Raw genomic sequence first — 57,671 nt, 5'->3', positions numbered from 1 at the left:
GGCACATCGGTTTTGCACATCTGCTCTGTACCGGCCGTAATCTTCTCTTTTTGGCCAATGTCCATGTGGACTAAGAATACCGGCAGGCTTTTCAATCGCCTTTAATGGGCTATACAATGAACCCGTAACGTAAACACCTGGCAGGCTTTCAAATGCAACATTTTGAACCTGATAGCCATCAAATTTTCTTATATCTCCAAATATGGGATTAAGTGGACATTTTTCAGGTAGAGGGACTAAATCTGTTGCCTTCAATAGATATGAACGAATTTCTTTGGCCCTTTTTTGCCAGTCTTCCGCGGTTAAGACTGATTGCTTGATATCGTTAAGGTATTTCTTACCCTCGGCTTCTGTGAGGTGATATATTTGACCTGCTTTCGACTTTTCTATTAAGGTCTCATTTTTTGATTCTTCTACCTTACTACTGCCTTGACAAGAAATAATAAGGCTTGCCAAGGAAATTATGAATACAAGAATAAATATTTTTAAAGGGAATAATTTAACCATATATCAGTGTTTGGTAAAATACATTTTTGAGCTCGTTAAAATTCTTTTATAGTTATTGCAACAAATATAATAGCACTCATTCTTAGAATCGGAAATCAATAAGATTGTTTCTACTTCAGATGTATTATTTGATGATCCCCCCAAAATCTAGACAGTAAGTTAAGACAATTATTCATCTTAAATTTACTGAACAATGACACGAGGAAAGTTTACCCCAAAATTCAAATTAAAGGTCGTGATGGAAGCTCTTAAGGAGCGTCAGACATTGGCCGAATTGGCTCAGAGGTTTGAACTGAGCCCACAGCAAATTAGTACATGGAAACGAGAGTTTCTTAACAACGCTGAAACCGTTTTCGAATCCTCCAAGAAGGATAAAAGAAGTGAGTCAGAAATTGAAAAAGAAAATCTGCTTAAAACGATAGGTGAGTTGAAAGTGGCCAATGATTTTTTAACGAAAGCCTTGCGTTAAAAAGCGTTGCTGAGCGTAGGAGTTTGATAAGCAGGGATCATCCTAAGCTCAGTATACAAAAATAGACTGCCTTTCTGAAAGTGTCCAGATCGGGGTTTTATTATAAACCCAAAGGCGAATCAAAGTTGAATTTAGAGTTGATGCGACTAACGGATGAACATTACCTGAGTCACCCTTATAAAGGTGCTCCAATGATGCATGCCTGGATTAGAGGCTTAGGATATAAAGTGAATATCTAGCGAATAGAGCGGCTCTTTTACGGAATAATGGGTCTGAGAGCTGTTGCCACGGGTAAGTACACCACAGAGTATTAATCTTGTTGTTCTTGATAATACTTTTCAAAAGAAATTTCAAAAAACGCCGAAGGATGAATTTGAAAAAGCACTGAAAATTTAAGAGGAATACGAAAATGAAAACAAATAATAATATAACAACACAACAATAATTGGAAGATAAATACGGCAAACAGGGCGAATCAAAAAGAGAAGCCTGTGAGCAAGAGTTTGAATCATTTAGACTTGGAGTACTTTTAGAGGAAGCTCGAACTAAACTCGGCATGACTCAAGAACAACTTGCTGAAAAATGCGGAACAATCAAATTGTATATTTCAAGAATAGAAAATAATGCTTCGGATATAAGACTTTCAACTTTGATGAAGATAATTCAACAAGGACTTGGCGGACTTTTAAAACATACATTAGAAGTATAAACTTGGTTAAAAGTTGAAACACTAGCTATAACACGAGGCTTGAACTAATGCGAGCACATTAGATATTTGAAAGTATATCGTTATAAGAAACACCTCCAAATCTTTGATTTGGCATATTTATAGAACTAAACAAAGGGCATCAAATCAAAGATTTAACTACAAGATATGCGAGCGGCACAACTTTAAATAGCACTACTTAAAGCCCTCACGTTAGGTGCAAGAGTAAAAGACGACCGTGCGAAAGAAAATCAACCGACAAAAAATCAATAAATTGTATCCGACAACTTGAAGCATTAAAAAAAGATTTCTGACATCTGTGATTTTTTGAATGGACTTGAGAATAATTAGATAAACAAGTTTGACTTAAAATATCGCAAAATGAAGAATTTTAAAATTTATACTTTTCTAACTTTCCTTTTTTTAGGAAGTACTTCCGTTTCTGCTCAAAGTATGTTGGATTTGTATTTCGGTGGCAACAAAGACAGCTTGACAATTGAAGCTACAAAGCTTATACATACACCTGAGCCGATATTTAACCCTGCAGCCCAACAGACTGAGCCAGACCCAGCATTAATTGCAGAAATGGGATTTGAACAGGTCTATAAAACAGAAAACCGATTTTTTACTGTTCGTGGCGATAAAAAAATCTTTGCGTATAGGTTTGCCAAACAATCGTACAATACCATTATTCTTATTCACGGTGTTGGTAGCAATGCTTATATGTACAATAAAACGGCAGGATTACTACAAGATGCTACCCAAGCGGAAGTTTACGCTATTGATTTAAGGGGACACGGACAATCCGAAGGAAATAGCGGTGATGTTGATTACGTTAACCAGTATGTAGATGATTTGGCTGATATTTTAAAGACAATCCGTAAAGAAAAACCCAGTGGAAGAATAATCATTGCCGGTCATTCTATGGGTGGCGGAGTAGCTTTACGTTATGCAATGGAAAAGCAATATGAACAACCTGATGGCTTTTTACTTTTCGCACCGCTAATCGGACATAACTCACCTGCCTTTCCGCAAACACAAGCTAACCAAAACATAACCGAAGAACCATTTTTGAAAATCCACATTGAACGGATAATAGGTTTGACTATGCTCAATGATATTGAAAATCACGATTATGACAGCTTACCCGTATTGTTTTTCAATTTACCTGAAGCCGTTCCTTTAAGAAAATATAGCTATCGTGCCAATAAAAGTATGACACCTGATGATTATGTGGCAGGATTAAAGGCGGTAAACATACCATTACTTGTATTAATGGGAAGTGAAGACGAAGCTTTTTCGCCAGAAGTAACCAAAGAAGCCATTTTAAAAAACAGCAATGGAGCGTTTCAGATAATTGACAACGCTTCGCATAATGGTGTAAGACATAACGCACAATCTTTTACTTTTATCAAAGATTGGTTTTCAAAATTGTAATGAGCAGAAAAAGACAACAGCAAATTTTTCAGGAAATCATTGAACAACATAAAGGTATTTTGTTCAAGGTTGCTCGTGCATACTGCCGAGACGAAGAAGACCGACAAGACCTCATACAGGAAATGATGATTCAAATTTGGAAGTCTATCCACAAATACAATGACCAGTATCAAATTTCAACTTGGCTATATCGTATTTCGCTAAATGTTGCTATCTCATTTTTCCATAAAAATTCAACAAGAACAAAGAAATATACCGATTTGAATGAGCAAATGATGGAATCCCAAATCGAAGACAAATCGGAAAACGAAAGACAGTTGAATTTATTAGAACAATTTATTAGCGAACTCAAAGAGATAGACAAAGCATTGATGATACTGTATTTGGAAGATAAGAGTCATACTGAAATTTCTGAAATATTGGGGATGTCGGTAAGCAATGTAGGAACTAAAATAAGTCGTATCAAAGACAAATTAAAGACACAATTTTCACTATTAAAATCTTAAAGCAATGAACGAGTTGGAATTAAAAAAAAATTGGCAAATCACCAATGATAAATTGGACGAGAGCATTGTCATAAACAAAAAAAACACTGAAGATATAACCCGAATGAAGGTTAATAGCATTTTAGGTTCAATGAAACCAATTAAGATTTTTACGCTATTGGTTGGCATTTTATGGGTTGGTTTCGGGGTAATTGCTTTGAGTTTAATTTATTTAAACTCATTTTCTGAGGCTAATAAGTTTTTTCTCTTCTCGGCTTCTATCCAGGTTGGTTTGACCGCTATGGCATTGTTTATTTATCTCTATCAGCTAATCACGATTTACCAAGTGGATATAACTGACCCGATTATAAGGACACAAAATAAATTGGTAAGTCTAAAAATGTCAACGCTTTGTGTAACTCGCATTCTCCTGCTTCAACTACCTGTTTGGACAACTTTTTGGTGGAACGAATCTATGCTATCAGATTGGGGTGTTCTACAATGGGTAGTTACCCTGTTTTTTACAATTTTATTTACAGTTATTGCTATTTGGCTATTCTTCAACATTAAATATGAGAACAGAAATAAGAAATGGTTTCAACTCATTTTTAGGGGCAAAGAATGGACGCCATTAATGAAATCTATGGAATTGTTGGAACAGGTGGAAGGATATAAATAATAAGATAAATGTAAATTTAATATTAGAATTATGCTAACAGAAATAAATCCTAAATTGCCAATGCGTGATAAAAACGCAACAAGACATTATTATATAAACAAATTAGGTTTCGAAGAAATAGGAGATTATGAAGGCTATTTAATGGTTATAAAAGAGAAAATAGAAATTCATTTTTTCGAATTCAAAGGCCTCGACCCAAAAGAAAATTATGGACAAGTATATATACGCACCAACGACATTAGTGGTTTATATAAATCTATGACAGATAACAAAATTGAAATCCATCCTAACGGACATTTAGGAACAAGACCTTGGGGACAAAAGGAATTTGCTTTATTAGATCCTGATAATAATCTATTGACATTCGGACAAAGTATATTGTTATGAAATAGAGAGTCAGCACCTAACAATGTATTACATTATAAGACCTCGAAAAGAAGCTGAGCTACGCCGAATATTCACAAGAATAGACGTTCATAGCTCATTGATGCTCTTTTGAGAGGGTAAACACGACAACTAACAAGATGTTTACATTAATAGGTGAATTGTATTAAATTACATACGCAAACACAAACGTTGGCGGATATTGCAAAAATCGCTCCCAGTGGATAATTTAGAGAAATAAACTTTTTGACTTTAACAAAATTAATAAAATGGGAAAAGTATTGAAATTTTTATTCTATGGTGTTTTGGGCTATTTACTTATATGTGTAATAGTAAATTTATACCCTACCAACAAACCAGATTTTACTAAGGTATTTGCACCAAATACTTCTTACGGCAACAAACAACAGGGAAATGAACAAATTATACTGGGTTACAGCAATCATAAAGTAAATATGATGGGTAGAATTGAGCCTTTTGCAAAAGGTCCACTTGAACACGTACATACAAATTTCGACGAAGCTTTTAATGTTTCAGAAGGTACATTGTGTTTACTTGTTAATGGAGAGAAAAAAATATTAAATGCAGGTGAATCCTTTACCGTCCCGAAAGGAACTTATCATAAATTTTTTAACGAAAATGATTAATGGGTAGTGGCAAATGGCGAGGTTCCAGAAGGTTTTGCATTTACACTTACTCAATTGTACGGCGTTTCAAAAGATAATCCTGAAATTTTTAAATCTCCGAAATTATTGCTTCAATTATCGGCATGGGGTAGTGATTTTGATTCTTATTTGAAGGATGGTCCAACACCGACAGTTATAAAAATTATAAAGTTTTTACTCTTACCAATAGCGAAAATTTCAGGTTACAAATATTCCAACTCTGACTATTTCCCGATACCAATTAAAGCACAAATAAAGGAATGATTTTATCAGTGTGTGACATTCGTGGGCATTTTTTGACATTTCGGACGACTTAAATAAGAGTTTTCAACTGTTGACACGTCAACGAACGAAAAGAAGCGGTAGCCGCCAACACATTATATAAGCTATGGCTTGGATGTTGCCTATTTGGAAAATCACTGGATTTTCCAAAGCCCGTTTTTATTTAGAAAGGTTTGTGCCCAAACACGCCACATCTCATATACATAAACGTTAAGCACAAGAAAAATAATAAATGACAAAAAGTATCATCAATTCAACAATCGGACTAACAACTGCTTTTTTATTGACAATAATTTTACATGAACTGGCACATTATGTAATGTCAATAACTTTAGGTTATGAAACTACTTTGTATCACAATAAAGTATTCTCCAAAATCAATGATGTTAAAAGTCATGAAATGATGATTGCAGGAATAGCCCCAATATTCTCCTTAATACAAGGAATTGTCGCCTATCAATATTCAAAGGTTATGAAAACAAGTCCTCAATCATTGTTTGTTTTATGGCTTGGTTTAGCTGGAATTATTACTTTTTTTGGATATTTAATGATTGCACCTTTAATTCCTATTGGAGATACAGGCAAAGTATTTTCCTTGCTAAATGTTCCAATAATAATTCAGGTAATAATTTCAATCATTGCACTTGTGCTAATTACATTAATACTAATGAAATCTACAAAGGAATTTGAAAGATACGCTATTGAAGAATTTGGCTCTGTTAAAATAAATAGAAAAAAGTGGTCTATAACATTATTTCTAATTCCGTTGATTCTAAGTATAATTGTGATAACTCTTTTTCAATTCCCAATCCCACATATAGCAAGCATTTTAGCAACTGTTTGTGCACCTTTTTCAATCATGGCTATTTTTGGAACTTTTATCGGGAGCAAAAATAAAATAAGAAAAGATTCAAAAGAAAAGTCAATAAATAAGAATATCTCAATCCCCTTAATTTTTCTATTTATTTTAGTAGCTATCCTAAATAGAATATTGGTGAATGGAATATAAACCTGTGCCTAACAATTAGGCTCGAATGCAGCGATTAAGGCTTCGGTTCATTTGAATCCCGATAGCTATCGGGATTGAGCTCAAGCACCCAGACAAATACTCCCGATAGCTATCGGGAGGGATTCAATGGAACTCGTTTGTTATTTGTGTTTTAAGAAGGCGTTTCTGTAGCCATTATTTCAATTTTGCTCTCTTGATTTCGCCTAAGCATCCGTCTATTCCTACCTTTTAAATACCCGTCTTTAGTAAAATGTCAGCTATAGACATAGCTCTCCCAGCTGAGTACTTTTTTTGAGCCATTATTTTTACTTTCTACCATTTTGTTAAGTTTGGCTTTATACGTGTTGGTGGTCCTCTTTCGGGTTCTAAGCTTCTAATCATTTTTAGTGTATTGCTTTTGCCATTGATTTAGCGGAATGTCTAGTTTTTCTTCTGCTATTTCTTGCCAACTATAGTGCTTCTTTTTCCACTGTACCTGTTTAAATTCAGTTTTGGCTTGATTTAATTCTTTCGCTTTGTTTTTAGACGCTAAAAATCGGTAATGACGTATTGTGGCAAAACCATGCGGGAAGGTACGCTCACTAAAGGTTGAAAATTTATTATGAGCAATTGGTTGTCTAAAAGTTGACTAGAATTCAAATAAAAAACCTCAACTATCTACTAATATGACAATTGAGGTTTACAAAGTGGAACTGCAAGGATTCTAACCCTAAGTCCGAACATGGCCCCTGTCGATCCTTTTAGATATTTATTCGGTCTTGTTTTTCGAGCTTGAGAAGCCGTCCGACGTACCTAATTCAATCCTTTCCTCCGATACTATTTACTGGTAAGAAAACCGCAAGAAAACGCTTCTGCGTGTTGACACCTCTGGTTCTCCCACGGCAGAGGCGAGCGGGAGAGAGATATGGCGTTTAGTTCATCTAATCTAGCTCAAGCAGCCATGGTATACTGAGTATTGCTTCTTTTTGTTTAGAAGAATTTTTAAATGGAGGTTCTACTAACTCCATACATGCTTATACTCGCATGAGCTTCATGCCGTTAAAACCGGTCAACCCCATTGTGTTGCGTCCTATTATTGGTAAAACGCTTCTAAAGTCCTCACTTATAAAGAAAGTATTAAATAGTGGGCTAATATTCCCAAAAGAATAGTAGGAGTAATGCTCATTAATGTACCTATAAGTACATATTCCATTTGTTTGGTTTCAGTGTCTTTGAATCGTAAGATAGCCCTATTTATGCTGCTGATGAATTTTTCAAATAATTCGTACAGCTATTAGGGGATTCCTTTTTCATTTTGTGCACTGATTTAGGACTAGTTCTATTGAAATGTTTATTTTTAATAATTCTATACAATCATTAAACATTCTTAAGGGTTAAAACCCAATTCAACCATGAATTTATCAATATTCAATACTCCTGAAGAAATGGGAGTGTCCGCTGGAAAAAGAGCAGCTGAAATCCTTAGAAATACAATTGCCGAACGCGGTGAAGCAAATATTATCCTAGCAACTGGTGCAAGTCAGTTTGATGTGCTTAAGCAAATACTCTCAGAAAAAAATATTGCTTGGGATAAAATAACCATGTTCCATCTTGATGAATATTTAGGCTTGCCACTTTCCCACCCAGCAAGTTTTAGAAAGTACCTTTTGGATAGAGTCATTAATGTGATTAAACCAGGTTTTAAAAAAGTAGTATTGATTGATGGAGAAGTGGATGGCGAAAAAGAATGTCAGCGACTTGGTGAATTAATTAAACAACATCCTATTGATTTAGCATTCGTGGGTTTTGGCGAAAATGGACACTTAGCCTTTAATGATCCCCCAGCTGACTTTGAGACAGAAGAGCCTTACATAGTCGTGGATTTGGACGAAGCTTGTCGTCAGCAGCAGTTTGGCGAAGGTTGGTTTGAAAGTTTCGATGCTGTTCCAAAACAAGCTATTAGCATGTCTATAAAGCAAATAATGAAAACGAAGCATCTAATTTGTTCCGTTCCTGATACTAGAAAAGCTGAAGCAGCTAGAGATTGCTTGAATGGGGAAGTTACTAATCTTCATCCCGCCAGTATTTTACAAATTCATTCAAATTGTGAGTATTTCTTAGATAAGAATGCTGCGAGCCTTTTGCCTGAAAGCATTTTAGCCAAATCAAAAATAGTAAAGCATGTCGTCTAAAATCAAAATAATAAACGGCAAAGTAATCACGCCAATAGCAATTTTAGAACAAGCATCTGTTCTTGTTTCAGATGGTAAAATAATTGGAATAGAACAGGGCAATCCAGCATTTCCAGAGGCCATAGAAATTGATGCCAAAGGCCAATACATTTCTCCTGGATTTATTGATATACACATCCATGGTGGCGGTGGCAGCGACTTTATGGATGGTACGCCAGAAGCCTTTTTAACAATTGCCGAAACCCATGCAAGATTTGGCACAACAGCCATGTTCCCAACTACCTTGACTGCTGAGCCAGAGGACTTGGAAGCCACTTTAAATTCATTTGAAAAAGCGAAAGAGCAAAACAAGAATGGGGCATCGCTTTTGGGAATCCATTTAGAAGGTCCATATTTCGCCATGAGTCAAAGGGGAGCTCAAGACCCACGATTTATCCGAAATCCTGATGAAAAAGAGTACAAAGAGCTTATTGCAAACTATAAAAGTATCAAAAGATGGAGTGCTGCTCCAGAATTGCCCGGTGCTATGGCGTTTGGGAAATACTTGACAGAAAACAATATTCTTGCCGCCATAGCACATACAGATGCCATTTATGAAGAAGCTGAAGAAGCATTTCATAATGGTTATACTTTGGCAACTCACTTTTATTCTGCGATGCTTGGGGTTACACGTCGGAATACTTACCGCTATGCTGGTGTGGTAGAAGCTGGTTACCTAATAGATGACATGGATGTGGAGATTATTGCAGATGGCTCACATTTACCAGCCCCACTGCTAAAGCTTATTTACAAGATTAAAGGTCCAAAAAGAACAGCACTCATTACGGACAGTATGCGTGCCGCAGCTATGCCTGAAGGTAAATCTTTACTTGGAGGTTACAAAAACGGTGTGGAAGTATTGGTAGAGGAAGGCGTGGCCAAAATGCCAGACAAAAGTTCATTTGCAGGTAGTGTGTCTACATTTGATAGATTGGTTAGAACAATGCTCACCATGGCTGAAGTACCTATGCTGGAAACCATAGAAATGGCAAGTCTTACCCCAGCAAGAATCATGAAAGTTGATGCTCAAAAAGGCTCTTTAGAAGTTGGTAAAGATGCGGATATTCTGATTTTTGATGAGGGAATTAATATCAAAATGACCATGGTAGAAGGAAGGGTGGTTTATAGTTTATAAACCAACTTCTTTCAAACTAACCGATGCTCCTCCTTTTTTCTTGCTTTCGTCTGCCGCCATCATGAATGCACACATTTCAAGTGTCTCATTTTTGTCTACTGGTGGTATTCCACTTTCGAAGAAATTAATAATTTCGATTAAAAGTGGGTCATAGCCGTTATACGGACCAAGAGGGTTTATGCCGTTTTCGCCAAAAGCCATACCACCATAGTTTTGCTTCCCATTTTTAATGCCTCTAAAGGTACCTATACGCCCATCTTTCCAGATTCCAGTAACTACTTCTTGGTCTTCACCAATGGTTCTTTGTACACTTTCACAGCCAGTTCCCATGACGGTAAATAGCATTTCTACCCCATGTATTCCATACCAGAATAAGTCTGGGTGAGTCTTTTCAAACTTCATTGGACTAAAGGTATCTGCTCCGGAAATTTTACCAATTGACCCATTTTTGATTTCCATCATTCCCGTGGCAAACCTTAATGAAGATGCCGAAAATGTAGGGACATTATAATTTTCAGCGGCCTTAAAAATGGCTTGTGCATCTTTTAAAGATGCCGCAATTGGCTTGTCAATAAATGTTCTTTTCCCACTTTTGAATACCTCTACAGCTTGCTCTAGGTGCCTTCTTCCATCGTTTGTTTCTAATAAAACAACGTCCACTTTTTTCAATAGTTCGCTTATTGAGCTTACAATTTCAACGCCCATTTTCTTGACCTCTTCTATGTAGCCAGGGATTCTTTCTGTGCTAGAAACTATATCCAAACTACCTTGTGGATAGGCGGCAACCACGCTATAGCCCTTAAAAGCAGCATCTCCTCTATGAAGTGATTTGGTAAACGCTACCGAATGTGAAGTATCCAGGCCAATAATTCCAACACGCTTACCCTTCATACTATTTATATTAATATTGGCCTTTTTTACAAATGACAAGCCAATACTTGCAGCTAAAACGGGTGCAAAAAAATCACGTCTTGTAAGTTTATTCATTTTGAAATTTTCCATGTTCTAAATTGATGTCCTTTTATAGCGTAAAATACTAGGTAAAGATAAGCAGGGAAGAGCACCCAATAGGCTGACTTCACATCATAAAGATCAGCAAAATGGCCGTAAACCAGTGGCATAATAGCATTTCCGCAAAGCATCATTATTAAAATTGACGAGCCAAGTTTGGTGAATTTACCTAAACCATCTAATGCTAGTGGCCAAATGCCCGCCCAAATTAAGGAATTGGCTAAGCCCATTAAAACCAAAAACCAGATAGAAATATCAGCGTTTATGCCTAAAAACGCAACTTCACCTTTAGTGAAAATCACCAAAAGTGTCAAAATCAAGCCTAATACCGTACAAAACCGAAGTGCAGTAACTTGAGATATAATTTTGGGCATTAATACTATTCCTAAAAGGTAACCACATATAGTGGTAGCCAGGGTATAAGATGGAAACACCTTGGCCTCCATTAACTGAATGTTCATGGACCCCGCATAACCAATAATAGTATCTATTGCGATTACTTGTGTACCCACGTGCATGAAAATCGCGACCGCTCCAAGTATTAAATGTGGGAATTGGAAAATACTTTTTTTAGCAGTCTGGTTATCAGCCGATACTTCTTTATCTCCATCAGTGTCAATCTCCGGCAAAGGTGAGAAACGAATACCCAAACCCAATAAAAAGAGCACAATGCCCACTATTAAATAAGGTGTAACTACACGTTGAATGAGTTCGTCTAAGGCAGCAGCTCTATCTACCTCATTCATGCTCGCCAAATTTTGAAAAAGATCGCTATCCGTTGCTCTTAAAATTACCGCAGCAAAGATTAAAGGAGCAAGTATGCCTGCTGCTTTATTGCAAATACCCATAATACTGATTCGCTGGGCAGCTCGTTCTTTTGGACCTAGAATAGTGATATAAGGGTTTGCGGCAGTTTGTAATATGGCCAAACCGGCACCAAGCGTAAATAAGCCAATTAAAAAGATATAATAAGTACGACTATAAGCGGCAGGAATAAAGATAAATGCTCCTATGGACATGATCCAAAAACCAAGCATTATCCCTTTTTTAAATCCGACTCTTTGTAATAAAAAAGAAGCAGGAACTGAGATTAGGAAATAGGAAATATAAAAGGCAAAGGCAACTAAGTATGCCTGGAAATTGGTCAGTTCACAAGCTATTTTAAAATAAGGAATCAGAATAGCATTTATCCAAGAAACAAATCCAAATATGAAAAACATTACTGCGACTATTGCAATGGATATACGGGTTTCGTTTTTACTCAAAGAGCTTACCGCAACGGCTTCAGGCATTTATTAAGATTTACATGGTTGAATAATAAGTTTAAATATAGTCTAAAATGTTTAGTTTATTATCTGACATTCTTTAGCTATCCTGCTTAATCGGTCAATTAAGGCAGCTTTTTAATTTTAGACTTCGCTTTTTCAAAGAGAGGAAAAAGGCTTCCTTGAAGAGGGGATATCGGGCTAAATACGGGATGAAACCCAAATAAAAAGCCTCAACTACTTAATAATAAGGTGGTTGGTGTTTTTTTTCTGTGGAGCTTCAGGAAGTTAGGGCGTAAACTGAGCTTTGGGTTCATGATTACATTGCAAATAGACCTCATGATTCTTTGGTAGATATTCCGGTTTAAAGTGAGCCACTTTTTAGGCTTTAATAATAGATAATTTGATAAATTCTTCCCAAAAAATCTGCCTCTTAAAGACTAAAAATATTAAGTATGTCGCTTAAATTGCTTAAATTCAATATATCTGAGATTTCAGTTATTTTTGAATGGCAAAAAAACAAGAATATGAAAACCCATAATAGCTTAGACCATTTATCTAACAATACACTTAAGGTTTTTTATCTGTGTTGTACTACTGACAAGTTTGTAGATTATTGTGAGCCCTCTACAGTAAGCTTAGATAGAGTAGAATTAATCAAGACCAGACTGGCTTTCTTGGAGACCAATATTCCAGAAGCAGAACTTGAAGCTAAGATATATTCATGTGATATAGATGTATCAGAGTTTATTAAGGAAGATGATATTGATTCTTCTGAGGTTAAGACCATTGGCGATTTGGTTTCTTATTTAAAATCTCATCCTATTTCAGACCCGAATCTTTTTATTGGTTATAATTCAATTAAGGTAAATAACAGGGACAGTGAATTAGTTCGAAACAGTTAAAGTATATGTGTTATGATGTTTCATATCAAATTAAAAAAGCTATTAAATATGGGGAGCATTATGGCTTAAACAAAACAGAGCTTAATTCCTTAAAGGATGAATTAAAGCAATACGAGGAATGGCCTGAAGCATATCATTTAAATGGTTTTGAGTTTCCTAAGCTCCCTATTATCACCAATACTAAACCTAAGGAAATTCAGTTTTTCACTTGGGGCTTAATTCCTTCTACATATAAAACTTTAGATTCTGCAAATAATATACGCAAGTACACTTTAAATGCAAGGGCAGAAACTCTTGATGAGAAGAAGTCTTTTAAGGAAGCCATTAAGGAAAATAGATGCTTGGTTCTTTTAGATGGCTTTTTTGAATATCATCATTTTAAAAGTAAAACATTTCCATTTTTTATTTCAAAGTCCAATGGTGAGCCCATAGTTATGGCAGGCATTTTTGATAAGGCTAACATAAATGGAGAAGTTATTGAAACTGTTAGTATTGTTACTACCAAGGCAAATGAAATGATGTCAAAAATTCATAATAATCCTAAACTGGAAGAGCCAAGAATGCCAGTCATTCTGGAAAAGAAGGATTATCTCAATTGGTTAGATGGAGATAATTATGAAAGTTTACTGAAACCTTTGCCTGATGGTCTCTTAAAGGCTCATACTGTTAAAAAAATCAGGACTAGATATGAGTCCATTAATGACCCAGAAGTAATAGATGAGTATTGTTATCCAGAGCTGCCTAAAGGCTATCATTCCATAAAGACAGAGAATGAACAATTTAGTTTGTTTTAAAAATATGTTTTATTTGATTTAATTGAAGAAGGTCAGCTTGAAGTTCCCCCAAGATACTGGACAGTAAAATCAGTACAGTTACTTCAATTTCCACTCTAAAGTAGATTTAGGCCGCTTTATACATTAGAAAATCTCCCAATAGCTATCGGAACCGTAACTAAATTGCTTCAAATCAGTTTACTTCGTCAAGCTCAGCACAGGCTACACCCATTTAAACTCAATCACCATAGCCCTTCGACTTTAGCTCAGTGTAAACCGCTGTACTAATCTCGTTTAAATGTCTGATTTATTGCACTTTAACTTCTCATAACGATTTCACAATGCATAAACTGGGTTTAGTGAATTATAATATTCTCACTTCGAATGAAATTGAAACCCAAAGGCATCATTTTAGAATTAAAATAATTGCCATAGGAATAATAAGTTTGTGTAATCTCTTTTTTAACTAGGCTCTAAAATCCTGGTGTAATCAAGCCTTATTAAAAATGTCAAATGAATATTAAGCTTATTCTTGAGAAATATCTCATTCGTCGTTTTTAGGGTTTACATGGCTTCATCAATAAATAATGCTTACAGCTTCATTCAATACCTCATTCTCGAAGCTGTCCAAGGAGACTTGAGTACTAGCTTCTGTTTTATCAGCTACTACGGAGGTATTAATTTTAAATTTTAAGGCATATTCTAAGCCGTGTTTTATTTTTTAAGAGTTGAAATAAATCTGTTTCTATTTCATGACATCATCTTAAAGTCTGAAATATTCCTTTTCGTAGATATTCTGGTTTAAAGTGAGCCATTTCTGGTGTTGTAGTCAAGCCTATTTCTGTTCGTTGTTGTGCATTCAAATTAATAAGGAGTTTATACCGAATTAATCGACTTGTTTTAGCGGAGAAACGCTAAATTAATTTAGGTTAACTTTAGTTAATTTGAGTTTTTAGGGGTTATACATAGAGTAATGTAGTTGTTTTTTATAGAATGTATTCTAGACTCACAGTGGTTTGTATATTCCTGTCACTTATGAATTATATCAAATAAATGGTGCCAGGATTATAACGCTAAGTCAGCCACTTACTAAATATGGAAGGTTGGAATCACCGTACTATGCATAAAATTTGTATAACCTTCGATTATTATATGAAGATCAATATTGTGATTCTTATAAAAACTAGTACATTTATTATGCATTGGTAGCGATGCCATACTTTTAACTTCTTGAATCGAATCTCCTTAACATTGTCTAACATGAGGCCAGTGGACGACATATCAACCTGTTCCAATAGCAGGGTAGCACATGATTTAGCATTTACATCGGTATTTGATAAAAGCTACTCCGGTTTGGTTTATTTTTCGTATAACTTTCTTGGGGATAAGCAAGAAGCCGAGGACGTAGTTCAGAACGCTTTTATTAGTTATTGGAATTGCAAAGGAAGTGTAGGAGATGCTCCAAATGCCATAAAAGGTTTTTTATATACAACTGTAAAAAATGCATGTATGGATTTACTTAAGCATCGATTGGTAATTCGAAAATATGAAGATCAATTAATGGTGGATCCTATTGACGAAAATGATATTGAAAATAGAATTATTCGCTCTGAAGTGTTGTCTGAGATTTTTAATGCGATAGAGGTATTACCTAAAGGGTGTAAGCAGGTATTGGAAATGAGTTTTCTGGAGGGGAAAAAAAATCAGGAAATTTCAAGTGAACTGGGTGTTTCAATAAATACTGTTAAAACGCAGAAACAACGTGCTTTACGTTTATTAAAACTAAGATTATCATCTTCTGAATTTGTGCTATTACTTGTCGCACTTGCGTTTTAAGACAGTAAGGTTCCTTATGAACTAACTAATAGACTTTGGATGGTATCTGAAGCGTTGAGGTTTATTATAATATATTGTATCATTGGTGATTATTCTCGATAAACAGTTTAAATCTTATTGTTTATTATAGCCATATCTTTAAACTAGGTAGATTTCAGACTTCTGGAATTTAGTAGCAGTATGGGAAAATTACTGGTAATCTGATGCTTCAATACGCATTTAGATTAAAGTTTGTTTCAAATGTTTGACAAGATGTGGAATCTCTGTTAGGGAATTGTCCCATGATTTTCGTTAAAACGAATGCACTATTTTCTAGTGTTATTAAAAGAATGAAAATATTTCTTGATTTCTTTTCACCCTTTTTTTAGATCAAATCGTCTTAGTATTATAAAATGAACTTGATATGAAAAACAAGGAAGATGCTTTTTTGAAAGCTGATTTAATTTCCAGGTATCTCCGGGGAGAACTTTCTCATATTGAGAATGAAGAACTAATCAAATGGGCTGGTGAAGACAACAAAAATCAAAGATTACTGGATGATTTAGAAAATGAAGCTTTATTGAATAAGGATTTACATTTTATTTCCATGGTGGACAAAGATGTAGGATGGACTAATATTACCAGAACAATTGATGCTGCCGCTCAGAAGCGTCAGATAAATATTGTCAGATACCTTAAATATGCAGCAGCTGTAATTTTAGTTGGAGCACTTTCATTTGTCGTTTTTCTTAAGACGTATAAAGATAAGCGTTTAGAGGTTTCTAGTATTGATAACTTGATGCCACTAAATGATGCACTGCCAGGTGGAAATAATGCAACATTAACCCTAGGAGATGGTTCTGTGGTCTCTCTGGAAGATGTATCTAATGGTACTTTTAAAGAAGAAAACGGCATTCGGATAAGGAAAAAAGATGGAGAGGTTATCTACGAAATTCTTGAACAGGCTGGAAATGAAGAAGTTCATTATAATACTATCCAAACACCAGTAGGCGGGCAATATCATGTTGTTTTGCCGGATGGTAGCAAAGTTTGGCTTAACTCGGAGTCTTCCTTGCACTTTCCTACTGCTTTCACAGGAATGCAAAGGACAGTCAACTTGACAGGAGAGGGTTATTTTGAAATTGCTAAAAACACAGGGATGCCATTTATCGTAAAGGCGAATAATACTCAAGTGGAAGTGTTAGGTACTCATTTTAATGTAATGGCCTATAGTAATGAGGCAGAGTTACAAACGACTTTGTTGGAAGGCTTAGTTCGTATAAGTAATGGCCGATACAGCAAGACCATCCTGCCTGGGCAGCAGGCAAGCATAGGAGGGAATATCTTGGTCAGAGATGTGGATCTAGACGAAGTTGTTGCTTGGAAGAATGGTTATTTTCAGTTTGAGAATGAAGATCTAAAAAGTATTTTGAGGCAATTGAAGCGTTGGTATAATGTTGATGTGGAAGATGAAAATCAAATTCCAGAGAAACATTTTACGGCATTTATTTCTCGAAATACACCCTTATCTCAAGTGCTTAAAATGCTAGAAATGTCGGGCGAATTGAAATTTAAAGTAGAAGGAAATAAAATAGGAATTCAAAATAATCAAATGAAAAAATAAACTAACAAAAAACGAAAAAAACCGATAGCGAGGACACGCTACCGGTTAAATAGGTCTTAAATAATAATAATACAGTACGAACCATAAACTATTTCTAAACCCTAACATTTCAAAGTTATGAAAAAAAAACTACGCTACGAAAGTAGTCGGATACAAAGGCGTATAAACCAAAAAATACTTCGTATTATGAAACTAAGTGCTCTACTGCTGATGATTGCGTGTATGCAGGTAAGTGCATCCGTTTTTTCGCAGAAAATTTCACTTTCCTTGGAAAACGCTTCGCTTGAACAAGTTATCAAGAAGCTCAGGAAAAAGACTGGATACCAGTTCATTTATAATAATGAGCTATTGAGGCATGCTAAACCGGTTTCAATGAATGTATCGGATGCTTCTGTTAATGAAATTCTTGAAGCATGTTTCAAGAATCAGTCATTGACATATACCTTAGTCGACAAAATTATTATAGTGAAACCAAGGCTATCAGTCCAAATCAAGGGACAACCAGTTGTCGAAGTTCAAAAGCCAGTTATTGAAAAACGGGAAGTGAGAGGACGTGTGACGGATGAGTCGGGTGGGCTACCTGGAGTTAGCATCGTTCTCAAAGGGACACAACAAGGAACCACAACGAATGTTGATGGTGATTTTAAGATTGAGTTAGAGAAAGGAGATGAAAATGCCATACTCGTGTTTTCATATGTGGGTTACCTTACGCAGGAATTTGCTGTGGGTAACGAAAGCTTAATTAACATTAAGTTACAGGCGGATAACAAAGCATTGGATGAAGTCGTAGTAGTGGGTTATGGAACGCAGAAGAAAGTAAATTTAACTGGTGCTGTAGATCAGGTTACTTCGAAACAACTGGAAACGAAATCGGTGGCTAATATTGGTCAAGCTCTTCAAGGGGTTGTACCTAACTTAAATATTAATTTCTCGGATGGTAATCCAGTCAAGGAACCTTCTTTTAATATTAGAGGCGGTACCTCATTTTCGGGAGGTAGTTTTAAGAGTGGGAGCCCACTTGTTTTGGTAGACGGAATACCAATGGAAATTAACAACCTTAATCCTTCAGATATAGAGAGTATATCGGTATTGAAAGATGCGGCTTCCTCTGCAATTTATGGAGCTAGAGCGGCCTATGGTGTGATATTGGTGACAACCAAAAAAGGTTCGAAAGGAATGAAACCCAAAATCTCTTATTCCTTTAGTCATCAGAGTCAACAGCCTATAAACAGACCTAAACTTTTAAACTCTGTTGAATATCAAGAGTCTTTAATAAATGCTCAAATATTGGATGGAGGTCTGCCATCACAAGATGATGAATTCAAGCTTCAGCAAGTCAAGAATTATTATAATAATCCTGAAACTGCACCTAGCTATTACGAATCTGGGGGAACAAACATTTGGGTGGCTAATGTAGACCCTTGGAAAGAATTTCTAAAACCGTCCGCTCCTTTGAAAGCCCATAATATTTCAATTTCAGGGGGCTCAGACAAAACCAATTATTACGCTTCTTTTGGATTTAGAGACCAGGATGGACTTGTAGCCTTAGGAGATGATTATAGAAAGACTTACAACACGATGTTGGGTTTTTCTACTGATATTAATAAGTGGTTGAACATAGACACCAAAGTAATTTATACCAATACAGGCACCAAACGGCCTAATGGGCAGGGTGGGTATTCTGCATATTCAGATAATTATTTTGATTATCTATCAAGAATTGGGTGGCGTGTTTTGATGACGCCCAGGTTTACACCTGAAGACTCTCCGGTGGGTGTAATGCCAACGCATACGCCATTAAATGCTTTCATAAATGACGGGAATATTACTACCCAAAATTCCAATTTATTGATGAAAGTAGAAGGGACAATTAAGTTACTTGATGGTCTTCAATTTAAGACAAATTACGCGTATAAATTAATTGATGAAAATCAGAAGATGCATTTACCGTACGTATTGCGTGTAGAAAAGTCTTGGACTCCATTTGGAGAAGGGTTTAGTACCGTGAGTAAAACTTTTGCCAAAAGTGATTATACCGTCTTTAATGCGTATTTCGACTTTTATAAAACGCTAAAAGAAAAGCATAATGTGTCTGCGGTAGTAGGTTATAATCAAGAGTTGTCAAAATATAACGACTTAACTGTTCAAGGAAATGATTTAGTTACGGATGCCGTAACTAGCTTAAAACTAGCGACTGGTGCAAAAACATTCGGCGATAACGAGTCACATTGGGGAATTCGAGGTGCGTTTGTTAGGTTAAACTATAATTTCGATAATAAGTATCTCCTTGAAATTAATTCCAGATACGATGGAACTTCGAAATTCCCAAAGGGTGATAGGTTTAAGCTTTTTCCATCAATTTCAGCAGGCTGGCGTATAACCGAAGAAAACTTTATGAAAGGGACAAAACCTGTATTGTCTGAACTCAAGTTGAGAGGTTCATACGGAAGTCTGGGGAATCAAGATGTTTCAAATTATGCCTACATTTCTACCTACGGTTTAATTCCACAAGTTGCCTATTTAATGAATGGACAAAGGCCTATTGGTATCAACCCTCCAGGCTTAGTGAGTTCAAATTTAACTTGGGAAACGGCTACAACAATCGACTTTGGCTTAGATGTGACTTTATGGAACAAACTTGGGGCTACTTTTGATTGGTATAAAAGGGTAACTAGAGATATTCTTACTACCGCAGAGCAACTTCCGTCTGTATTGGGAACAAGTGCACCCAATCAAAACACAGGTGTAATGAAAACGAGCGGCTGGGAATTTTCGACAAAATACTCAGATCAGCTTAAAAATGGTATTAATTATGACTTTTCGTTTGTATTCTCCGATACTCAATCAGAAGTAGTTAAGTTTTCTGGAAACCCTCAAAGAATAGTTTCTTCTTTATACGAAGGTCAGAAAATGGGCGAGATTTGGGGTTTAGAAACGGCAGGACTTTTCCAATCGTATGATGAAATTGATGTGGCTCCAAACCAATCACAAATTGCTGGTGGAGTATGGCGTCCTGGTGATGTTCAATATAAAGATATCGACGGAGATGGGAAAGTAACGTATGGTGAGTCCACGGTTTCAAATTCTGGTGACAGACAGATCATAGGTAATTCATTGCCAAGGTTTCAGTTTGGGATAAACACCAATTTGTCTTGGAAAAGTATTGATTTTAATATGTTTTGGCAAGGCACGGGTAAGAGAGATTATTGGAGTGGTAGTTACCTTTATTGGGGCTTAATTCGTGGCTCGAATATCCATGGTGGAATTGGCACACCAGAGGTATATTATAATACATGGACACCAGAACGTACAGACGCTTTCTATCCAGCCTATAAACCTGCGTTTAAAAACATGGAAGTTCAATCGAGATACCTGCTAAATGCTGCTTTTGCTCGATTGAAAAACGTAACGGTAGGTTATACACTTCCTTCAATATTATCAAGTAAAGTGAAAATTGATAGACTCCGAGTGTTTACATCAGGGTTTAACATTTTGACAGTTTCTAAGGTTCCGAAGTTTATGGACCCAGAGAATATGAATGATGCCTACCCTTTAATGAGGTCTTATACTATTGGTATACAGGCTAATCTATAATTACTAATCTTAAATTAAACTTCGATGAAACTTAAATATATATTTATATTATTTCTTACGCTTTCTCTAACGTCGAGTTGTGATGATCAGTTTTTAGAACTTTTCCCTCTCGATAGTATCGTAGATCAAAATTATTGGAAAAGTGAATCAGATCTAAAACTCTATGCAAACTCTTTTTATGGAATTTACATCGAAGGGTTTGATAATGCTTTAGGTTTTCGTAATCCCTATGGATATAAAGGTTCTTCAATTCCTTATGGGGATATACACTCCGATAATGCTGTGGCGGAAAATGTAACTACTGCAAGGCTAATAAATAACTTGTATGTGAAGCCTACTACTGCCGGAACTGGCGGATGGACTTGGGGCAATGTTAGAGCCTTAAATTACTTCCTTATAAATTATGACAGAGCCCAGGTAAGCCAAGCAGTGAAAAATGTTTATGCAGGTGAGATTCTATTTTTCAAAAGCATGGAATATTTCAATAAAATAAAAATGTTTGGCGAAGTGCCTTGGTATAGTGAGCCATTGGGTACAGAATCTGAAGGACTTTATGATCCAAAAACGCCTCGCGAAGCATTGATGGATTCTGTTTTGGTCAGCTTAGATAAGTCAATCGCTTGGTTACCTACAAAAGGTAAAGAATCTAGTGGTAGATTAAATAGAGATATGGCACTATTTCTTAAGTCGAGAATTTGTCTTTACGAAGGCACATTTAGAAAGTATCATACAGAATTGGGCCTATCTGGACAGAAATATTTCCAAGAGGCGATTAAAGCCTCAGAAGAACTTATGAATTCTGGTCATTATGGAATTTGGAGCACAGGTGATACAGAAAATGACTATCACAACTTGTTTATTCAGGGAAGTTATAAAACCAATCCAGAAATTATTCTCTGGAAAGAGTATAGTAATGGCCTTTTGGGACATGGTTTTTTACGTTATTTCATGTGGAATCAATGCGATAATGTGGTTGGTTTATCCAAGTCTATGGTTGACGAATACCTCTGTGCTGATGGGCTTCCTATTTCCAACAGTCCGCTATTCTTGGGCAATGATAGTTTACAAAGCGAATTTCTAAACCGTGATCCTCGCTTGTCGCAAACAGTGGCAGCACCTGGTCAGTACGCTTTGGATAATAAAAATGTCGGTTCATTTGTGGCTAGAGGAAAAGGGTATAATGGCCAAATGCCGGGGATTAGAGGCAGTGGAGAGGAGTTTCCATCTCCTACAGGTTATTGGCCGGTTAAGTTTTGGAAGAATGATCAAACAGAAATAAATGCAATTCAAACAGGTTCAATGCCATGTCCTATTTTTAGGTATGCAGAGGTTTTATTAATCAATGCAGAAGCACATTCTGAAATGGGGACTTGCACACAAAGTACATTAGACAATACAATTAATAAACTACGTGCCCGAGCTGGTATACCAGAATTGCTTTTGTCTAATTTGCCCTCAGATCCAGTACTGGATGAAAGGTATTCAAACTATTGCAAGTATGTTCCATCGGCTTTGCTAAGAGAAGTGAGAAGAGAAAGGAGAGTAGAATTGGCTTGGGAAAATTTCCGATGGGATGATCTAGTGCGTTGGAGAGCAGGTAAATTATTGACAGTGCCGGAAGCAACAAGAGGCATGAAATTCAATCAATACCAGTACCCTACAGTGGTTGCTAATAGAGATGTATTTTTGGATAATTTAGGTTTTTTACAACCCTATAAAAATGCTTTACCAGCGGGAAGAACTTTTGAAGAACCAAAAAACTACTACTTCCCAATACCAATAGAAGAATTGGTGATTAACCCCAATTTAAAACAGAGTCCGGGCTGGGATAATTAATAATCATGATTACAATCAAGTATAGCAGAGGATATTCTTCCTCTGCTATAAATCCATCTTAAATCAAATATAAAATGAAAGATTGGAACATATCCCATATGGCTAAAAGTAGAATTACACTTCTGTTGGTATTATTTTTTACGGTAGATCTTGCTTATGGGCAGACAGAGGTTGAAGAGGCAATGGAACAAGCGAATCATGAACTTTGGGGCAAATTTGTAGATAAATACGGGATCATTAATGATTTTGTAGGCGAAATACCCTCAGCTCTTGATTGTAAACTGTCTAGACCCAATGCTTTTGGCTGGTGGACACCCATTGAAAATGGAGCATTTTTTAATGGGCTCTATTTAATAGCGGCTTGTGAAAAGGCCAAGTTGACGGAATCCGAATTGGATAAAGACAAAGCTCGAATTATTGCACAAGGACTTCTAAAGCTGTCATTAGTTTCCGATGTTCCCGGCTTTGTTTCCAGAGGAATAAGTACCGATGGTAAAACTCACTATCCCAACGGATCGAATGACCAAACAATCCCTTGGTTTTATGGTCTTTATCATTATTTGAAAACAGATATTCCTTATCCAAAGGAAAGAGGAATTATTAAGAATAAACTAATTGAAGTAGTCAATGCGGTTAAACTAAATGATTGGGGTTTTCCTAGTGATGGAATGTTTACAGGGGGCTTTCGCGATAATCTCAAAGATTATCGTTTCCTAGAAGCTCCGTGCTATCTCATGCTTTTAAGATGCATGTATGAATTAACTGATGATATAAATTGGCTAAATAGATATAAAATCGCCTTAAGTGAATTGCCAAAAGAAGGCACGAAAACAAGGGCAGAAATTTGCTCAGAGGGAATAGCATCACCGGCTGATTTTGACGTTTGGGGCAACAGGAGAGATTATTTATGGGTGTATGTAATCAAACAAATGTGTTTGGTTGAATTGGCAAGAATTGAAACCGACGAGTCTATTCGATCCTTTTACAATACGGGTATAAATCAAAATAGAGAATTTGTATTGGAGTTTGCAAAGGAGTATTCCAAGTTTGACAATATGGATACCAAATTCTATGGAAATAAAAATTGGAGATTATGTTATTCAGAATGGTATCCCCAATTTACGGTAGAAGATGCCATTACTATTTCGAAGATACGAAATGAGGATAAAATAGGAGAGCGGAAAGCATATGAAAGAACATTTGCCACTACACCTTTGGCTGCCGCCGCAATAATATCTTTGGTAGGAAATCCTGATGACTGTGAACTTTTAGATCGAGTTCTTAGCCATTATGACTATTCAAAATTAAACCTGGGTGAGTTTTTTTTCGCGGAGTTTGCCTATTATTTAAGACAATGCAATTAAGGATATAAATTTCTTTTTGTTGGAATTACAGAAAAAAGCACTCAAAAGTTTAGGGTATTAAACGCCCAAAAACCTTTTAGGAAATTATAAAAAAAAGAATTAAATGAGAAAATATAGTAATGGTACTGCTTTATGTATTAAAGGTTTAATGGTTTTTTTGTTCACCTTTCTTTTTAGTGCTTATGCAATCGGGCAGAGTACAGTGGAAGACGCGATGGAGCAAGCCAACCAAGAACTTTGGCATAAATTCATTGATAAATATGGTATAGTAAACGACTTTGTGGGTGAGAGACCAACGGCATTTGATTGTCGACTTTCCAGACCAAATGGCTTTGGCTGGTGGACACCCATAGAAGATGGAGCATTTTTTACAGGAATGTATTTGATGGCAGCTTGCGAAAGAGCCAAACAGACAAATTCGGATGTGGACAGAGATAAAGCTCGTGTTTTAGCTCAAGGTCTACTTAAATTATCCATGGTTTCAGATGTTCCTGGTTTTATTTCACGAGGCGTAAGTACAGATGGTGTAACGCATTATCCTAATGGTTCAAATGACCAAACTATTCCTTGGTTTTATGGCCTCTATTATTATTTGAAAACAGATATCCCTTCAGATAAAGAAAGAGAAATAATAAAAAGTAAACTTATCGAGGTTGTTCAGGCAGTTAGATTAAATGACTGGGGCTTTCCAAGCGATGGTATGTTTACTGGGATATCGCGTGATAATCTATTAGATAATAGATTTCTGGAAGTACCCTGTTATTTACTGCTACTAAGGTGTATGTATGATCTTACTGAGGATTCGGTTTGGATGAATAGGTATCAAATAGCCTTGAATGAAATTCCTGAAGAAGGTACAAAAACAAGGGCAGAAATTTGTGCAGATGGTATTGGATATGATTCAAAAATGTGGGTAGGCAATAGAACCTATTTATGGATTTATGTAATGAAGCAGGCTGCACTTGTGGAGTTGTCAAAATTAGAAGAAGTTACGGCGGTTAAAGACCAATTTTTGATGGGAATAAAAAAGAATCGAGAGCTAGCTCTTGAGTTCGCCAAGGAATATTCAAATTTCGACAACAATGACACGAAGACCTTTGGAAACACAAATTGGAGGTTATGTTATTCAGACTGGTATCCTCAATTTACTATCAAAGAAGCTATTCATGTGTCTACGCTTAGAAATAATGAGCTTGTAGGTACGCGAAAAGCATACGAGAAACAATACATGACCACACCTTTGGCAGCGGCTTCAATTGTGGCCCTTGCAGGCAACATAAAAGATTACGATTTGATTGATAAAGTGGTCAGCCATTATGATTATACGAAATTATACCTGTCAGAGTTTTTTTATGCTGAGTTCGCATATTATTTAAAGTCAAGTAAATAGGTTTTTAACATTAGCTTTCCTTCTGCTTAAACCTAGCCACTTTATTAAACGAAGTAATAGTAGGTTCAGCTGCTTTGGAATAACGCTTTGTGGCGTATCAGCCTTGCTGAATCATACCATAAAGGCTTGGGCAATCTTGAGAAAAGCAATTTTGTAAAATAGAAATGGTTGAAAATGAAAAATCCTCGGCATTTGCTGGGGATTTTTCTTAAGACAGAAAACCAATTAAGTTAGGCTATTGCCTAGTAGAAAGAGAACATGAGTTTTCTGTTTCCTCAACAACTTTAAACTAGCCTCATACAACAATTCATTCTCGAAGCTATCCAGGTATATATGGGTTATAGCCTCGGTTTTGTTTCCCATCATGTTTGATATGACGGCAGTTGATTGGCCAAGTCGTTTTAGCGTTGTTGCTAAGCTATGGCTTGGAGTGTAAGTTGTAAGCGAAGTTTTGATTCCGGCCTTTTGGGCTAATACTTTAAAGTCTTTGATTATTTGGGTTCCTAACTTTTGTAATCTATTGGCAACAGACTTTGCATGTAGGTTTTTCTTTATCTAATACAGGGCATACGTTGTCGTCTTGTTCTCTATCTTCATTGTACCTCGGGAATATTTCTAGTGCTTGTGGCTTTAGTTGAATATTCAGCATCTATTTTGTTTTACTTCTAGTATAGTTAAGGAAATGCTTGTCATTTATTCTGTAAAGTGGCTCACTTTAAACCGGAATATCTAAAAAAATGCGAAAACCGTCTTGGTTTCTATATACGAGCGATGGACTTAGGTATTTTTTTGCCGATAGAAAAAGTGTTTAAAGCTACGAATTAGCCTTATTTTAGAAATAATTGAAAAATATCAAGAATCAATGTGGGGTTTGTCCAAATAATTGTGCCTTTATTACTGTACAACCCTTGACCAACCAGAAAGATGAAACCAAATACTGAGCGAAAACTATCGCAGCCGAGTTTGATGAGGATATCTAGATATGAGATAGAATTTAATCAGGAGGTTGTACTTAGAAATACCTTTCGGGAGTCTATAAGGGATGGTTTTGAGTTGATGTTTAGATATTACTATGCCGCCTTGTGTAGTAATGCGATTCGAATTGTATATGATCGAGAAGCGGCTGAAGATATTGTTTCTGATGTTTTTGAAGATTTTTGGGAGAAACGCTGTGCAACGGAGATGAAGACTTCCTATAAGTCATATTTATATCAGGCCGTGAGAAATAAGTCATTGAACTATCTAAGTAGGAGCATAGATAAAAAACATCTGATAGTAGAAATAAATGAAGAGGTTTTGAACAAAGGAATTCAGGTAACACCAGAAGACATTATGAACTTCCATGAACTTATACAACATCTAGAAAAGGCAATTGGAAGCCTACCTAAACAGTCTAGAAGAGCCTTTCAGCTCAATAGATTAGACGGGAAAAGGTACGTTGAAATTGCAGAGGAATTGAATATTACGGTTAGTGCAGTAGAAAGATTGATAGGCAGAGCCCTAAAGAAATTAAAAGAAACATTAAGCAATGAGGCCTATTTTGGTATAGTGCTTTTAGCAATAGTTAACTAATAAAGAAATTCATCAAAAGAATGGAAAAGTCGATTTCAAGAAAAATACTTTTTAAATTTTTCGAGGGAAAACATACCAGCTTCGAAGCGGGCATGATTCAGGAATGGTTAAAACTGGATGAGAATAAGGAACTCTACTTTACGTATATGCATGAGTGGGAAGTTCTTAATCCGCAAGTGATTATTGATATGGAGTCTCGATTATCTGGTATTATTAATAAAGTAGAAAAAAATAATGTTCAGGTGAAAGAATCGAATTCCTATGATTACGAAAAATTCGGAACCAGATTTTATGTAAAAGTTGCGGCTACAATTGCAGCTATTCTTCTTGTTGGTGGATATTTAGTATTAAATCAAGTTAAAGATGTTACAGATATCGCAAGCTATAGCACAAACGTTGAAAACGCCAGACTGGTCTCAGGGGAGATTTTTGAAAAACAAAATCTTGGAGTAACACCTCTACTGGTGAATCTACCAGACGGCTCTTCTATATTATTACAACCTAAAACACGAATCAGTTATAATCCTAAAACTTTTGGTGTTGAACGTCGAGAACTCATAATGGAGGGCGAGGCATTTTTTGAGGTTTATAAAGATAAAGAAAGACCATTTATCGTATACGCTAATGATATGATAGCAAAGGTGTTGGGTACGAGTTTTACGATCCGGACTAATGCTAAATCAAATACTGCTGAAGTTTTTGTAAAATCAGGTAAAGTCTCCGTTTTCACCCAAAATGATTTCAATAAATCGGGAAAAATTGAAGGCAGTGAATTACAGGGTATTGTACTTGAACCTTCTCAAAAACTAGAAGTAGGTAGGAATAAACAACATACTCTTAAGCCAGAAAATATTCAAGAAAGTGATTTGTTGGAGGAGATAGAAACCTTGAATTTTAATTTTAATGAGGCAAGGGCAGAAGATGTTTTCAACACATTGGAGAATGCGTATAATGTTGATATCGTATATGATAAAGAAAAGTTGTCTTCTTCAAGGCTTACCGCTCATTTAGGTGATGAGCCTTTGAGGGAAAAACTAAAACTTATTTGTTTAGCCCTAGAGGCCTCTTTTCAGGAAATTGATGATAAGATTTTGATACAGCGTAAAAACTGAATAATACTTTAAACCCTATTTAAATGAACTCGTCCTAAAAAAAGAGCCTTGGGACAAGTAGTTCCAAGACTCAAGGCTTAACTGTAATTGGACTTACAGTTAGGCATATTTAAAGAAAATTGCTCATCCCTTAAACATTTACAAGTTATGCAAAAATCATATCCTAAAACAAGGATACTCATTAATATCATGAGAATTTCAGTAATACAGCTCCTACTGCTCCTGTGCTTCTTAACTGGCTCCATCGCTAGAGAAGGCTTCTCTCAGGATGTATTGGAACAGAAAATATCATTAAAAGTTGATAAAAGTCCTATTAAGCTTATTTTCAGCGAGATAGAGAAGCTTAGCGAAATTAAATTTATTTATAGCCCTGATTTAATAAACGCCAATCAGAAAGTCAGTGTGAATTATTCTAATACGACTGTAGCTGAGGTTCTGAGCGGTGTATTAACAGGTTTAAGACTTAATTACGCCGTTTCTGGGAATCAAATTGTCATTAAAAGAGATAGAGAACAATCCAAGTTAAAAGAAGAAGAAAAGTCGTCTTCTATAAACAGAATCCAAGGTAGAGTATTTGATGAGAATGGAAGCGGTTTTATTGGAGTTACCGTCAGAGTCAAAGGGACAACAATTGGTACTTCTACAGATGGAAGTGGTGATTTTTCTATAGAGGCTAATCCGGGTGATGAACTCGTTTTTAGTTTCGTTGGATACGTAGATTTTACGTTAGTTCTTGACAACTCCACTCAGCTAGAGATAAGGATGAAGACTGATTCGAAAGCTCTAGAAGAGATTGTGGTTATCGGATATGGCACCGTAAAAAAGAGTGATTTGACAGGTTCTTTGGTTTCTATTAAAGAAGACGAAATTCAAAGCCTACCTACGACTAATGTCATTCAGGCTATGAATGGGAGAGCAGCTGGAGTTTATGTGCAGCAAAACTCAGGAGCACCCGGAGCACCAATTAGTGTTAGAATAAGAGGAATTGGATCTATACAAGGAAGTAATGAACCTCTGTATGTTATAGATGGGTTTCCAACAAATGATATTACTATCCTAAATAGTTCAGAGGTGGCAAGTGTAGAGATTCTAAAGGATGCTTCTGCTACCGCCATTTACGGGTCAAGAGGAGCAAACGGGGTAGTCTTAATTACAACGAAACAAGGAAAGTCAGGTAAGGCGAGGGTTTCGTTTAACTCAGGATATAGTATGCAATACCTTAGAAAGAAGCTTGAATTGATGAATGCTGAAGAATATGCTTCTTTTGTCAATGAGACCTTGGCAAATTCAAATGCTAATCCATTCTTCTCTCAAGAACAAATTAATAGGGCAGGAACAGGTTTTGATTGGCAGGATGCCTTGTTTAAAAACGCTGCTATGATTAGAAATTCTCTAAATATAAGTGGTGGCAGTGATGCTACAAGATTTGCAATAGGCTTGAGTGCTCATAATCAGCAAGGTATTATTAAAAGGAGCGATTATAATAGATATTCGTTGGTTTCCAACATTGTGCATGATTTCAATAAGAAATCCAGAGTATCATTATCCACTAAGCTTAGTAGGATAAATACAGACATAAAAAACCCTGTTGGAGGGAATCGGGGAGGAGGAATAATTGGAGGTACACTTTCTGCACCGCCTACCTTAAGTCCATATAATGAAGATGGTACCTATAGAAGACTGCTTACTGCTTACCCTTTCATCTCAAATAGTCTAGCCAATCCAATAAATTCACTAAATGAAGCAACTTCGATTAAAGAGTCGAATTTGATAATTATTAATGCAGATTACACCTATAGTCCTATACCCGAACTTACCTTTAAGATTCTTGGGGGCATAGAAAGTAGAGGCGATCTTCAAACTCAGCATGTAACAAACAATATTTTAAGTGGAAATAGCTCCGCCAACATAGGCTCTGTAAATTATACGAGTTTACTTAACGAGAATACAGTAAGTTATAATAAGACTTTTAATGATAAACATTCTTTGTCATCTGTTTTAGGATTCACTTATCAAGATTTTACCACAGTAGGTCATAGTGGTGGTGGTACTGGATATATTAGTGATGTAGTAGAAGCGTTTGATATTGGAGCCGCTTTAAATCCCAATATTCCAAGCAGTTCTTATAGAAAGTCAGAACTGCTATCTGGATTGGGTCGTGTAAATTATTCGTTCGATAATAAATATCTCTTTACTGCTAGTATGAGAGCAGATGGTGCATCTCAGTTTAGTAAAGGAAATAAATGGGGATATTTCCCATCTGCAGCATTTGCTTGGCGAATTTCTAATGAGGACTTCTTTTTCGAGAATTCTCTTATTTCTAACATGAAATTAAGAACTTCATGGGGGAGAGTAGGTAGCCAGGCTATCGCTGCATATACAACATTAAATTTACTCTATTCTGGGAATGTTGTTCTTGGTGACGGACTTCAGGTCAGCTATGCTCCAGGAACACGTTTACCGCAAAACCTAAAATGGGAAACCTCCGAAACGAAAAACATTGGTTTTGATTTAGGCTTTTTGAACAATAGATATAATATGTCTATTGACTATTATATAAAGGACACCAAGGATTTACTTAATACTGTAGGTCTGCCATCCTCTATGGGATATAATACGGCCATCCGAAATATTGGAGGTCTACAAAATAAGGGGATAGAAGTTGCCTTAGATGCCAAATTACTGACTAAGAAAGATTTCTTATGGGATGTTAATTTAAACTTTTCGTCTAATCGAAATAAGATTACGAAGCTTGTCAACGGTAGAGATATTTTTGGTGGAAGTATTAATGTAAACCTGGTACAAGATGACCTGAATGTACTTAAAGAGGGCCAGCCGGTTGGTCGTTTCTGGGGGTACTTAGAAGACGGGTATGACGACAAGGGAAGTATAAAATTCAAAGACTTGGACGGGGATGGTATCATTAGCTCTAATGATAAAACATTTATCGGTGATCCTAATCCAGATTTCATTTACGGCCTCCAGTCAAATATGTCCTTTAAAGGAATTGAGTTTTCTTTTTTCTTTCAAGGAACTCAAGGGAACGACATATTTAATGTCAACGCTATAAATAATACACTTGATTATGGTATAGGACTGAATATGCCAAGAGCTGTATATCTTGATCATTGGACGCCAACCAACACGGACGCCAAATATCCGATACCACGTCTTAGTACCAATGTTAAAGCATCAGATAGGTTTGTTGAAGATGGTTCATATCTAAGATTAAAGAATATCGAATTGGCGTATAAACTGGAGATGCCTAAATCAAGTCAGAATAGTTTACGTTTTTATATGAGTGCCCAAAACTTGCTTACCCTGACCCGTTATTCTTGGTGGGATCCAGAAGTGAACTCTCTAGGTGGAAATACCTCTGTAAATCAAGGGATAGATTATTATACCTATCCAACAGCGAAGTCAATCACTTTTGGTGTACAGGCCCATTTTTAAAACTCAAAATGAATTTTACAATGAAAAATAGTCTATATAAGAATACTAGCCAAACTCAAAAGCTTTTGAATTGGTCAAAAGGTAAAGTCACAGGAACAGGTCTAATTGCTCTTGTAGCGATATCCCTAATTTCGTGCGAAAAGATTCTTGAAGAAGGTCCAAAGTTGGTAGCCGAGGAAAGCTTTTATAATACTTCTTTGGAAGTTGGAACAGCGGTTAATGCCATTTATGAACCCTTACGCCAATTACCAGATGCGGGTATTGTGGGAATTAACAGTGCTTTGGATGAAATGTGCTATGGTCGTGGTAGCTGGGCCTGGTTAAATCAATATGATGGTTTAAACAGTACCTGGGTTACGCGAACTTCAAACATGTGGGGGCCATTTTATTTGGCGATACGAAACGCCAACCTAGTGATTCGAAATGTGCCTTTGAGCTCTATGTTAAATCAAAATGAAAAGGATAGTTTTATCGGGGAGGCTAAGTTTCTAAGGGCGTTTGCCTATTTCAACTTAGTTAAAAATTGGGGTTCCGTACCTATTCGTACGGAAGAGAATTTTGACATCATAGATGTACCTAAAAGTTCGGTAGATGAAATTTATCAGCTTATTCTTAGAGATTTGGCCGAAGCAGAAGTAAAATTACCCAATGAAGAAAGGCTTAGAGGTGCACCATCTAAGTGGGCTGCCAAAACATTACTTTCCGATGTTTATTTGAATAATGGTAAATATGCTGAATCTCGTGATAAGGCGTATGAGGTAATTAGCTCAGGAAAATATGCATTGTTGACGGTTAAAAAGGTTGAAGATTTTCAGAATCTTTTTGGCTCAAATACTGTCAAAAATTCAGAAGAAATTTTCTACTCTTTATATTCTCATGACAATGGTTTAGGAAATATCTGGCCTGGTTTACTGAATCATCCTAGAACCGGCCTTTATGGCAACTCTGGAGTCTATGGTGTTCATGGAAATTCAGAGAATCCAGCTTTTAAAAACTGGGATGATAAAGATCTGAGAAAAGGGTTATGGTATCCGCAAGAATTTGGAGTATCTCCCACCACATTACTTTCCATGAAATTTATAGATACTGAAAGTCCTGGTCTGGCTGGTGGCGGCAACCCAGTAACTTGGTATCGATATGCAGATGTTTTATTAATCTATGCTGAGGCTGAAGGTAGGGTAAATGGAGTTACCAAAGAGGCGATAGAAGCATTAAATAAAGTGCATAGGAGAGCATATGGTTTAGAGCCACAAAAGCCATCTTCAATAGACTTTGGAACAGGAGACTACGATTCGGACAGCTTCTTGGAATTAATTCTTAAGGAAAGAGGATACGAATTTCAATTGGAGGGTAAAAGATGGCCAGATTTGAAACGAACAGGAAAAGCCTCAGAAATAATCAAGGAGGTTTGGGGTATTGAACTATCAGAGAAAAATTATTTATGGCCTATTCCCATCAATGAATTCAACTTTAATCAGGCTCTTGATGGCGTTAAAGACCAGAATCCAGGTTATTAAATTGGAGTAATTAAACCGTTTTGCTGTCTTATTAGGGTCGCTTGATGTGATCATTAAATACCTATGGAAATGAAAGAAAATATAAGCCGGCGAGATGCTCTTAAAATATCTGGTATGATGTCATTATCATATTTGGTAGACAGCCCCTTAAATGCGAAGGAAGTAGATAGTAAAAATATTGAGAGCTTATCTTCTAAAAGGCTAAAAGTTGGGATTATTGGGTTTGGAATAAGAGGAGAGCAGCTTATGAGAGCCGCTGGTTTTCCGACTGCTGAATGGGTTGAAAATAACAAAGGAAACACAAGCTATGAGGAATATGCGAATCAAGAAAGCCTGAATATTGAAATAACAGGTATTTGTGACCTCTATGATTTTAGAGCCAAGAAAGCGTTAGAAGCCGGCGGAAAAACAGCCCGATTATACAGAAGTTATAAAGAACTGTTGGCGTCAAAGGAGATAGATGCTGTAATTATTGCGACACCAGATCATATGCATGCTCCTATAGTGATAGAGGCTGTAAGGCAAGGAAAGCATGTTTATGTAGAAAAATGCTTTACTCATAAGTATGAGGAAGTAAATGAAGTATATAAAGCTGTAAAAAAGAGTAATGTTACTTTTCAGTTAGGCCATCAGCTACGTCAAAAGGATACCTACCATCACGCTAAAGATATTTTGTATCTCGATGTTTTGGGAAAGATAACATTAATTCAGTCAAGTACCAATAGGAATTCAAGACAAGGTGCTTGGGTGTACGACATTCCGAAAGATGCGAGTGAAATTAATATTGATTGGGCTCAATTTGATTCTACAAGAGCATTTGACGCTGACCGATTTTTTAGATGGCGAAAATACTGGGATTATGGAACAGGGCTGGCTGGCGATTTATTTACGCATGAATTTGATTCGATAAATTCTATAATGAATCTAGGAATACCGCATTCAGCGATGGCTTCAGGTGGCATTTATTTTTACAAAGATGGTCGTGAAGTTCCGGATGTTTTTCAGGTTAGTTTTGAATACCCTGATAAGAACATGACACTTCTGTATAGTGCCACATTGGCGAATGACGCCACTAGAGAAAGTATGATAATGGGTTCTGATGCTACTATGTATTTGGGAAATACGATTAAGGTATTTCCAAATCCTAGCTCCACAAAATATGCTCAAAAACTATCTTCTGGAATTATGAAGAAGAATGAAGCCTTTTTTGAATATCCTTCTAAAGCAGAAGAAGTTCCCGAAGCTGTCGATGCCATTAGTGGAGCGACTACTGAGTATTTCAAGCAAAAGGGTATGATGAGTACATACAAAAATGGAATCAAAATAGATCCAACCCATCTCCATATCATGGAATGGTTGCTATGTATTAGAAATGGTTGGGAGACAAGCTGTAATATAGAAAGTGCCTATCAAGAAGCAATAACTGCTCACATGGCAACTTTATCTTATAAAAATGGTAAAAAAGTAGTGTGGGATAATTTAGAAAAGAAATTGAATTGGTAATTAAAACCCTTAAAATAAAAGAATTAATACAATGGAAAATAGTAGAAGAAAGTTCATAAAGAAATCGGCTGTTGGCATTTGGGGAGCTACTTTGATTCCTCATTTACCAATTATGGGTGCGGAAAATAAAATATTGTATTCTAATGGTCTTCCAGCCAGTATGTATCATGAAAAAGCTAAGGATGTTCCCATTGTAGAAGAAGTAGATGTAATTGTTTGTGGAGCTGGACCTGCTGGATTTGCAGCAGCACTTGCAGCAGCAAGAACGGGTGCCAAAGTCAGGTTAATAGAAGTTCATGGTTGTTTAGGGGGCGTTTGGACCGCAGGTATGTTGGCCTGGATTTTTGATTTTGAAAAGCCTGGCATTACCTATGAGATAATGAAAGAATTAGAACAAAGAGGTGCTAAAAGAGGTACCAACGTTAAGAACTTTGTTTATGAAATTGAAGAAATGAAATTACTTCTTGAAGAGAAATGTATTGAAGCGGGGGTTAAGTTTCAATTACATACAAGGGTTGTAGCGGCATATACCAATGATAAAAAACAATTAACCACTATAATAACGGAATCTAAGTCAGGTCGTCAAGCGTGGGTTGCAAAAGCCTTTATTGATGCAACAGGCGATGGAGATTTGGGAGCCTTAGCCGGAAACGGTTGGGATTATGGATATAAAGAAACTGGAGAGACTCAACCAATGACCTATATGTCTCTCATCACTATAGATAAGCCAGAAAGATTAAGTGATTTTATCTCTTTTTATAATGGGGATAAGGAGCATCGGGAAAAAACAAACGCATTTAAAGAAGAACTACATCGTGCAGGAATAGATACTTCCTACGGTCATCCCACTTTATTTCAAGTTAAAGATAACCTCATTGCATTAATGATTAATCACGAATATGGCGTTGACCCTTTTGATGCAGACCAAATGACGGCCGCTACTGTGAGGGGAAGAGCAGAGGTAAATAAAGTAGTTAAAACTTTAAGAAAATTTGGAGGCAAATGGGAGAGTGTTCAGTTAGTTGCGTCGTGCGAACAGATTGGAGTTAGGGAGGGTAGAAGACTTCATGGTATTTATACAGTCACAGATTCAGACTTAATTATGGGAGTACGACATGAAGATGCCATTGCGAGAGTTACTTTCGGAATAGATATCCATGCTGCCACAAAGAGTAAGAACGATGAAAGTGCTCTCAGTAATACTACCAAAGAAGGGCTGAGAGCAAAACCATATGATATTCCAATTCGAGCTCTCATTGCCAAGGATGTTGATGGTTTGTTAATGGCCGGACGGTGCATTAGTGGTGATTTTGTGGCTCATGCCAGTTATCGCGTAACGGGTAATGCTGTAGCAATGGGGCAAGCGGCTGGCGTTTTAGGAGCTTTGAGTGCTTTGAATAATATACCGGCACACAAAGTAAAATGGGCTAAAATAGAGGAATCTCTTGAAGCCAGTTACAGTTTTTCTAAAACAATGTTTGATTAAAGTATTGCAAACTAGCCAGTTTATATTTTTAATTAATGATGAGGGAGCTGACCAATATTTAGACTTTCAATTGTAAAATATGGTTAGGGTAGTTTGATAATTTAATTGGCTCATCTGAATTACTGTAACTTGGATATTATAGATTTTGATTTTTTCATACGGATAGAAAAATGGTTGATTTATACTTAAAATTGATTCAGGAATTTAATTGAAAATGTAAATAATGTATAAAGGTTACCGAGTTGACAAAATAAAGGTTTCTAGAACGCAATTACTGCTTCAGAAACTTTCAAGAAAACCCTAGATTATTTAGTAACTTAAAGGCTCTTATAGCTTATGGATAAAAGTTGGAAAAATGAAAAATCCCCGCATTTGCTGGGGATTTTTCTTAAGACAGAAAACCAATTAAGTTAGGCTATTGCCTAGTAGAAAGAGAACATGAGTTTTCTGTTTCCTCAACAACTTTAAACTAGCCTCATACAACAATTCATTCTCGAAGCTATCCAGGTATATATGGGTTATAGCCTCGGTTTTGTGTTAAGCGGAATTACTTGTTAGATGGAAGAAGAGCTCGTGTTTTTAATATTATAGATAATTGAAAAAGCAACTGAAATTGGTGTTAGTTACCGGGAATTACCAGTAATAAGAGTTCTATTTCACTTAGAGGAGGAGATAGGTTCGCATAGGATACAAAGATGTGATATTGGGGAATTCATTGCTTATTCATCTAAGAATTGGTGCATAACTGGAGTTTGACTGTTCAGCAATTAGCTATAAACAACTTTGGTGAGCGAAGGACATAGGACTTGACCAGCAGCCAGCCATGGCTAGCCACAGCTGGCTGAGACACTAGACAGAATTTAGTTTATACTCCCTTATTATTCTAAAATAGACGAACGCTTTTTATAGGGATATTGTACATTCCCAAGTCAATCATATTTGTTTAATACTTTTAGGTTTGTCCAGTTCTTTTAATAATAAACTGGACAATCACCTTTAACTGATGTTGTCTTTAAATGAAGCCAAATTGCTGATTATATATGCTTTATGATGTTTTGTTTTCCTTAAAGTGATGTGTTAACCTACTTGGGTTTTAGTGAAGGGGTGAATTAAAAGAAGCGGGGTACAAAATGTGGTTTGAGCTGCGGAGGTTTAGGGTCTATTCATGAATAGTGATCATGCTTGTAGCGTAGTTTGATTTTGAGTGGCAAAAGGAGAAATGTTTATCGTCTATGCTTATGATAAACTTACCAATAGTTCTAAATTATCTAGAGATGATTTAAAATATATGATTACTTAGACCCTTGATTGAAGATCCTAAGTAAATATGCTGCTTTATATGAAATTTAAGGACCATTATAAAGGGATTTTAAAGGTCTGTAGGGGGGCTTATAATGTTATTCCGGAGGGTGACAGCATTGGACTAAGAAGAAATTTTAAATACATAATTCTTCTATCAAGAGTATTAAGGAAATTTTACTGTTATCTATTACAAGTGGAAAGGAAAATCGAAATATAAATTCATTCTTATATTTGTTGACTGTTTCTCGCTTTCAAATCCGGTCTAAAAGGTGTCTATTTTTTGCTGGTCATGGTAAGTATTTGTAAACTATTGTAGGTTGTCGCACAAAAGATTATAATAATAGTACATCTGTAAGGATTTTATTTTAATAAAATACAGGCACTTCACAAAGTGTAGTGTCCCAAACTGAAAATTTTAATGATTCAAGTTGTTCATAGAGCTCTTAATATTATAGAATATATTGCCGCTAGTGGCAGGAAGGATGTTCCTTTGGCAGAGATTGCCAACCATCTAAAATTAAATCATGGTACTTGTGCTAATATCATAAAGACTCTGGTTATTCGCGACTATTTGGAGAAAAACCCCAAAAAGGGGTATGGGTTGGGAGGCATGTTGTATTCTTTAACTGGAGATAATTCTTATAGTATAGATTTAATAAACGCTTCTCGCGATTTGTTGTCAGAATTGATGATATCTATCAATGAAAATTGTATGATCGGTATTTTGAGAGGCGATATGAGAGTAAGTCTTCACGATGTGTACGCAGAACAAGAATTGCATGTCATAAATAAGCGTGAGAAAAAGGCCTTTGAAACTGCTTCAGGCAGGGTTTTGTTAGCCCACTTGACTGAAAAGAAAATTAATGATTTTATTCAAACTTATGGATTGCCAGCTGCGGAAGTTTGGCAGGGTGTGCAAACGGAATCCGACTTTAAGGAGGCTTTGATAGATATTAAAAAAACGGGATATGCCATGCAATTGGCTCGTTCTGGAATTTTGGGGGTTGCGATGCCTATAGAACAGAATGGTGAAGTTGTAGCTGGGCTGGGAGTGTTCTTGCCAAAGTTTAGATTTGATGAGTCTACTAGCGGAAATATTTTGTTAGAAATGCGGAAAACGGCTAAACAAATTGGTCAGGCGTTACCATAGAGTTTTAAAAGTCTACCAAGAGTTCTCGGCCACGCTATATGTCCGGTATATACCGAATACTTTCTTTTTGGGATGCGATGATAGCTAAAAATAAAAGGGTGATATCTCTGGAGATAGCCTAGTGTTTGATGCGAATTGAATTTCTATTCACCAGAATTTTGATATTGCTAATAAGTTTTTTCAAGAGGTTATTTGAACGACCCTGCTCAGGCATTCTCCTATTACACAATTTCATTTTTTAAGAATACAGCAAAAGACTATAGGTAAGATTGTTTTTATACTTTTTGAAACTCCTATTAAATATAACTTTCTCTTTAAGGAACTACTAGGTGTTTGGATGTTAGTAGGTTTAATTAAAACAGAGCTGATGCCTATTCTATAGATCAAGTGCCCTTTCTCTGTACTTCGCATTAAGTCCCGCAAAGATTTTTTTTTATTAATCATGCAGTTTATGGGAAACCTTACTCCTTGTATCTGAACAAGGTTAGTAGAGGATGCGTTTTGGCGAATCTATTACTAACTGCCTTTGGTTATCGGATAGATACTTTGTGACTTTAAAACTTGAAACTTTACCAGTTTTTCCCATCCTTAAATAATTAAAACAGTTTAATCATTATCGGAAAGTCTACTTTTCTAAAGGTTCTGGTGAAAGTTAATATTTAGGCTAAATAGAATTGTTCGAATTTAGTTCTGGATTATTTTTTGTGAAATTCTTCCAAAAAGGTTTTGTAATTGTCAAAAGGCTATATATTTTTGTATATAAAATGTTATTCAATAATATAAAACAAATTTTAACCCTCTTGAAATGATGAAAACTTATAACCTTAAAAAGCAACTCTTATTGGTGCCGCTTTTGTTCTGGGCGAATGTTCTTCTTGCCCAAACAACTATTACTGGGAGAATTACCGATTTAGAGACTGGAATGGCTTTGCCAGGAGCATCTGTAGTCGCGGGCAACATTGGCAGCATGACCAACGGAGAAGGCCAGTACAGTATTAAAGTGGAGTCTCAGAATACTAAACTTACCATCTCTTTCTTAGGATACATTAGTCAAAGTATAACCATTGGCGGACGTTCTGAAGTTAATGTGGAATTAGAAGCAAATACATCACTTTTGGACGAGGTAGTAGTAGTTGGCTATGGAACGGTCAAGAAGAGTGACCTTACAGGATCGGTATCTTCAATTAAGAATGAAGAAATAACTGCTTATCCTACGGCTAATGTTGTCCAAGCTTTAGCTGGAAGGGCTGCTGGCGTACAAGTGAATCAGAATACAGGAGCCCCGGGTGGTTCTATAAGTGTTCGAATTCGTGGGACTAATTCCGTTCAGGGTAGTAACGAGCCGCTATATGTGATCGATGGGTTTCCTTTTTCTGGTAGCCCTACCTTGTTAAATAGTAGTGATATAGAAAGTGTTGAAGTTTTGAAAGATGCTTCAGCCACGGCAATATATGGTTCACGTGGAGCCAATGGAGTAGTTTTGATTACGACAAAACAGGGTAAATCGGGAAAAACAAAAGTAGATTTTTCTGCTACCGTTGGAGTACAAACTTTACGAAAAAAAATGGACTTGATGAATGCTTCGGAGTACGCAGCTTTTTATAATGAAGTTGCAAAGAATGTCGGTTGGGATATTCCATTTACCCAAGAAGAGATATCTTCATTTGGTGAAGGTCAAGATTGGCAGGATTTTGTTTTTAAAAACGCTATGGTCTCCAACACTAATCTGACGGTAAGTGGGGGTAATGAAAAAACTAGGTTTTCAGTTTCGGGTAGTTTGTATGATCAGCAAGGAATTATTAAAAATAGTGGTTACGATAGATATAGTTTAAGGTCAAGTCTTAAGCATAGTATTAATAAGAAAGTTGAAATAAGTAGTAATGTCACTCTTAGTAAAACTATATCCGAAAATCAAAATAGTGGTGGTGGAGATAGAGGGAATTCTTTAATTGCAGCCACTGTGTCTGCCTTTCCTACTATTGCACCTTATAAAGAAGATGGCTCTATAATGGATTTGACTACAGTATATCCTTTTGCTACTCAGATTGTTAATCCAGCATACTATTTTGATGAAACTACCCAATCGGTACTGTCAAATAGAGTGTTGATCAATACTGCTTTGATATATAAGCCTATACCTGAACTGACTTTAAAGATAATGGGAGGTATAGAAAATACTGATAGCAGATTAGATTCTTATGTTACAACTAGATATTTAAATTCTCAAGGAAGTGCAGTAGTAAATACAGATCAGTTTACTAGTTTGTTAAATGAGAATACGCTTACATATTCTAAGTCTTCTGGTTTACATGACTTTTCTGCATTGGCAGGTTTTACTTTTCAAGATTTTAAATCTACGGGATTAGATGCCTCAGGAAGTGGTTTTTTAAGTGACGTTATTGAAACATATGATTTAAGGTCCGCTAGTTTTCCGGGTATAGCCACGTCTTCATATGCATATTCCGCTTTACTTTCGTCGTTGGGGCGAGTAAATTACATATATGATGATACTTATCTCTTTACTCTAAGTTTTAGAGCAGATGGTTCGTCAAAGTATAGTAAGGGTAATAAATGGGGGTATTTTCCTTCAGCTGCTTTAGCATGGAGAATATCAAACGAAAAATTCATGGAAGATGTTAGTTTTATTTCAAATTTGAAATTAAGGACTGGTTGGGGATTGACTGGTAGTCAGGCTATTAGTTCATATGCTACGTTGAATAATTTGATTTCTGGTAAAGCTGTCTTTGGAGATGCGTTATTTACAACTTTTGCCCCAGGGACAAGATTGCCAGGTGATTTGAAATGGGAAACTACTGAACAAGCTGATATAGGGTTGGATTTAGGTGTTCTTAATAATAAAGTTCAGTTTTCATTAGATTATTACCACAAAAAGACGACAGATTTACTTAATGCTGTGCCGTTACGCTCATCTTCTGGATATACAAATACTATTAAAAACATAGGCGAAATAGTTAACAAAGGGTTTGAGCTAGAATTAGGAGGAACTATTGTAGACAAGGAGCTTAAATGGGAGTTAAATGGAAATATAGCCTTTAATAGAAACGAAGTTAAAAAATTATATGGAGGGGATGATATACTAGGTACGGCCTATAATGTTACCCTAATTAATGAAGCTATTAATATTTTAAGGGAAGGTCAGCCTTTTGGTTCTTTTTACGGATATAAAGAAACGGGATATGATGATAACGGTAGTCCAACATATTTGGATGTTAACGGAGATGGGATAATTAATCAAAGTGATAAACAAATAATAGGTAATCCTAATCCAGACTTTATCTACGGTCTTAATTCAATAACGTCTTATAAAGGGTTGTCATTGACGCTTTTTGTTCAAGGAAGTCAAGGTAATGATATTTTTAATTTAAGCTCTGTAAATAATACACTGGATGTTGGTTTTGGTGTAAATATGCCCGCTGAAGTTTACTACGATCATTGGACTCCTGAGAATACTACGGCCAAATACCCGGCTTTAACTACTTCAAAATCGGTACGGGTTTCAGACCGTTTTGTAGAAAATGGTTCTTATGTAAGATTGAAAAATATTCAATTGGCTTATAATCTCCCAAATATTAAGATTGGTTCTTCCGAGCTGAGTGGTGCTCAAATTTTTGTGAATGCTCAGAACCTTTTAACATTTACTAAGTACTCTTGGTGGGATCCTGAGGTAAACTCGAAAGGAGGGTCAAATTCTATAAACCAAGGAATTGATCATCAGACCTATCCTAATTCAAAAACTTTCAATTTAGGCCTTCGTGCCAGCTTTTAAATAAAAATAAGAATGAAAAAAATATTAATATATTCCGCGTTTTTTTTCCTGGTCTCTTGTCAAGACATATTGACCGAGGCTCCTAAAGCTATAGTTCAAGAAAGCTTCTATCAAACAGATGAAGAAATTCAAACTGCGTTAAATTCGATTTATCAAGCAATAAAAGTGTATAATTGTTTTGGCTTTTTATATCCTAGTCAGCTAGAAGCATATACAGACTTTACCCATGGGAGAGGAAGTTATTCTGTTTTAAGCGATTTTCAAGGTCTCGATAATACTAATATTTCTAGAGTTAGTTTGATATGGAATAACTTATATCAAGGTATAAGAAATGCAAATTTAGTTATTGCGAATGTGCCTAATTCAACGTTACTAAGTGATGAAATGAAAAGTCAATATGTAGCAGAAGCTAGGTTTATGCGGGCGTTTATATATTTTCATATTGTAAGGGATTGGGGGAAGGCAGTTATTAGCACGGAATTAAATATTAGCGAACAAAACGTGCCTTTAAGTTCTGCTTCAGAAGTTTACAACTTTATAAGTGAAGATTTGCTCTATGCTGAAAAGTATCTTCCTGAAAACGTTCAAATTAGTGGTAAACCATCTAAGTGGGCCGCTAAGACTGTTTTAGCTGATGTTTATTTTTATCAGAAGGACTATCCCAATGCTCTTTTAAAGTCTAAAGAGGTAATTGAATCTAATACCTATTCTTTAGTAGAGGTTGCATCAGTAACCGACTTCCAAAAACTATATGGTCCTGATGTGATTACTACACCAGAAGAGATTTTTTATCTAAAGTATTCTAGAACTACCGATTATGGATGGTCATACGTGGTTTTTCTACATCACCCTTCAGACCCATATTTAAACGGCCAAGGGCTATATGCTTTATATATGGATAAAGAAGAATACTCTGTTTTTAACGAATGGGATGATGACGATTTAAGAAAACAAAATTGGTATCCGTGGAATATAGGATTAGGAGCCAATACTATGCTAACGCTTAAGTTTAATGACCCTGAAGTAGTATCAAGTGCAGGTAATGATTATCCATTCTATCGATATGCCGATTTACTTCTTCTTTATGCGGAGGCTGAAGCTCAAGTTAATAATGGGCCGACGGCGGAAGCCGTGGAAAAGTTAAATATGGTACATCGAAGAGCATATGGAGTGAGTTCATTACAGCCTTCAGCTTTTGATTTTGACTTAAATGAATTTTCTAATTTGGAAGGATTCTTAGACGAAGTTCTACAGGAGCGAGGTTATGAGACCTTTCTTGAAGGTGGGAAGCGTTGGCACGACTTAAAACGTTCTGGTAAAGTTAATGATATTATAAAGAAAGGTACAGGTAATGATGTATTAGAAAGGCACCTGTTATGGCCAATTCCAGAAACAGAGATGAACATAAACGAGGGTATCAATCCCGAAAGCGATCAAAACCCTGGATATTGAAAGAGTATTTATTTGGCTATAACTATTATGAAATTTAGAATTGATATGAAAAGAATATTTTTTGGGCTTGTATTTTCTTTATTTGTTTTTTCACTGAACGGGCAAACGGGGGATTTAAGTAGACTGAACGCCAAGACTGCACCAGATTGGTTGAGTCAAGGAGTTATTTACCAAATACAACCAAGGGCGTTTACTAAAGAGGGGAATCTTAAAGCTTCTACCGAGAAACTAGGGCACATTTCTTCTTTGGGTGCCACGATCGTCTACTTGTGTCCAGTGTTCGAGATGGATAATGATTCCACAAGAAGTTATTGGAGTTCGAGACAAAAGGGGTCAGGAATGGAGAGTCCATTGAACCCCTACAGGATCAAAGACTACTTTCACGTGGATAAAGAATTTGGTTCAGACGAAGATTTAGCAGAATTTATAAATAAAGCACATGAGTTGAATCTAAAGGTGATGCTCGATATTGTCTTTTTGCATTGCGGTCTTGGTGCTGTTTTTTTGGAGGATCATCCTGATTTTATTGAAAGAGATGAGAATGGCCCAGTTCTGGCCTCTTGGAATTGGCCTAAATTGAATTTTAAAAACCCTGAAACAAGAGAGTACTTAATTAATAATATGGAGTATTGGTTGAGAGATTTCAATGTTGACGGTTTTCGTTGTGACGTGTCAGACGGTGTTCCACTAGATTTTTGGGAGGAGGCTCGTGAACGTTTAGAAAAAATAAAACCGGACATAGCTATGTTGGCTGAAGGGATTAGGTATGATGATCAAATAAAAGCATTTGATCTTAATTATAGTTTTACTTGGTCTGATGATATAAGAAGAGTTTTTAATGGAGAAAAACCTGCTTCCGATGTCGTTTATTCATGGAAAGATGCTGTTGAGAGAAGACCTCGAGGGTATCGATTCATAAGATATACAGATAATCATGATATTGCTAATGATGGTTGGTTCAACCGTATTGAAGAGCAATGGGGCTTTGATGGAGCAAATGCTGGTCTAGTGCTTTCATTTATGATTGATGGTGTTCCATTAATTTATAATGGTCAAGAAATTGCAGACAAGGCACGTCACAGTATTTTCGGAAGACTTCCCATTGATTGGTCACTCGCTAATCTTCCAGAAGGAAAGAAAAGGTATAAATTGATAAGCGAACTGATTAAAATTAGAGGGGAAAATCCGTCAATTGTAAACGGAACTGTAACATGGATGGAAAACAATTCTCCAGATAAAGTCGTGTCTTTTGTCCGTGAGTTCAAGGGGGAAAAGATTTTAACGGTAATAAATTTAACTGATGCTGTTACAAGTGTTAGGGTTAAACCCTTTGAATTTGCTGGTTCTTCGCCAAAAGTTTCTAGCTTATTAGAATCAAGGGTAATAGGCGGGGGGATAACTCAGAGATCGTTAAGATTGGACTCTTACGGTTTTTGGATAGGAAAGTTGATGGATTAATTTTCGACTTTCTATGTTAGATGGCTCGATATCTACTGTATAACAAGTAATTCAATATCTTTTTAATCAAGATCTGTTAGAAGTTTATCCAATTACTTCATTAAAGGCATTGGATAAACTTCTTTGAGAGTGAAAATTTAAAATACGGGAATCAATCCGGCATTTAATCCCGCTTTAGACATAGTAGGTGAGAAAAGGTGTTTTTACACAGACGATAACTATTTCTGGTTAGGGGCTGGAGAAGAGAAAATAATAAGTAGTAACAATGGAGAGCTTACCTGGAATAGAGTAATAGAAGGAGCTGCTTATTGGACAATCAATACGGAAAATACAAAATTGTTCACAGGATTTCCTGAAGGAAGAGTTATAGAACTAGGAGGAGTAAAGCTCGAAATTGGTAAAACAAGACTAGAATGGGCTACAGTATCTCTTACTTCAAAAAATGGAAATGGTTTAGGGGAGTCCGAAAGCTCAACAAGCATTCTTTTGACAGCAACTGGTTTGGTAGAAAACAAAGGAATGGAGATTGAAAAACTTCCGAAAAATAAAATAAGACTCACTAATTGGGGAGAAGGTCCAATACAGGCTGAAGGGATACCAGCAAAAATTACAATCCCTTCATCTTCTAAAAAAACAAGGTGTTTTGCATTAGATCCTCAAGGTAATAGAAAGAGTGAAGTAAAAGTAAAAAGAAGTAGAAATGGCTCTTCCGAAATTGAAATAGGGCCTTCTTATGAAACCGTATGGTACGAAATAGAAATAAAATGACAATTAAGAGACTCAAATGAGAAAAATAACTATACCCTACAAATGGCAGTTAATTATACTGCTTTGGTTTGCATACTTTTTGAACCAAGGAGATCGACAAGTTTTCAATGTGGTTATCCCACTGATCAAAGAAGATTTAAACCTTAGTGATATTCAAATTGGTTTGATTGCTACAATCTTTACTCTTGTTTATGGTGTTTTGGTCCCTTTTGCTGGTTTGGCTGGCGACTTACTACGTCGTAAATGGATTGTATTTTACAGTCTCTTAGTGTTCAGTTTAGGAACCCTGCTTACAGGGTTTAGTAGTGGAATGATTCTGCTTATCTTATTCAGAAGTATCGCTACTGGTGGAGGTGAGTCTTTTTATTATCCTGCTGCGACTTCGTTAATTGGTCAGTTTCACAAAAAGACTAGAGCCATGGCTTTGTCTATTCATCAAACCTCACTTTATACTGGTATTGTGGCTAGTGGGTTTATTGCCGGTTATATTGGTGAGCATTATGGATGGCGTTCTTCATTTTATGTCTTTGGTGGTGTAGGAGTACTTTGGTCCATTGTTGTATTTTATAAACTGAAGGATTCGCCAACGGACACAACAAATTTAACCCAAGAAAGACCGAAGTTTAAGGAGATATTAAGAGCCATTTTGGCGAAAAAAACTGTTTACTTTCTAAGCTTGGCCTTTGGAGCTATGGTGTTTGTTAATATTGGATACCTTACCTGGATGCCAACCTTCCTGCACGAAAAATTTGATATGTCACTCTCGTCGGCCGGTTTCAATTCCATGTTTTACCATCATCTTTTTGCTTTTGTAGGGGTTATGGTAGGTGGTAAACTATCTGACCACTTTGCAGCTGTTAGAAAAAGAGTGAGGATGGAAACTGAGTTAATCGGCTTACTTCTAGGGGCACCCTTTATCTATATGATGGCTGTAAGCGACTCTTTGATGTGGTGTTATATAGGCATGGGGTTGTTTGGCTTTTTTAGAGGAATATATGACTCCAATTTGTTCGCCGCCTTATTTGATGTTATTGAGCCCAAGTACAGGGCGTCGTCAATGGGATTAATGTTAGCTTTTGCTTTTACTATCGGTTCTTTCGCTCCGGTTTTATTGGGTTGGATTAAGACGGTCTCTGGTTTATCCGTTGGCCTGTCTGCTCTTTCCTATTTCTATCTAATCGGTGCTGTTTTAATTTTTATCGCAATTAAATACTCTTTTGACAATGATTATTATGAAGAAAATTAGTCTACTTACTCTACTAGTATTTGCTTTTCAGGGGCTTTTAGCTCAGCCATCTCAGAAATACTTTGATAATTGGGATGACCCCTATATCCAACAAAGAATAGAAGATGGAATAAGGCAAAACAGAATGGGAGGGTTTACAATACAGTTTGAAAACCTAAGTGGTGAGCCTATAAATGATGTTAGCTTTGAAGCCAAACAGACCAAGCACGACTTCTATTTTGGAGCCAATGGTTTTATGGTTAAAGGCTTTGAAGATCCCAAAGAGAATGAATTGTTTGAAAAGCATTTCACTCAACTTTTCAACTTTGTTACAGTTCCATTCTACTGGCCAGAATTAGAACCAGAGGAAGGACAGCTGCGATTTGACAAAAATAGCGAATCGATTTATAGACGACCTGCACCAGATGTGGTACTTGAATTTAGTGACAAATATGGGCTAACTCCAAAGGGGCATACCTTGGTTTGGGATAATCCACGTTGGTCGCTTCCTAAATGGCTTCCGGCTAATGAGGAGATTATGGAACAAAAAATAAGCAAGCGAATAGAAGAAATTGCAGAAAGGTATGGGCATTCTATTCAGATTTGGGATGTAGTGAACGAAGTAACAGATAGGCATCCAGATGTACTGATGCCTAAAGACTTTACTTTTAAATCATTTAAAGAAACAGAACGTCTTTTTCCTTATAGCAATGATTTGACTCTAAATTTCACCACAGGTATTTGGGGAAGGAGCAATAGACGTGAATATAGTGCAGATTATCTATTGATTGATAATATGAAACTTAGAGGTGCTAAAATGGACGTTATTGGAATGCAGTATCACAATTTCAGTGAGGATGATTACTGGAAAATTCTAAAGGGAGAACAATTTAGTCCGCAATCCCTTTACAAGACACTAGACCTTTATTCAGATTTTAATTTGCCACTTCATATCACTGAAATTACGGTGTCGGCTTTGTCAGACAAGGGGCCAGAATATCAGGCCATAATGACCGAAAATTTATACAAACTATGGTTCAGTCATCCTAAGGTTGAAGCCATCGTTTGGTGGAATCTGGTGGATGAAACTGCTGCTCCTGGATATACAAGACTTGATGGTCGTGTGGTTAGGGGAGAAGACAAATGGATGGGAGGATTGCTAAACAGAGATTTTAGCAAAAAGCCATCTTTTGAAGTGTTAGACAGGCTGATAAATAAAGAATGGAAAACACAGGTAACGTTAAAAACAGCCGAAGATAAAAATAGAGCTCACTTTACAGGCTTTTATGGTGAATACGAATTGGTGATTAAGAAAGGAGGAAAAACATATAAAAAGACACTAAATCTAAGTAAGAAAAGTGCATCTGATCAGGTGGTTATTTTAAATTGATAAACAAAATTCTATGAAAATTATTGATATGAAAGTACGTACTGTGGCTATTCCAATGAATGCCATGTTACGTCACAATACAGGGGTTCACCCTGGGTACTTAATGAGGACTGTTCTTGAGCTTATTACAGATGAAGGAATCGTGGGCTTAGGGGAAGTTGGAGGTGGAGATCAAAGGGCAGCCTTATTGAAGCTGAAACCAAGAATTATTGGGATGGATCCCTTTGGAATAGAGGCTATAAAATTAAAGGTTCTCAGAAGTATTTATTATTTGTCAAATTCTAGATTATATGGAGCCATTGAAATGGCTTGTTTAGATATAATGGGCAAGGCTTGTAATGTTCCTATGCATAAACTTCTTGGTGGGAAACTTCGGGACGAAATACCAATGATCGGCTATTTGTTTTGGAGATATGACAGACCAGGAGGTGGGAATGATTCCTCCGCAGAAGACATCGCAGACCTCTGTGTAGAATTAAAAGAAACACTTGGAGTTACAGCTATGAAACTTAAGGCAGGGGTGATGGATCCCATGGAGGAAGTCAGAGTTCTTCAACTATGTCGTGAGCGTCTAGGAAATGACTTTGGTTTAAGGATAGATCCAAATGGTGTATGGTCTGTGGCTACCGCAGTAAAGGCTGGTCGTAGAATGGAGGAGCTTGAAATTCAATATTTTGAAGATCCATCTTGGGGGCTAGAAGGGATGAAAAGGGTTAAAGAGCAAGTTCGAATACCCTTAGCGACTAACATGTATCCCAATAAGTTCGATGACCTAGGGCCTGCTATTCACATGAATACTATTGATATAATTCTCACGGATTTACATTATTGGGAAGGACCCAAAGGTGTTAAAGATTTAGTGGCAATATGTCAAACATTTAATCTGGGAGTGGCTATGCATTCAGGTGCAGAATTTGGAATCGAGTTAGCTGCAATGCTCCACACTGCCTCCACAATTCCTACAATGAATATGGAAGGAGATGCCCACTACCATTATCTGGAAGATGATATTATAGTTGGTGGTAAAATGAAATATGAAAATGGGGCAATAAAAGTACCAGAAGGGCCAGGTTTAGGCGTAGAACTGGATGAAGATAAGATGGATAAATATGAGAAGTATTTCGAAAAAATGGGAGATTATTATGCTCGTTTTCACGAGGATCCTTACCGTAAAGACTGGTATCCCAAGGTAGGTGGTATTTAAATATTGAATTGCGATTATTTAGTGATTAAAAAATGAATCTCGAAAAAACAGATGTTTCATATGATGTACTTCTCTCTGGGCTCATGTTTCCAGAAAGCCCTTTTTTTGATTTAAAAGGAAACCTTTGGTTTGTCGAAATTGAGGGGAGGTGTTTATCAAAATGGGATGGTTTGAATTTGAATCGTTTTTATGTCGACGGTACACCAAATGGTGGAATATTAGACTTAGAGGGTAATGTGTGGTTTTGTGATAGCGAAAGAGGAGAAATCAGAAAGTTTAATTCACTAGATGAAAGTGTGGAAACAGTTTGTCGTAATCTAGGTGATGGTACCAGGTTGCAAAAACCGAATGATTTGCTTTTTGATAAGAAAGGGAATTTACTTTTCTCTGACCATGCTAATGGTAGACAAAAGCCACTTTCTACGGTATGTGTGTTACCCAATGGGCAAGACACCGCGGATGTGGTATCGGACAATAAATACTTTACAAATGGATTGGCCTTTATGAATGATGGTCATAAACTTATTTTTTCAGAAACATATCGTCAAGCCCTTTGGATAGCTGATTGGGATGCAGAGAAGTGTTTTCTGAAAAATGAAAAAGTATTTGCCAAGGCAGGGGAAGGACCCTGGGGGCCAGATGGAATAGCCTTTGATTTCGAGGAGAACTTGTATGTGACAGTATTCAATGAACATAAGATTTTGGTATATGATAAAAAGGGAAGAATTGTTAAAGAACTTCTTTGTAAAGGTTGCAGGCCTACCAGCTGTGCTCTCGATCCGTCAGGTAGGTTAGGACTGGTGGTTACAGAGGCTGAAAACGGTGAGATACTTTCTTTCAAATCCCAGGGTAAAGGTTTACCAGTATATTTTAAATAAGTTATGCAAATAGAAAAAATATTCGATTTAACAGGAAAAGTTGCCTTGGTAACGGGTGGTAGTGAGGGGATTGGTAAGGCCATATCTTTGGGGCTAGCCGCTGCAGGAGCTAAGGTTATCGTTAATTATCTTTCGGGAGATGATAAAGCAGAAGGAACTAAGGAAGAGATAGAAAAGAAATCAGGAACATGTTTCTTGTTCAAATATGATATTTCGCTACCCGAAATCGTAAGTGAATTAAATGATTTTTTGATAGAGCAACAGCTTGTGATAGACATACTGGTGCTGAATGCTTCTGTACAGTTTAGGAAGAAATGGGAGGATGTGAATTTGGAGGAGTTTAGTAAACAAGTTAATACTAACCTCAGGTCTACTCTTTTGCTGGTACAGGCTCTGTCTCCTGATATGCAAAAGAAAGGCTGGGGTAGAATACTCACCATTGGTAGTATTCAACAAGTACGCCCACATCCTCAAATGATAGTCTATGCAGCAACGAAATCTGCACAGGTAAATATAGTTAAAAACTTGGCTCCACAATTGGCATCCCAAGGCGTGACTATAAATAATTTAGCTCCTGGAGCTATAAGGACAAAAAGGAATGAAGAAGTCTTACAAAACGAAAATTACAAAAAAAATGTAGAGGCCAAGATTCCTTTAGGTTTTGTTGGAGAACCACAGGATTGTGTGCCCATGGCTTTATTACTATGTTCAGGAGCAGGAAGATATATCACAGGACAAGATATTTTTGTGGATGGCGGCATGAATTTGCTCATCTGAGATTAAATAAAAACGAGGTAAAAAAGAAAGGAGAGAATAAACATTTAAAAAATTAAAATTATGAGTTCGGAATTATATAAAAAAGAGGTTGGTATGATGAACCTTGAAGATTTAATAAAAAACAGAGAAGAGGTGCCGGTTGTTACATTTCCGATTCCCGATAAAGAGTTATTGGCCAGATACGAAACATTGTACACAGGAGCGGTTAACGATGTTCTTCGTGAGTTTTGTCTGTTGGAACAGGCTCTGCCTGGCAGGATTGTGCCACTGCGTGAATATCAATCGGTAGCTGGCTTTGCATTTACCGTGAAGAGTTCTCCGAATGTGAAAATAACGGGAGAAATGGAATTTCGGACGCAGATGCTTGATGATATGTATGAGGATGCTTTCGTGGTTTGGGATACGAGTCGAGATTCGAAAGCGACCCTTTGGGGAGGTGTGATGACAGCAACGGCTAAAGGTAAAAAATTAAAAGGTGCTTGTATAGATGGAGGTATTCGTGATACGCATCAAATATTAGAGGCCGAATTCCCTATTTTTTATGAATACCGAATTTCTAACGGGAGTTTGGGGCGTTGCCTGATTACTGATTATCAAGTTCCTATAAAAATTGACGATGTACTGGTTAAGCCTGGAGATATTGTAATTGGGGATATTGATGGTGTTCTGATTGTACCCAGAAATATTGCTTATGATGTACTCATTAGAGCAGAAGAGATCAGAGAAAATGAAAAAAAGATATTTGGATGGGTTAAAGAAGGAAAAACCGTAAGAGAAATAACTGATAGAGGAGGTTATTTCTAGATTTTTCAGTCTTCTAGGATGAATTTTAAATACATCATATAATTTGAAAGTAGTTTTGGAAGAAAGTCCAAATGAATTTGAAGCAAAAGTTTTAATATTTTTTTGAGTTGGTCTATGTTTTAGAGTGGGAATGATAAACTAGGCATCTCCGTTTTATTACGGAGATGGCCTAGTTTTGAAATAATTTTAAACACGTTTTTTTTAGCTACGCTAGCGATTGCTTGAATAAGTTGAATTCTTATCTTATTCAGTTTACTTTTTGCTTAAATCCCCATTGAATTTATTCTAAACTTAATGGGGATTTAAAGTTCAAATAGGCTCTTTTTGAGTTTTTAACGCCCCTTTCTAGACGCTATAATTAGATAAAAGGGTTCAACTTTGTAATAAAGAGTTGATTTGTTTTCAATAAGTTTCGATAGTCCTATCTCAAAGCCTTCATATAGCCTCGGGCCTTATCATCTTCAAATGAACCAAGGTATGCTTCGGTTGTTGCTAAGTTAGAATGTCCAAGTGCCTTTGATATAAATGCAATAGGAGCTTCCGATTGAAGTAGAATAGTGGCAAAACTATGGCGTGCCACATAAGTTGTGACGGGGCTGACTATACCTAATTTGTCAGCTATTTTCTTCATCCATTTGTTTGTTATCAAGATGATTTGCTGAATAGTTTTCATGATTTGTAGTTCTGTCATTTCTTGATTCAGAAAACTCATGAGATATGCGTTTCCGTTTCTTTTAGTACTTCCAAAGTTTCGAATGATAGAAATATGTTCGTCCGCCAGATAAATTTCTATTTCTTTTAAATTGGACTTATTGGTCCTCTTTGTTTTTTGTCTTACAAAAGTGATTTTTCGATTATTTGCGTCATAATCAATTTGCTTAAGTCTGCAAATGTCTGAAACGTTTATTCCATTCCCAAGGTAGCTGAAAACCCAAATAGCATGACCGCGTGCTTCTAAAGTATTTGGATCAGGTACATAATCCAGTATTTTATTGATTTCTCCTTTAGTTAAAGCTTTTTTGATGTTTCTTCCTGCTGGGATGACATAATCTCTTTTACCAAAAGGATAATTTTCTGTAATCTTTCTACTTATGGCTTCATTAAAAACAGCTCTGATTTGTCGAACATATATGCCAACAGTAGTTCTACTTGCCGGGTAACCTGGTCCAAATTTCTTTTGGCTTTTTCTGCCATATTTTAACATCCAGTCCTCATAATGATTCAGGAAGTTTACAGTAACTTGTTCAAAACTCAGTGTTAAAGGTTTTGTTTCATCTTTCGGAGGCTGGGGAAGGAGCAGTTCTGCTCTAACATGCTTATCCATTTCTCTCAAAAACCTTTTTAATGATTGACTGGCCGTCTTATATGAATTCGAATTTGCTATCCTGTCTTCATTCCAAAGTTTATTGATTATTCCCTCAGTCAGTACGAAAACATCATTTTCGTTCGAAGAGTTGTAAAGGTGCTTCTTTGAGTAATTATCAAATTCATATTTAAAGGATTCGAATGTGAATTTACTTCCTAGATTATCTATAATTTCTACAGCTCTTTTATGGTAACCTGAGACTGTTTCGGAGCCATCTCTAAAAGACCCATAAAGAATTTCGTAGAGGTCAATAAATCGAGGGTTTTTTATTCTGCCACTTATGCCATCTTTTCCGATGCCACTATTAAATTTTTGAAACTCATCAAGGTCTATTTTTATTCCTGTTGTATATAAACGTTGTGTTCTGTTATGTGTTAATGACACCTTAATTATTCCTTTATTCTCGGAAGATTTTCTGGTATCTAAGAAAATTTTTGCTGTCGGCATTGGGTTGTATATTTTGGTTTAGTTGCAGAACAAGTTGCAATACAAATGTACTAATTAGAAATTATTGATTAATAATTTAGGAAGTTATATTTCATGTAAAATGTTGGTAATGAGTTGTTAATGATAAGTATCGATAAGTTGTGATAAATAGGAGACCTACTGATTATGGGGCTTGTAATCAGTAGGTCATTGGTTCGATCCCGATAAGAGTCTCTACGAAAACCGATTCAGAAATGAGTCGGTTTTTTGCAATCTGAAATTTTGCAGGGCTAATGTGAATTGGACCTTGAAAAAAATGGAATATTTCGAATTTCAGAACATCTAACCTTGACTCTAAATATTACTGGTACAATGTTGGTCAAAACATTAGCTTAAGATATGAATAAAGCTTCGTTTATCGGACTTAATGATGGAAGATTAGTTTTGAATGTGTTAAGGTATCTTGTGTTATTTCTTACGGTATGCCTCTTCATATTTGCTTCAGACACCCTTGTTTACTTTTACCATCATACAATCGCGAAACATTTCGACTTTGAACATTACTTTAATTATCAAACTGAAAGTAATGTTAATGCATGAGATGCCACATTTACTATTGCTTTGCCAGTTTTCTATTTAATGTGAAGCTTCAGGTTTAAAGGGATGCCATCCTACCTATATTTCTCAATTGGTATGCTATACCCTCTTTTGTGTTTTATATAGCAAATAATCCCCCAGAGTTTGTACTTGATCTAAACAGCATTACTTATTCAGAATGTGTGATTTATGTAACTAATACTCCGTATCTTACAACTTAAGCGATTAATTAGTGACTTACTTTGTTTGGCAAAAAAGACGGTTTTAATTATAAATTAAATATCTGTTATAATTAAAAAAAGTCTCTTAGCTGAAAATGAACAAACCTAACGATGGTATTGAGATAGAGAAGTCAAATGTTCATCTTATAATAGTAAACTTGCCATTCGCGGTGGTTGATAGACCTGTTATCTGGGATATTTAGCAATCTGCTCAATTCGAAGAGGTGGCCGAAAAACTTACTCCTTTTGATAGTTATGGTTCAAAAGTAGATGGCCTGCCAAGAAGTATTTAAAATGATTATAAATGGCTAAGACGCTTAATGTCCAGTACTTACAGCTAAGTTACTGGTTTGATTTCTTTGGATGATATAAGCCAAACAATAAAAATGAAACTATTCATCAAATACATGGTAAGTCTTCGCTGTAAAAAGGTGGTAAAACAGGAGTTGAAAAAAATGGGACTTCATTTTATTGTGGTGGATCTAGGGGAAGTAGAAATAATGGAATCATTGACGATCGAGCAACGAGAGCATCTTCAAAAAGCACTAAGAGAAGATGGCTTAGAATTAATGGACGACAAAAAAGCAATTTTGATTGAAAAAATAAAGACCGTCATTATAGAAATGGTTCATTATACTGATGAGCTGCCGAGAACCAATTATTCCGATTACCTGAGTGAAAAATTAAATTATGACTATACCTATCTCTCAAATGTTTTTTCAGAGGTAAAAGGAATCACTATTCAGCAATTTATCATCAATCATAAAATTGAAAGAATCAAAGAATTAATCATTTATGATGAGCTTAATTTGACTGAAATCGCTTGGAAAATGCACTACAGCAGTGTGGCTCACCTATCTAACCAGTTTAAAAAAATAACAGGGCTTAGTCCATCCCATTTTAAACAATTGAAAATTAAACGGAGAAACCCGATAGAAGATATTGGTAAATGAGTTAAAATATCACTTCATCTAAAAGGTTACATTATTGTCGTAAATGACTTATTAATAGTATGCTAAAACAGCCATTTAATTTTAAACTATCATTTTAATATTATACTATGCCAAATACTGCGGATTTGAAAAAGGCTCAAGATAAGCTAGTATTTTTATTGGAAGAGAATGAAAAGCGATCTAGGGAATTGATAATTGCCAACGAGGAACTGGAAGTGCAAACCATAGAAAAAACAAATAGGGCTAATGAACTTAAAATTGCAAATAATGAACTAGATTTTCAAAGAGCAGAGAAAGAGAAAATAGCAAAAGAGGTGTCCGATGCCAATATAAAACTGGAAAAACATAAACAAGAAATAGAAAGGAGAATTTTAGGCAGAAGGTCTGATAATTATGCAAGAAGTCTAATAGAAGCGAGCCTTGATCCGCTTTTTACAATAAATTCTGAAGGAGAAATATCGGATATGAATAAGGCCTGTTTGGAAATAACCGGTAAATCAAGAAAAGAGCTGATAGGAACTTCGTTCTTTAGTTATTTCACAAACCCTGACGATGCAAAAAAAGGTTTTGATAAAATTTATGATTTAGGTTATGTATCTGATTTGCCACTCACCATCAAAGATCACAAACTTACGGATGTGCTATTTAATGGGTCGGTTTATAAAGATGATCAGGGAAAGGTATTAGGAGTAGTGGTGGTAGCACGTGATATCACTGAGCAAAAAAACATTGAAAAGGAACTGACGGAAGCAAAAATATTTGCCGAATTGGCAACAGAATTAGCCGAAAATGCTAAACGAAAAGCTGAATCAGCTGCCATAGTCGCGGAAAATGCGGTTAAAACCAAACAGCAATTCCTCTCTAATATGAGTCATGAGATTCGAACACCCATGAACGGCATTATAGGTTTTACAAAAGTGGTGCTGAACTCAGAATTGACATCCAAACAAAGAGAATATATATTGGCCATAAAAATGAGTGGTGACGCTCTGGTAGTGCTGATAAACGATATTTTGGATTTGGCCAAAGTAGATGCTGGTAAAATGACTTTTGAACAAATACCATTCAAACTTTCTATTTCCGTGGCTTCTATGTTGCACCTTTTTGAACTCAAGATTCAAGAGAAAAATCTTACTTTAATCAAGGAATACGATGAAAGAATTCCGAAGGTCTTAATAGGTGATCCAGTACGATTGCATCAGATAATACTAAATTTGGTAAGTAATGCGGTCAAATTCACTTCTAATGGAAATATTAAAGTCAGTGTAGAATTATTGAAAGAAACCTCCGATGTTGTTGACATTGAATTTGCCATAAGTGATAGCGGAATAGGCATAGAAGCAGAAGAAGTGGATAAGATATTTGAGAACTTCCAGCAAGCTAATGGTGGCAGTACGCGACTGTACGGTGGTACGGGTTTAGGGCTGGCCATTGTGAAGCAACTGGTGGAGGCACAGGGTGGCACCATAAAGGTAAAAAGTAAACTCAACGTTGGCTCGGTTTTTAGTTTTAACCTGCAGTTTAAAAAAACCGATAAAGAAGTAGAATTAGAAGAAACGCATTTAGCCCTTGAAACCGAATTCTCAAATATCAAAGTGTTAGTGGTAGAAGATGTTCCACTTAACCAACTACTTATGCGAACCGTTCTTGACGATTTTGGCTTTGGTTGCGATATAGCTTCTAATGGTAAAATAGCTATTCAAAAAATGGAACTGAATAATTATG

Annotated in this window: 42 protein-coding genes (2 of these 42 only partly in view); 38 read left to right on the top strand and 4 right to left on the bottom strand. The window is 36.2% G+C overall.

The annotated features are described in order from the left end of the window. On the bottom strand, positions 1-507 hold the start of the coding sequence (locus ACSBFT_RS10505; RefSeq protein WP_489604579.1) for an alpha/beta hydrolase family protein. It extends 726 nt beyond the left edge of the window; the window shows 507 of its 1,233 coding nt (coding positions 1-507); its start codon is at positions 505-507; its stop codon lies beyond the left edge, outside the window. Between the two features lie 193 nt (positions 508-700). Between ACSBFT_RS10505 and ACSBFT_RS10500 the strand changes: the two genes are divergently transcribed. The 11 genes from ACSBFT_RS10500 (at position 701) to nagA (ending at position 9,968) form a co-directional block, all read left to right on the top strand. After that, positions 701-976, top strand: a complete 276-nt coding sequence (locus tag ACSBFT_RS10500; RefSeq protein WP_489604578.1) for a transposase — start codon at positions 701-703, stop codon at positions 974-976. A gap of 445 nt (positions 977-1,421) precedes the next feature. Continuing rightward, on the top strand, positions 1,422-1,685 hold the full coding sequence (locus ACSBFT_RS10495; RefSeq protein WP_489604577.1) for a helix-turn-helix domain-containing protein: 264 nt from the start codon (positions 1,422-1,424) through the stop codon (positions 1,683-1,685). A 378-nt stretch (positions 1,686-2,063) separates the two neighbouring features. Next, positions 2,064-3,119 carry an alpha/beta hydrolase gene (locus ACSBFT_RS10490; RefSeq protein ID WP_489604576.1) on the top strand — a complete coding sequence of 352 codons (1,056 nt, stop codon included), beginning with the start codon at positions 2,064-2,066 and terminating at the stop codon, positions 3,117-3,119. Further along, positions 3,119-3,625: an RNA polymerase sigma factor gene (locus ACSBFT_RS10485; protein WP_489604575.1), complete on the top strand. Its 507-nt coding sequence runs from the start codon at positions 3,119-3,121 to the stop codon at positions 3,623-3,625. Before ACSBFT_RS10490 ends, ACSBFT_RS10485 begins: the two co-directional genes overlap by 1 nt. A gap of 13 nt (positions 3,626-3,638) precedes the next feature. Continuing rightward, positions 3,639-4,283: a hypothetical protein gene (locus ACSBFT_RS10480; RefSeq protein ID WP_489604574.1), complete on the top strand. Its 645-nt coding sequence runs from the start codon at positions 3,639-3,641 to the stop codon at positions 4,281-4,283. 30 nt (positions 4,284-4,313) lie between these two features. Beyond that, the gene (locus ACSBFT_RS10475; protein WP_489604573.1) at positions 4,314-4,670 is read left to right on the top strand and encodes a bleomycin resistance protein; all 357 of its coding nucleotides are present in this window, start codon (positions 4,314-4,316) and stop codon (positions 4,668-4,670) included. Between the two features lie 266 nt (positions 4,671-4,936). Then, positions 4,937-5,314 carry a cupin domain-containing protein gene (locus ACSBFT_RS10470; protein ID WP_489604572.1) on the top strand — a complete coding sequence of 126 codons (378 nt, stop codon included), beginning with the start codon at positions 4,937-4,939 and terminating at the stop codon, positions 5,312-5,314. 6 nt (positions 5,315-5,320) lie between these two features. Next, positions 5,321-5,596 carry a hypothetical protein gene (locus ACSBFT_RS10465; RefSeq protein ID WP_489604571.1) on the top strand — a complete coding sequence of 92 codons (276 nt, stop codon included), beginning with the start codon at positions 5,321-5,323 and terminating at the stop codon, positions 5,594-5,596. 250 nt (positions 5,597-5,846) lie between these two features. Beyond that, the gene (locus ACSBFT_RS10460) at positions 5,847-6,623 is read left to right on the top strand and encodes a hypothetical protein (RefSeq protein ID WP_489604570.1); all 777 of its coding nucleotides are present in this window, start codon (positions 5,847-5,849) and stop codon (positions 6,621-6,623) included. 1,391 nt (positions 6,624-8,014) lie between these two features. Next, on the top strand, positions 8,015-8,794 hold the full coding sequence (locus ACSBFT_RS10455; protein WP_489604569.1) for a glucosamine-6-phosphate deaminase: 780 nt from the start codon (positions 8,015-8,017) through the stop codon (positions 8,792-8,794). Next, the gene (gene nagA, locus ACSBFT_RS10450; RefSeq protein WP_489604568.1) at positions 8,784-9,968 is read left to right on the top strand and encodes an N-acetylglucosamine-6-phosphate deacetylase; all 1,185 of its coding nucleotides are present in this window, start codon (positions 8,784-8,786) and stop codon (positions 9,966-9,968) included. The genes ACSBFT_RS10455 and nagA overlap by 11 nt, the downstream gene beginning before the upstream one ends. Here the strand turns inward: nagA and ACSBFT_RS10445 are convergent. Next, on the bottom strand, positions 9,963-10,955 hold the full coding sequence (locus ACSBFT_RS10445) for a Gfo/Idh/MocA family protein (protein WP_489604567.1): 993 nt from the start codon (positions 10,953-10,955) through the stop codon (positions 9,963-9,965). The two genes, nagA and ACSBFT_RS10445, sit on opposite strands and share 6 nt — an antisense overlap. Further along, entirely contained in the window at positions 10,952-12,271 is a 1,320-nt protein-coding gene (locus ACSBFT_RS10440) for a sugar MFS transporter (RefSeq protein ID WP_489604566.1), read from the bottom strand. The genes ACSBFT_RS10445 and ACSBFT_RS10440 overlap by 4 nt, the downstream gene beginning before the upstream one ends. Before the next feature lie 500 nt (positions 12,272-12,771). On the opposite strand from ACSBFT_RS10440, the gene ACSBFT_RS10435 reads away from it, so the two are divergent. The 25 genes from ACSBFT_RS10435 to ACSBFT_RS10315 all read left to right on the top strand — a co-directional run bounded on the left by ACSBFT_RS10435 (position 12,772) and on the right by ACSBFT_RS10315 (position 52,383). Continuing rightward, entirely contained in the window at positions 12,772-13,149 is a 378-nt protein-coding gene (locus ACSBFT_RS10435) for a hypothetical protein (RefSeq protein WP_489604565.1), read from the top strand. 5 nt (positions 13,150-13,154) lie between these two features. Then, on the top strand, positions 13,155-13,943 hold the full coding sequence (locus tag ACSBFT_RS10430) for an SOS response-associated peptidase (RefSeq protein WP_489604564.1): 789 nt from the start codon (positions 13,155-13,157) through the stop codon (positions 13,941-13,943). Between the two features lie 1,239 nt (positions 13,944-15,182). Next, the gene (locus ACSBFT_RS10425; protein WP_489604563.1) at positions 15,183-15,758 is read left to right on the top strand and encodes an RNA polymerase sigma-70 factor; all 576 of its coding nucleotides are present in this window, start codon (positions 15,183-15,185) and stop codon (positions 15,756-15,758) included. Between the two features lie 403 nt (positions 15,759-16,161). Then, a complete protein-coding gene (locus ACSBFT_RS10420) occupies positions 16,162-17,361 on the top strand; it encodes a FecR family protein (RefSeq protein WP_489604562.1) in 1,200 nt (399 codons plus the stop codon). 117 nt (positions 17,362-17,478) lie between these two features. Then, positions 17,479-20,955: a TonB-dependent receptor gene (locus tag ACSBFT_RS10415; protein ID WP_489604561.1), complete on the top strand. Its 3,477-nt coding sequence runs from the start codon at positions 17,479-17,481 to the stop codon at positions 20,953-20,955. Between the two features lie 24 nt (positions 20,956-20,979). Continuing rightward, positions 20,980-22,791: a RagB/SusD family nutrient uptake outer membrane protein gene (locus ACSBFT_RS10410; protein ID WP_489604560.1), complete on the top strand. Its 1,812-nt coding sequence runs from the start codon at positions 20,980-20,982 to the stop codon at positions 22,789-22,791. A 74-nt stretch (positions 22,792-22,865) separates the two neighbouring features. After that, positions 22,866-24,155 carry a hypothetical protein gene (locus tag ACSBFT_RS10405; protein WP_489604559.1) on the top strand — a complete coding sequence of 430 codons (1,290 nt, stop codon included), beginning with the start codon at positions 22,866-22,868 and terminating at the stop codon, positions 24,153-24,155. 103 nt (positions 24,156-24,258) lie between these two features. Then, positions 24,259-25,545: a hypothetical protein gene (locus tag ACSBFT_RS10400; RefSeq protein ID WP_489604558.1), complete on the top strand. Its 1,287-nt coding sequence runs from the start codon at positions 24,259-24,261 to the stop codon at positions 25,543-25,545. 924 nt (positions 25,546-26,469) lie between these two features. Further along, positions 26,470-27,117 (top strand): RNA polymerase sigma-70 factor, encoded by a 648-nt coding sequence (locus ACSBFT_RS10395; protein ID WP_489604557.1) that lies wholly within the window; start codon positions 26,470-26,472, stop codon positions 27,115-27,117. A gap of 20 nt (positions 27,118-27,137) precedes the next feature. After that, positions 27,138-28,229 (top strand): FecR family protein, encoded by a 1,092-nt coding sequence (locus tag ACSBFT_RS10390; protein WP_489604556.1) that lies wholly within the window; start codon positions 27,138-27,140, stop codon positions 28,227-28,229. A 189-nt stretch (positions 28,230-28,418) separates the two neighbouring features. After that, entirely contained in the window at positions 28,419-31,682 is a 3,264-nt protein-coding gene (locus ACSBFT_RS10385; RefSeq protein ID WP_489604555.1) for a TonB-dependent receptor, read from the top strand. Between the two features lie 20 nt (positions 31,683-31,702). Beyond that, positions 31,703-33,199, top strand: a complete 1,497-nt coding sequence (locus ACSBFT_RS10380) for a RagB/SusD family nutrient uptake outer membrane protein (RefSeq protein ID WP_489604554.1) — start codon at positions 31,703-31,705, stop codon at positions 33,197-33,199. A 69-nt stretch (positions 33,200-33,268) separates the two neighbouring features. Next, the gene (locus tag ACSBFT_RS10375) at positions 33,269-34,702 is read left to right on the top strand and encodes a Gfo/Idh/MocA family oxidoreductase (protein ID WP_489604553.1); all 1,434 of its coding nucleotides are present in this window, start codon (positions 33,269-33,271) and stop codon (positions 34,700-34,702) included. 31 nt (positions 34,703-34,733) lie between these two features. Next, positions 34,734-36,188: an FAD-dependent oxidoreductase gene (locus tag ACSBFT_RS10370; protein WP_489604552.1), complete on the top strand. Its 1,455-nt coding sequence runs from the start codon at positions 34,734-34,736 to the stop codon at positions 36,186-36,188. Between the two features lie 1,720 nt (positions 36,189-37,908). Next, positions 37,909-38,640 (top strand): IclR family transcriptional regulator, encoded by a 732-nt coding sequence (locus ACSBFT_RS10365; RefSeq protein WP_489604551.1) that lies wholly within the window; start codon positions 37,909-37,911, stop codon positions 38,638-38,640. Between the two features lie 805 nt (positions 38,641-39,445). Further along, positions 39,446-42,427 carry a SusC/RagA family TonB-linked outer membrane protein gene (locus ACSBFT_RS10360; RefSeq protein ID WP_489604550.1) on the top strand — a complete coding sequence of 994 codons (2,982 nt, stop codon included), beginning with the start codon at positions 39,446-39,448 and terminating at the stop codon, positions 42,425-42,427. 12 nt (positions 42,428-42,439) lie between these two features. Then, positions 42,440-43,879 (top strand): RagB/SusD family nutrient uptake outer membrane protein, encoded by a 1,440-nt coding sequence (locus tag ACSBFT_RS10355; RefSeq protein WP_489604549.1) that lies wholly within the window; start codon positions 42,440-42,442, stop codon positions 43,877-43,879. 45 nt (positions 43,880-43,924) lie between these two features. After that, a complete protein-coding gene (locus ACSBFT_RS10350) occupies positions 43,925-45,337 on the top strand; it encodes an alpha-amylase family glycosyl hydrolase (protein WP_489604548.1) in 1,413 nt (470 codons plus the stop codon). 336 nt (positions 45,338-45,673) lie between these two features. After that, positions 45,674-46,105, top strand: a complete 432-nt coding sequence (locus tag ACSBFT_RS10345; RefSeq protein ID WP_489604547.1) for a hypothetical protein — start codon at positions 45,674-45,676, stop codon at positions 46,103-46,105. 16 nt (positions 46,106-46,121) lie between these two features. Further along, entirely contained in the window at positions 46,122-47,351 is a 1,230-nt protein-coding gene (locus tag ACSBFT_RS10340) for an MFS transporter (RefSeq protein ID WP_489604546.1), read from the top strand. Continuing rightward, a complete protein-coding gene (locus ACSBFT_RS10335; protein WP_489604545.1) occupies positions 47,338-48,720 on the top strand; it encodes an endo-1,4-beta-xylanase in 1,383 nt (460 codons plus the stop codon). The genes ACSBFT_RS10340 and ACSBFT_RS10335 overlap by 14 nt, the downstream gene beginning before the upstream one ends. Positions 48,721-48,733: 13 nt before the next feature. Further along, a complete protein-coding gene (locus ACSBFT_RS10330; RefSeq protein ID WP_463048464.1) occupies positions 48,734-49,924 on the top strand; it encodes an enolase C-terminal domain-like protein in 1,191 nt (396 codons plus the stop codon). Between the two features lie 32 nt (positions 49,925-49,956). After that, entirely contained in the window at positions 49,957-50,802 is an 846-nt protein-coding gene (locus tag ACSBFT_RS10325) for an SMP-30/gluconolactonase/LRE family protein (RefSeq protein WP_489604544.1), read from the top strand. 3 nt (positions 50,803-50,805) lie between these two features. Continuing rightward, positions 50,806-51,579, top strand: coding sequence for an SDR family NAD(P)-dependent oxidoreductase (locus tag ACSBFT_RS10320; RefSeq protein ID WP_463048462.1), 774 nt, complete (start codon positions 50,806-50,808; stop codon positions 51,577-51,579). Positions 51,580-51,639: 60 nt separating this feature from the next. After that, positions 51,640-52,383 (top strand): RraA family protein, encoded by a 744-nt coding sequence (locus tag ACSBFT_RS10315; protein ID WP_489604543.1) that lies wholly within the window; start codon positions 51,640-51,642, stop codon positions 52,381-52,383. Positions 52,384-52,804: 421 nt separating this feature from the next. Here ACSBFT_RS10315 and ACSBFT_RS10310 read toward each other — a convergent pair whose 3' ends face one another. Further along, complete coding sequence (locus tag ACSBFT_RS10310) at positions 52,805-54,196, bottom strand: tyrosine-type recombinase/integrase (protein WP_489604542.1); 1,392 nt, start codon at positions 54,194-54,196, stop codon at positions 52,805-52,807. A gap of 1,183 nt (positions 54,197-55,379) precedes the next feature. Here ACSBFT_RS10310 and ACSBFT_RS10305 point away from each other — a divergent pair. Continuing rightward, positions 55,380-55,946, top strand: coding sequence for a helix-turn-helix domain-containing protein (locus tag ACSBFT_RS10305; RefSeq protein ID WP_463048459.1), 567 nt, complete (start codon positions 55,380-55,382; stop codon positions 55,944-55,946). A gap of 107 nt (positions 55,947-56,053) precedes the next feature. After that, a protein-coding gene (locus ACSBFT_RS10300) for a PAS domain-containing hybrid sensor histidine kinase/response regulator (protein ID WP_489604541.1) crosses the window boundary here: on the top strand, positions 56,054-57,671 show its 5' portion. 641 nt of this gene lie beyond the right edge of the window; only the first 1,618 of its 2,259 coding nucleotides appear in the window; its start codon is at positions 56,054-56,056; the stop codon falls past the right edge of the window.

The organism is Arcticibacterium sp. SM2516 (assembly GCF_057914865.1).
Note: the sequence above shows the minus strand (reverse complement) of the source record. Positions and strands in the feature narration are given on the sequence as shown.

What these genes read in the sequence shown, in the direction of transcription:
- ACSBFT_RS10500 (WP_489604578.1), top strand. Translation starts at nt 701, where the DNA reads ATGACACGAGGAAAGTTTACCCCAAAATTCAAATTAAAGGTCGTGATG.
- ACSBFT_RS10490 (WP_489604576.1), top strand. Translation starts at nt 2,064, where the DNA reads ATGAAGAATTTTAAAATTTATACTTTTCTAACTTTCCTTTTTTTAGGA.
- ACSBFT_RS10485 (WP_489604575.1), top strand. Translation starts at nt 3,119, where the DNA reads ATGAGCAGAAAAAGACAACAGCAAATTTTTCAGGAAATCATTGAACAA.
- ACSBFT_RS10475 (WP_489604573.1), top strand. Translation starts at nt 4,314, where the DNA reads ATGCTAACAGAAATAAATCCTAAATTGCCAATGCGTGATAAAAACGCA.
- ACSBFT_RS10470 (WP_489604572.1), top strand. Translation starts at nt 4,937, where the DNA reads ATGGGAAAAGTATTGAAATTTTTATTCTATGGTGTTTTGGGCTATTTA.
- ACSBFT_RS10460 (WP_489604570.1), top strand. Translation starts at nt 5,847, where the DNA reads ATGACAAAAAGTATCATCAATTCAACAATCGGACTAACAACTGCTTTT.
- ACSBFT_RS10455 (WP_489604569.1), top strand. Translation starts at nt 8,015, where the DNA reads ATGAATTTATCAATATTCAATACTCCTGAAGAAATGGGAGTGTCCGCT.
- nagA (WP_489604568.1), top strand. Translation starts at nt 8,784, where the DNA reads ATGTCGTCTAAAATCAAAATAATAAACGGCAAAGTAATCACGCCAATA.
- ACSBFT_RS10445 (WP_489604567.1), bottom strand. Translation starts at nt 10,955, where the DNA reads ATGAATAAACTTACAAGACGTGATTTTTTTGCACCCGTTTTAGCTGCA.
- ACSBFT_RS10440 (WP_489604566.1), bottom strand. Translation starts at nt 12,271, where the DNA reads ATGCCTGAAGCCGTTGCGGTAAGCTCTTTGAGTAAAAACGAAACCCGT.
- ACSBFT_RS10435 (WP_489604565.1), top strand. Translation starts at nt 12,772, where the DNA reads ATGAAAACCCATAATAGCTTAGACCATTTATCTAACAATACACTTAAG.
- ACSBFT_RS10430 (WP_489604564.1), top strand. Translation starts at nt 13,155, where the DNA reads ATGTGTTATGATGTTTCATATCAAATTAAAAAAGCTATTAAATATGGG.
- ACSBFT_RS10425 (WP_489604563.1), top strand. Translation starts at nt 15,183, where the DNA reads ATGAGGCCAGTGGACGACATATCAACCTGTTCCAATAGCAGGGTAGCA.
- ACSBFT_RS10420 (WP_489604562.1), top strand. Translation starts at nt 16,162, where the DNA reads ATGAAAAACAAGGAAGATGCTTTTTTGAAAGCTGATTTAATTTCCAGG.
- ACSBFT_RS10415 (WP_489604561.1), top strand. Translation starts at nt 17,479, where the DNA reads ATGAAAAAAAAACTACGCTACGAAAGTAGTCGGATACAAAGGCGTATA.
- ACSBFT_RS10410 (WP_489604560.1), top strand. Translation starts at nt 20,980, where the DNA reads ATGAAACTTAAATATATATTTATATTATTTCTTACGCTTTCTCTAACG.
- ACSBFT_RS10405 (WP_489604559.1), top strand. Translation starts at nt 22,866, where the DNA reads ATGAAAGATTGGAACATATCCCATATGGCTAAAAGTAGAATTACACTT.
- ACSBFT_RS10400 (WP_489604558.1), top strand. Translation starts at nt 24,259, where the DNA reads ATGAGAAAATATAGTAATGGTACTGCTTTATGTATTAAAGGTTTAATG.
- ACSBFT_RS10395 (WP_489604557.1), top strand. Translation starts at nt 26,470, where the DNA reads ATGAAACCAAATACTGAGCGAAAACTATCGCAGCCGAGTTTGATGAGG.
- ACSBFT_RS10390 (WP_489604556.1), top strand. Translation starts at nt 27,138, where the DNA reads ATGGAAAAGTCGATTTCAAGAAAAATACTTTTTAAATTTTTCGAGGGA.
- ACSBFT_RS10385 (WP_489604555.1), top strand. Translation starts at nt 28,419, where the DNA reads ATGAGAATTTCAGTAATACAGCTCCTACTGCTCCTGTGCTTCTTAACT.
- ACSBFT_RS10380 (WP_489604554.1), top strand. Translation starts at nt 31,703, where the DNA reads ATGAAAAATAGTCTATATAAGAATACTAGCCAAACTCAAAAGCTTTTG.
- ACSBFT_RS10375 (WP_489604553.1), top strand. Translation starts at nt 33,269, where the DNA reads ATGAAAGAAAATATAAGCCGGCGAGATGCTCTTAAAATATCTGGTATG.
- ACSBFT_RS10370 (WP_489604552.1), top strand. Translation starts at nt 34,734, where the DNA reads ATGGAAAATAGTAGAAGAAAGTTCATAAAGAAATCGGCTGTTGGCATT.
- ACSBFT_RS10365 (WP_489604551.1), top strand. Translation starts at nt 37,909, where the DNA reads ATGATTCAAGTTGTTCATAGAGCTCTTAATATTATAGAATATATTGCC.
- ACSBFT_RS10360 (WP_489604550.1), top strand. Translation starts at nt 39,446, where the DNA reads ATGATGAAAACTTATAACCTTAAAAAGCAACTCTTATTGGTGCCGCTT.
- ACSBFT_RS10355 (WP_489604549.1), top strand. Translation starts at nt 42,440, where the DNA reads ATGAAAAAAATATTAATATATTCCGCGTTTTTTTTCCTGGTCTCTTGT.
- ACSBFT_RS10350 (WP_489604548.1), top strand. Translation starts at nt 43,925, where the DNA reads ATGAAAAGAATATTTTTTGGGCTTGTATTTTCTTTATTTGTTTTTTCA.
- ACSBFT_RS10340 (WP_489604546.1), top strand. Translation starts at nt 46,122, where the DNA reads ATGAGAAAAATAACTATACCCTACAAATGGCAGTTAATTATACTGCTT.
- ACSBFT_RS10335 (WP_489604545.1), top strand. Translation starts at nt 47,338, where the DNA reads ATGAAGAAAATTAGTCTACTTACTCTACTAGTATTTGCTTTTCAGGGG.
- ACSBFT_RS10330 (WP_463048464.1), top strand. Translation starts at nt 48,734, where the DNA reads ATGAAAATTATTGATATGAAAGTACGTACTGTGGCTATTCCAATGAAT.
- ACSBFT_RS10325 (WP_489604544.1), top strand. Translation starts at nt 49,957, where the DNA reads ATGAATCTCGAAAAAACAGATGTTTCATATGATGTACTTCTCTCTGGG.
- ACSBFT_RS10320 (WP_463048462.1), top strand. Translation starts at nt 50,806, where the DNA reads ATGCAAATAGAAAAAATATTCGATTTAACAGGAAAAGTTGCCTTGGTA.
- ACSBFT_RS10315 (WP_489604543.1), top strand. Translation starts at nt 51,640, where the DNA reads ATGAGTTCGGAATTATATAAAAAAGAGGTTGGTATGATGAACCTTGAA.
- ACSBFT_RS10310 (WP_489604542.1), bottom strand. Translation starts at nt 54,196, where the DNA reads ATGCCGACAGCAAAAATTTTCTTAGATACCAGAAAATCTTCCGAGAAT.
- ACSBFT_RS10305 (WP_463048459.1), top strand. Translation starts at nt 55,380, where the DNA reads ATGAAACTATTCATCAAATACATGGTAAGTCTTCGCTGTAAAAAGGTG.